This is a genomic window from Nocardia fusca NBRC 14340 (assembly GCF_001618425.1).
In the GTDB taxonomy this organism is placed as follows: domain Bacteria; phylum Actinomycetota; class Actinomycetes; order Mycobacteriales; family Mycobacteriaceae; genus Nocardia; species Nocardia fusca.
Window position 1 is genome coordinate 1 of record NZ_BDCU01000002.1, and the last position, 57,671, is coordinate 57,671.

Below are 57,671 nucleotides of genomic sequence, written 5' to 3' on the forward strand. Positions count from 1 at the left end.
ACCTCGAATGCCGACGATCCCGAGTAGGTCGCGGCCGCCTCCATGACTCCAGAGGCGCTCCTGGGCGCCGGTGGTACGACCGGATCGGGCAGATACTGCGGCGGAGCGAACGGCGCCAGACCGACGGCTTCCTCCGGGGGACCCGCGGCGATGAGCCGGGCGACGGCGTCCTGTTCGGAACCGACGAGAGCGGGGAGGGTGGCGGTGATCGATTCCAGGACATCGGCCCAGGGTGAACCGGTGTCCCGCAGCCCCCGGCGCATCACCTCGAGACCGGCACGATGCTCGGTGAGCAGTCGCAAACCCGTCTCCGCGTTATCGGCCGCGGCGAATTCGAGCACCACGGACAGATGGTCGGGCAGTTCCTCGTCGGAGAGCTGCAGACCGGCGGCTCGATACGCCTGTTTGAAACGCAGTAGGGCGACACCGCGTTTGCGGGTGTCACCGTAGGCGAAATAGGTGAGATACGGGCTGAATCGTTTGCGGTGGTCGAAGGTCGCCACATAGTCGGCGGCGAGTTCGAAGACCGACCGGGTCCGCACATGGCCGAGAAACCGGGTGAGCGGGGCACCGACCGGTGGGGGCAGCGTCGCCGCCACCGTGCTCAGCAGGTCGAGTCTGCGGTGCAGGGATTCGTCCGGGTAGCCGAGCAGCAGGGACTGCACCTGCCAGGCAGCGGCCCGGATGGCCGGGTCGGGGACCTTCCCCTTGGCCGCCTTCATCGCGGCGGCTCCACGTCCCCGGTTGCCGGGCCGACCCCCTCCGGCGGGAACAGCCCATCGGGGACTTTTCCGTCCCAGTTGAGCAGATTCACCCGGCCGCGGCCGCCGACGCTGGTGGGGGTCTCGGAGGTCTGCCGGTTGCGCAGCATCCGGAAGTTCTCCACCGCGATGGGCGACACCCCGCCCGAGCTCTCCCCGAAGGGACCGGAGCCGGTCATTCCCGGACCGCCCGCGTAGTCGAGGCTGCATTCGGTGGCGAGTTCCTCCAGCCCGTGCGCCGTTTCGGTGTGCGCGGGCGGGATCACATAGCGCTCGTCGTATTTGGCCAGGGCCAGCAGGCGGAACAAATCGTAGATCTGCTCACCCGACATACCGACCGCCTCGGCGATGCGCTCCTGTGGTTCCCGGCCCAGATTGATATCGCGCATATAGCTGCGCATGGCGGCCAGCCGGCGCAGGACCGCGGTCACCGGTCCGGGATCGCCCGCGGTGAACAACTGCGCGAGATAGTCCACCGGAATTCGCAACGCCTCGATCGCGGCGAAGAGATTGCCGTGATCCTCGGCGTCGTGGCCGGTATCCCGCACGATATCGACCACCGGCGACAGCGGCGGGATGTACCAGACCATGGGCATGGTGCGGTATTCCGGATGCAGGGGCAGCGCGACTTTATAGGTGTTGATCAGCGAATAGATCGGCGACCGGTCGGCGGCCTCCACCCAGTCCCACGGAATACCCGCGCGTTCGGCCTCCCGCCGCACCTCCGGGTCGGCGGGGTCGAGGAAGACCTCCCGTTGTGCTTCGTAGAGACCGTGTTCGTCCGGGGTGGCCGCGGCCTCCAGCACTTTGTCGGCATCGTAGAGAACCAGCCCGATATAACGCAGCCGGCCCACGCAGGTCTCGGCGCAGACAGTCGGCAATCCGACCTCCACCCGCGGGAAACAGAAGGTGCACTTCTCGGCTTTCCCGGTGCGGTGGTTGAAATAGACCTTCTTGTACGGACAGCCCGAGACGCACATCCGCCAACCCCGGCACCGGTCCTGGTCCACCAGGACGATGCCGTCCTCACTGCGTTTGTAGATCGCGCCCGAGGGACACGAGGCGGCGCAAGACGGATTCAGGCAGTGTTCGCAGATCCGCGGCAGATAGAACATGAAGGTCTGCTCGAATTCGAAACGCACATGTTCGGAAAGTTTGCGTAGGAGCGGATCACGGTTGCCGTATTCGGGTGCGCCACCGAGATCGTCATCCCAGTTGGCCGACCATTCGATTTTCGTATCCCGGCCGCTGATCAGCGATTTCGGCCGGGCGACCGGAGTGTGCCGCTGGGCCGGCGCGGTGGTCAGATTCTCGTAGTCGTAGGTCCAGGGCTCGTAGTAATCGCTCAGGGCGGGCAGGATGGGATTGCTGAAGATGGTGAACAATTTGCGCAACCGGCCGCCGCCTTTGAGTTGCAGCCTGCCCCGGTAGTTCAGATCCCAGCCGCCGCGCCACCGATCCTGATCCTCGTAGGTGCGCGGATACCCCTGCCCCGGCCGGGTCTCCACATTGTTGAACCACACGTATTCCACGCCCGACCGGTTCGTCCACGTCTGTTTGCAGGTGACCGAACAGGTATGGCAGCCGATACATTTGTCGAGGTTCATCACCATCGCCATCTGCGCCATCACCCGCATCAGTAGCTCACCTCCTGGCTGCGACGACGGATCACGGTCACCTCGTCGCGTTGATTACCGGTGGGTCCGAGATAGTTGAACGCGAAACTGAGCTGGGCGTAGCCGCCGATGAGATGGCTGGGTTTGACCAGCAGCCGGGTCAGCGAATTGTGGATACCGCCGCGATGCCCCGAGGTCTCACTGATCGGCACATCGATGAGCCGGTCCTGCGCGTGGTACATGTACACGGTTCCGGCGGGCATGCGGTGCGAGACCACCGCCCGGGCCACCACCACCCCGTTGCGGTTGACCGCTTCGACCCATTCGTTGTCGGCCACCCCGATGGTCGCCGCGTCCGCGGGCGCCATCCAGATGGTGGGCCCGCCGCGCGAAAGGCTCAGCATGAACAGGTTGTCCTGGTATTCGGAGTGGATGGACCATTTGCTGTGCGGAGTGAGATAGCGGACGGTGACGCCAAGCTCCCCCGTGGAACCGAGCACGGGTTCGCCGAACAGTGCGGCCATGTTCAACGGCGGCCGGTACACCGGCAGTCCCTCGCCGAGTTCGGTCATCCAGTCGTGGTCGAGATAGAAATGCTGGCGGCCGGTGAGCGTATGCCAGGGTTTGCGGCGTTCGATATTGATGGTGAACGGCGAGTACCGGCGACCCCCGGTTTCCGACCCCGACCATTCCGGTGAGGTGATCACCGGTACCGGAGCGGCCTGGGTATCGGCGAAGGTGATCTGTTTGCCCTCGTGGTCGGCGGCCAGATCGGCCAGCCGCACGCCGGTGCGCTGTTCGAGGGTGCGGAAACCCTCGGTGGCGAGGCGGCCGTTGGTGGTGCCGGACAGCGCCAGGATGGCCTCGCACGCCTGGATACCGCGCTGCAACGACGGCCGCCCGTCGGCCGGTCCGCCGCGGATCACGCCGTTCTTGTGCCGCAGGTACTCGACCTCCGGCCCGAAATCGAAGGTGACCCCTTTGGTGGTGCCGCCGAGTTTCTCCGCCAGCGGGCCCAGCGCGTTCATCTTCGCCGCGATCGCGCCGTAATCACGCTCGACCACCACCAGTTTCGGCATGGTGACCCCGGGGACCGGTTCGGCGTCCCCGGTCTTCCAGTCCGCGACCCGGCCGTGCGGGGTGGCGAGTTCATCGGGGGTGTCGTGCAACAGCGGCACCGCGACCACATCCTTGCGGACCCCGAGCCGCGGACCGGCGAGTTCGCTGAACTTCTCGGCGATCGTCCGGAAGGCGTCCCAATCGGTGCGGGTCTGCCAGGGCGGGGCGATGGCGGGGTTGAACGAGTGCACGAACGGATGCATATCGGTGGTGTTGAGATCGTGCTTCTCGTACCAGGTCGCGGCGGGCAGCACGATATCGGAGAACAGGGTGGTGCTGGTCATCCGGAAATCCAGGGTCAGCAGCAGGTCGAGTTTGCCGCGCGGCGCGTCCGGCCGCCACACCACATCACGCGGGCGCGCGCCGGCCGGAGTGGGTTTGGCGCGCAGCGACGATTCGGTGCCCAGCAGATGTTCGAGAAAGTACTCGTTGCCCTTGGCCGAGGAACCGAGCAGGTTGGCCCGCCACACATTAAGTATCCGCGGGAAGTTCTCCGGGGCGTCGGGGTCCTCGCAGGCGAAACGCATCCGTCCCGAACGCAATTCGGAGACCACGTAGCCCGCCACCGAGCCGCCCTCGGCCGCGGCGGAATCGGCCAGTTCCAGGGGGTTGCGGTCGAAGGTCGGATACGACGGCATCCAGCCCAGTCGCGCGGATTGCGCGATCACATCGGCGGTGCTCATACCCGCCAGCCGGCCGGCGCCCGGAGTGGCCGAGAGTTTGTCGGCGCCGAACCAGTCGTAACGGAACTGGTCGGAGTGCAAGTACCAGAAGGCGGTCTGGATCATCTGGCGCGGCGGACGCGACCAATCGAGGGCCGAGGCCAGCTGTGTCCACCCGGTGACCGGGCGGCATTTCTCCTGACCCACATAGTGCGCCCAGCCGCCGCCGTTCACGCCCTGGCATCCGGTGAGGGTGGTCAGGGTGAGGAACGCGCGGTAGATCGTGTCGGAGTGGAACCAGTGGTTGGTCCCGGCGCCCATGATGATCATCGAACGGCCGTGGCTCTCCTCGGCATTGGCCGCGAACTCGCGCGCGATCCGCAGGACCGCCGCGGCCGGGACACCGGTGATCGTTTCCTGCCAGGCCGGAGTGTAGGGCTGCGAGAAATCGTCGTAGTCGACGGGCCAGGCCCCGGGCATGCCGTCCCGATGTACCCCGTACTGCGCCAGCATCAGGTCGAACACCGTGGTGACCGGATGACCGTTCACCCGACGCACCGGCACGCCGCGTCGTATCGTCGTATCGTCGCCGCCCACGGTGTCGAACCGGGGCAGCAGCACGGGCACCGCCGTCTCGCCGAACAGCGTCAGCCGGGGCACCACACCCGCGAGGTCGAGATTCCAGTTCCCCACCCCGGCTTCGCCGTAACGGTGCCCGATCGAACCGTTCGGGACCACCGGGCGGCCGTCCCCGTCGAGCATCACCGTTTTGAACGCGGCGTTCTCCACCCCGGCGTGCTCGTCGAGGTCGGCGGCGGTCAGGAACTTGCCCGGGGCGTAGGCGCCGTCGGTCTCCTCCAGCCGGACCAGGAACGGCAGATCGGTGAACTGGCGCACATAGTCGGTGAAATACGGCACCTCCCGTTCCACGAAGAACTCGCGCAGCACCACCTGCCCCATCGCCATGGCCAGCGCGCCGTCGGTACCGGGATGCGGAGCCAGCCATTCGTCGGCGAACTTCACATTGTCGGCGTAGTCCGGGGAGACCGCGACCACCTTCTGCCCGCGATAGCGGGCCTCGGCCATCCAGTGCGCGTCCGGGGTCCGGGTCACCGGCAGATTCGACCCCCACATGATCAGATAGCCCGCGTCCCACCAGTCCCCCGATTCCGGGACATCGGTCTGGTCGCCGAACACCTGCGGGGAGGCCACCGGCAGATCCGCGTACCAGTCGTAGAAGGACAGCATCGTCCCGCCGACCAGCGAGACGAACCGGGCGCCGGAGGCGTGCGACACCATCGACATGGCCGGAATCGGCGAGAACCCCGCGATCCGGTCCGGACCGTACCGGGCGATGGTGTACACATGGGCGGCCGCGATCATCTCGGTCGCCTCGTCCCAGGTGGCCCGCACCAGACCACCCTTGCCGCGCGCGGATTTGTACCGCCGCGCCGAATCCGGGTCCTCGACGATCGTTTCCCAGGCGGTCACCGGATCCCCGGTGGCGGCCTTCGCGGCGCGGTACATCTCCAGCAGCACACCCCGCACATACGGGTAGCGCACCCGGGTCGGCGAGTAGGTGTACCAGGAGAACGCGGCCCCACGCGGACACCCGCGCGGCTCGTATTCGGGTTTGTCGGGCCCCACCGACGGATAGTCGGTCTGCTGGGTCTCCCAGGTGATGATCCCGTCCTTGACATAGACCTTCCACGAACACGAGCCGGTGCAGTTCACGCCATGCGTGGAACGCACCACCTTGTCGTGACTCCAGCGGTCCCGATAGAACTCGTCCGCCTGGCGCCCGCCCACCTCGAACATCGAACGCCGGTCCGACGAGATCTGCGCGCGGGTGAAGAACCGCCGGGTACCCACCAGCGCATCGGTCAGTTCGTCGTCGAGCCCCGCCCGCCCCGAGCCGCGGTGCGTCATAGAACCTCCTTCGAAGTGTGCGCATTCGGTCCGCGAAGGCGGAAGCCTTGCCGGAGGTACCGCTTCATGGAAACTCCTTCACAACCGGTACATCCGTCGGCGGAGGCCGCAGCGAAGTCGGAGGTACCGCCTCATGGAAACTCCTTCACAACCGGTACATCCGTCGGCGGAGGCCGCAGCGAAGGCGGAGGTACCGCCTCATCTGTGATTCCGCTCCACCTGGTGGCGCACCACGATCAGCGTGAACAGCAGCGCGACCAGGGCCACCACCGCGAGCGCCAGCAGACCCGGGCCGTAGTCGGAGGTCGCCTCGTAGATGGAGCCCATCACCAGCGGTGGCACGAAACCGCCCAGCCCACCGGCGGCCCCCACGAAACCGGTGACCGCCCCGACCTTGCCCGCGGGCGCGATCAGGGCGACCAGCGCGAAAGTGGCCCCGCTGCCCGCACCGAGTGCGGCGGCAAGCACCAGGAAGGCGAGGGTGCCCACCGGCGCCAGGCCCGGGGTCGTGGCCTGTACGGAGGCGGCGATCACGACGGCACACAGCGTGGCGGCGAGGACCGTCGGCGCGTCGAACCGATCCGCCAGCCAGCCGCCGACCGGCCGCATGACCACGGCGAGCAGCACGAACCCGGCCATACGGTTGGCCGCGTCGGTCTGGGACAGGTCGTAGGCAGTGCGTAGATAGGAGGGCAGGTAGACGGAGAAGGCCACGAAGCCGCCGAAGGACACGGCGTAGAGCGCCGAAGCCGCCCAGGTGGCGGGCAGTCGCACGGTCTGGTTCAGCCGGGCGGTGACGGATTCGGTGGGCGGGGTGCGACCGGGTGCGTCACGCAGCAGGTACCAGGCGACGCTCGCGTAGATCAGCAGCGCGACCGCGCACAGCAGGAACGGTGTGGCGGTATTGCCCGCGTCCACCAGACGCACCGTGGTCAGGGCGCTGATCGCGGTCCCGCCCATGCCCATCCCGTACACACCGATCGCCAGCCCCTGCTTCTCGGGCGGGAACCAGGCGCTCACGAACGGCACTCCGACCGCGAACACCGTGCCGCCGATACCGAGGAAGAAACCGCCGATCAGCAGGGCTGCCAACGCGGAATGCCCGACCAGGCCCAGGAACAGCACCGGCAGCACCGTGATCAGCGAAACCACCGGGAACATCAGTCGCCCGCCGTAGCGGTCGGCCAGCGCACCGATCGGGATCCGGCCCAGCGAACCCACGATCACCGGCACGGCCACCACCAGCGACTCCTGGAAGGAATTCAGCCCGAGCTCGTCGCGGAACCGCGGCGCCAGCGGGCTCAGCAGCGCCCACGCCCAGAAATTGAGCGCGAAGCCCACCGTGGCCAGGACCAGCATCAGGGTGCGCCCGCCGGTCACGGTACGGTCGCCGGCGGTGACCGGGCCGGGATTCGGCGGGGTCGAAGAGGCCACCATCACTCCTGGGGAGATCGGTCCGGCTAGCTCTCGCGCCCGGTGGACACCTGGTCCAACCGCTCGACGGGCGATTCGGTCATCGAACGCGGCCGGGAAGGCCGGGCCTTCCCGAACCGCCATTATCGCGATATCACTGACTCACGGCCGCGCTGTCGCCATTGTGCCCGCTACGGGACCGACTCCCGGCTCACCCGGGATTCCCGGAGTTTCGTCGTATCACCGGCACCGCCGGAACCTGCCCGTCCACCCCCCGCATCCGGCTCCTAGGCTCGACCGGTGGATATCGACTGGCCCGAGCTGCGCGCCCGCAGCCTGCTCCTCGAGGACGAGGCGGTCCTGGCCCTGAACAAACCGGCCGGGATATCGGTCACCGGAGAGCGCCACGATATCGATATCGTGGATGCCGCCGAGGCGCACGGCGAGCAGCTGTACCCGGTCCACCGAATCGACAAGGTGACCTCGGGCCTCATCCTGTTCGCCCGGGAACTGTCCGCCCACGGCCCGCTGACCCGCCAGTTCAACAAGCAGACCGCCGAAAAGGTCTACTTGGCGATCGTCGACGCCGGTGCCGCCGAACTCCCCGACGCCGGAAGCATCGATCTTCCGCTCGGTGTGGGACGCAAGAACCGCGTCCGGGTCGCCGCCCCGCGCGAAACGATCCGGCGCGACGGCACCCGCTGGTCCGTCGCCGACAGCGATCTGCTGAACACCCGGAACTACCCCTCGACCACCGAGTTCACCGTCCTCGCCCGCCACCACGAGCACACCGTCGTAGCGCTGCGCCCGATCACCGGCCGCCGCCACCAGTTGCGCGTACACCTGGCCTGGATCGGCCACCCCATCCTCGGCGATCCCCTGTTCGACCGCTCCGGCACGATCCCGCGCGCCCATCTGCACTCCTGGCGCCTCGGCCTGGCCGCCCACTGGCGCCCTGACGGCAGACTGGAGCTGGAAGCCCCGCCCGGCGACGATTTCTGGTCACCGCTACCCGGCCCACCGCCTGCCCTGCCGGGGCCTCGGTGAACGACGGACACCATGCGGTCACCGCCGAGGCCCCCGTCAATACCGCGCTCACCCGGCGAACCGATCACCATCGGCGGACCGGTCGGATCGGCTTCGGCCGTGGTCTTCGACACCTCTCTGCGATCGATACCGGCCCAGGTCGCCGGCGAACTGCGCCTTTCAAGCCCTGCTCTCACCGATACCGAGGCGTTCGCGACCGGTTCGAACCGCAGCGGTCCCGGCCACATCCCGCCGCGCCCCGCCCCCGTGGTGTCCTCCCTCATACCCGCACTGTTTGCACTGGCCAACTGCCCTAAGCTGGTTGACGGACCCAGCACCGGACCGGGACCCCACGCGGTGTCGAGTCTTACGAGACCCTGAAAGGTCGAGGCCCGTCCCGCCGTTCAGCGCCCGAAGTGCATGCGCCGCAGGCGCGAGTCTCGGGCGCTGAACGGCGGGACCGAGGGGGCCTCGACCCCGCGGCGCGCCGGAGGCGCCGCAAAAAAGCACAGGAGCGTCCGATGATTTTGGTGGCTCAGATCAGCGATCCACATTTCGATCTCGGCACCCGTAACGCCGAACGCGCGCAGCGGGTCATGGCCTATCTCGCGGATCTGCGGTGGCGGCCCGATGTGATCGTGGTGACCGGCGATATCACCGATTCCGGCAAACCCGAGGAGTATGCCGAGGCCCGGGCGGCGCTGCAGGCCGATCTACCGGTGCTGGCGATTCCGGGAAACCACGACGAACGGGCGGCGTTCCGGGAGGTGCTGCTCGGCGTCCCCCCGCTCGACGACACGATCAACCAGGTGCACCGGGTCGGCAGTGTCACGCTGATCCTGCTCGATTCCAGTGTTCCCGGGCAGTCCGCTGGGCGGCTGACCGACGAGACCTACGACTGGTTGCACGAGACCCTCGCCGATACTCCCGCCGACGATGCCGTTCTGCTGGCGCTGCATCATCCCCCGGTTTTCCTGCACAGCCCGATCGTGGACCCCATCGCGCTGGCCGGGCCGGAGCGGCTGGCCGCGGTCATCACCGGCGACGAGCGGATCATCGGCACGCTGACCGGGCACGCGCACACCGCCGCGGTCGCCACCTTCGCCGGACGTCCGCTGCTCATGGGCCCGAGTACCGCCTCGGTATTGGGCGGTGAGTGGGAACTCGCCCCGCCCGAGCGGGTGATGGATTACGCGCCGGACCCGGCGGTCGCGCTGCACGTCATCGACGACGAGCATCGGCTGATCACCCATTTCCGTAGCGTCCCGATGGGCGGCTGGATCGGTACGCCGTTCTGATCCGGTTCAGTACCGGCCGGCGCGGGCTCGCCGGTAGGCGGCGGGGGTGCCGCCGGTCCAGCGCCGGAACGCGTAGATGAAGGTCGAGGCCTCCGCGTAGCCGAGCCGGATCGCCACATCGCTCACCGACAGCGGGGTGGTGGTCAGCATCTCCTCCGCCAAGGCTTGGCGTACTTCGTCCAGCAGGGCCCGATAGCTGGTACCGGCCGCGTCGAGATGCCGGCGCAGGGTGCGGGTGCTCATGTTCAGATCGGCGGCCACGGTGTCGATACCGGGCGGCGCGGTGAGCCCGTCCATACCGCCGCGGGGCACCAGCCGCGCGCGCACCTCCGCGGCGATGCCGGTTCTCGCCCGCCGCCGGTGCACCAGATCCCGGCACTGTGCCAGGCAGATGGCCAGCGTGTGTTCGTTGGCCTGCGGTAGCGGCTGGTCCAGGATCGCCGGGTCGATGGCCACCAGGTTGTGCGGCTGCCCGAACCGCGGCCGGGCCACGGTCACCTCGGCGATCAGGTCGGCGTAGGACGGTTCGGGGAACCGGAATTCGGCGCGCAGCAGGGCCAGGTGCCTGCCCAGCAGATCGCTCATCACCTGGTGCATCGCCGTCACATCGCGCTCCACCAGGAACTGGCGGACGTCGGCGGGCACCGCCTCGTCGTGGATGCGGCCGATGAATTCCCCGTGCTCCCACTGGGTCACCGGCAGGCAGAAGGTGAAGCTCAGTTCGAGGTAGCGCAGGGCGAAATCGATCGCCTCGGCCAGGGTGGGGCTGCTGACACAGGCGAAGCCGAAGATGCCGAAGGTGGTGATGCGGTAGCGCCGGCCCACCTCGATGCCCATCCCGGGACGGTCGAGTTCGCGGACCAGGTTGCGCACCACCGCGAGTTCGGTGTGCGCGTCGATCTGGGCGTCCGGGTCGTGCAGCCGAGCTTCGGTGAGATCGGTACCGCGCAGCAGTGCGGTGACGGGAACTCCGTGCTCCGCGCCGTATCCGGCCATGAGCGCGACACTGGCGACTCCCCTGGGGAAGTCCCAGTCGCGGATCGACGGACGTTGCACCATGGCGACATTATGGCCGAATATCTCGATTGATCACTATGTGGTCACCAGGAAAGCTCCGCGCACCGGCGGGCGGTATCGGTGGTCTCCACCTGAAGGGTCGCGTGGTGGATGTGGTAGCGGTCGGCGAGCAGGCGCTGGGCCGCGCGCAGTATCTCGTCACCGGAATCGGATCCCGTGGTGGTGATATGGGCCGACGCGACCTCCATACCCGAGGTCAATGTCCAGACGTGCAGGTCGTGGACATCGCAGACCCCGGGGACCGCGGCCAGTTCGGCCGCTACCTTCTCGACGTCGAGCTCTTCGGGACTGTGCTGGAACAGAATGCGCAGCGAGCGCCGGGCCAGCAGATAGGTCCGGGGCAGCACCCACAGGCCGATGGCGACGCCGACGATCATATCGGCGTAGAGCCAGCCGGTGGTCAGCGTGATCGCGGCGGACAGCAGCACGCCGAACGACCCGACCATATCGGCCAGTACCTCGAGATAGGCGCCGCGCACATTGAGGCTCTCCTCGGCCCCGCGCCGCAGCAGCAGGAAGGCCGCGATATTGGCCAGTAGGCCGATGGCACCGGCGGCCAGCACCGGCCCACCGGGCACCTCCGGCGGTTCCCCGAACCGGCGCACCGCCTCGATCAGTACGTACCCGGCGACCGCGAACAGCAGGACGGCGTTGGCGAGCGCGGCGATCACCTCGGCCCGGTAGTAGCCGAAGGTGCGGGTGTAGCTGGGCCGGGTATTGCGGGCGAGCATGATGGCCGACAGCGCCATGGCGATACCCACGACATCGGTGAGCATATGGGCGGCGTCCGACAGCAGCGCCAGCGAACCGGTGGCCAGCGCGACCACCAGCTCGACCAGCATGAATCCCAGGCCGATGGCCAGCGCTGACGCCAGGCGGCCGACATATTTTCCCGAGGCGCTCTCCGGCGATACGTGATGCGTATGATCATGTCCCACGCGACAAACATATGCGTCAATGCGCATGCTTGCAACACCGTCGATTCGCGCCCACCCGCCGGGCTGGCAGACTCGAGTACGTGAGCGACCAGTCCGCAGCCCCCCGCACCGGCGAACCCGGCGCGCCCGTGCCCGGCGCGACCGGGCCCGGCAGCGGGCACGGCGGCGACCACCACGGCGCAGCGCCGAACCGGACCTATCGCGGCAGTGCGCTGCGCCCGATCGAACTCGCCACCGGCGCGGTACTCGGCGGCGTCACCGTCGGACTGGTGACCGTCGGCGCCGTGATCCCGTTCGCGGCCGCCCTGCAGCTGGTTGCGGCCGTGCCCATGGGTCTGCTCGCCCACCGCTACCGATTCCGGACCGTGCTCACCGCCTCGATCTCGGCCGCCCTGGTCACCTTCGTGGCGGCCGGCCTCACCGCCGCCATGGCGATGGTCGCCACGGCCACCATCGGCGGCATCGTCGGCACGGTCAAACGCCGCCACGGCGGTATCGTCGCGGTCACCGGGCTGTCGGTTCTCGCCGGCGTCGCCTGGGGCGCTTTCTCGGTCGGCTTCCTGCTGGCCTTCTCGGCCACCCGCGACCTGCTGTTCGACACCGTCCGCAACACCGCGACCGGCCTGGCCGAACTCACCTCCCGCCAGCAGCATCTGGAACCGCTCGGCCGCGGCGTCCTGCACATCACCGATGTGGTCCTGCAGTGGTGGTGGGTCTACATCGGCGGCACCGTCCTGGCCGGGACCGTGGTCACCGCACTGGTCTCGTGGTTCGTGCTCGGTTCCGTCCTGGACCGCCTCACCTGGCTGCCCGGCACCGACCGCCTCGACGCCCCCGCCGACGACCGCCCGATCGCACCCCTGCCGGTGACGCTGCGCGCGGCCGGATATCGGTACCCCGGCGCCGCCGCCGACGCGTTGACCGGTGTCGACCTGCGGGTCGAGGTCGGCGAGTTCGTCGCGGTGGTCGGCCACAACGGGTCCGGTAAATCGACCCTGACCCGGCTGCTGGCGGGGCTGCCGCCGAGCAGCGGCGCGGTCGAGCGCCCCGGCTCCGCCGGACTCGGCCATCTGGGCGGAACGGCGCTGGTCCTACAGCGGCCGGAAAGCCAGACGCTGGGTGTGCTGGTCGCCGACGATGTGGTCTGGGGGCTACCCACCGCTCTCGCGGCGGAAGTGGATATCGACGCCCTGCTGCACGAGGTCGGACTGGACGGGATGGGCGACCGGGAGACCGCCACCCTGTCCGGTGGCCAGCAACAGCGACTGGCGGTGGCGGCGGCACTGGCCCGGCGCCCGGCCCTGCTCATCGCCGACGAAGCCACCTCCATGATCGACCCGGACGGCCGCCGGGAACTGGTGACGCTGTTGGCCGGTCTGCCGAAACGGCATGCCATGGCCGTCGTCCTGGTGACCCATCACGAAGCCGACGCCGATGCCGCCGACCGGGTGGTGCACCTGGCCGCCGGGCGGATGGTCGACCGGCTGCCCGCCTGGCCGAAACCGGCCAGTGCCCAGCGCCGCCGCCCGATGGGCGAGACGCTGCTCGAACTGCGCGGTGTCCGGCACACCTACAACCGCGGCACACCCTGGGAGGCGCCCGCGCTGCACGGTGTCGACCTGTCGGTACGCCGTGGGGAAGCGCTGCTGGTGGTCGGCGGCAACGGATCCGGGAAATCGACCCTGGCCTGGATCATGGCTGGACTCATCGCGCCCAGCACCGGACGCTGCGAGCTGGCGGGCAAACCGGTCAGCAAACAGATCGGGCGGGTGGAACTGGCCTTCCAGCACTCCCGGCTGCAACTGCAACGGCATACCGTCGGCGAGGAGATCGCCGACTGGGGCGGGGAGGGTACCGGTTCGGGCACCGTGGGCAAAGCCCTCGACGCCGTCGGTCTGGACCGCTCCCTGACCACCCGGTCCATCGAAGAACTCAGCGGCGGTCAGGCCAAACGGGTGGTGCTGGCCGCCATCGTCGCCGCCCACCCGCAGGTGGTGGTTCTGGACGAACCGCTGGCCGGGCTGGATCCCGAGGGCCGCGCCGATATCGTCGAACTACTGGCCAGGCTGCGCGATTCGGGGCTCACGCTGGTCGTCATCTCCCATGATGTCGAGGATGTGGCGGCCATCTGCGATCGCACCGTCCACCTGCGCGCGGGCCGCATTCCGGAAACCGAGACGGCGGCCGCCCCGGTGCCCGGTACCGAAGCCGACACCACGCCCATCCCGGCCGTCCACCCGCCCGGCCCGGCGCACCGCCGGGCACCGGGCGCGGCCTGGCGGCTGCGCGGCGACGCCCACGGAATCGACCACGGAGGCACCCGATGAGCACCGTCCTGCTGCGCCGGGTCCCGGTGGCCAGTCCGGTCCACAACCTGTGGGCCGGAACCAAGATGATCGCCGCGTTCCTGATCAGCCTGCTGCTGATGATCCTGCCGAGCTGGCCGATCCTCGGCATCATGATCGTGTTCCTGATCGCGATCGGCCTCGTGGCCCGGCTGCCGCTGGGGGTCCTGCCCCGCCTGCCGCTGCTGTTCTGGCTGCTGATCGCCTTGGGCGCACTGATCAATGTGCCCGTCGGCGGCGCCGCCGTACTGCGCTACGCGCAGGTGGTGGTGTTCGGGCTGATCCTGGTGGCCGCGTCCATGCTCATCGCCTGGACCACCCCCATGAGCGAAATCGCGCCCGCACTGGCCACTCTCGGCCGACCGTTGCGCCGCCTGCGGGTACCGGTGGACGAACTGGCCGTGGTGGTGGCGCTGACCCTGCGCGGCCTCCCGCTGCTGCTCGAGGAGATCCGTATCCTGCGCGCCGCCCGCCGCCTGCGCCCCAAACCCGATCTACTGCACCGCACCACCGATCCGGTGATCGATATCCTCACCGCCTCCATGGCGGTATCCACCCGGCGGGCCGGCGAACTGGGCGAGGCGATCACCGCCCGCGGCGGGACAGGACAGCTCACCGCCCGCCCGGCCGCACCCGGCCGCAACGACGCCTTCGCGCTGGCGGTCGTGGTAATCGTCTGCGCCGCGGCCCTGCTCGTGGAGATTCTCCTGTAAGAGGTCTTTACTTCTTCTGGTCGCGCACGGCCTTGCGGGCCGCCTCCTGCGCCTTGTCCACCTGCCCCGCGTATTTGCCGCCGGTCTTCTTGTCGACCGCGTCGCCGACCTTCTCGATCAGCGGCTCGACCTTGTCCGCGTTCTTGCGCGCCAAACCCAATGCCTTGTTCGCCAGACCCTTGAAATCCATTGTCGTACTCCTTGCTCGAAATCGCTCGAACATCACAGTACCCAGGGGATTCGACATACGGGCGACATCACCGGTGGCGACGGCGGTCACAGTTCGCCCAGCCACGCCGGATGCCAGAGCCGGCCGGTCTCGGTCCAATCCATGTAGCGCACAGTGCCTTCCACTTTCGGCGTGACCCAGATCGCGTCGCGGCGTTCGTCCGCCGACATCTCGTTGACGAACGGGCTGGTCTTGCGCTCCAGCCGATGCAGCCGTGCGGCCAACTCGCGCATACCCGCATCCCCGAATCCGGTGCCCACCCGTCCCGCGTACACGAGCCCGTCCTCGGCGGGAATGCCCACCAGCAGTGACGCGAACGGTCGGGCGCGGCTGCGCCGCATTCCGCCGACCACAACCTGCCGGGTCCGCCAGTTGCGCTGCTTCACCCAGGTCCGGCCGCGGGTACCGGGCAGGTACACCGAATCGACCTTCTTGGCGACGACCCCCTCCACCCCGTCCTGTTCGCTCTGCCGCACGGCATCCGCGCCGCTGCCCTCGTACGGCGGCGGCACCCGCAGGGCGGGCGCGGTCGCGGCGAGTGCCTCCAGGACCCGGCGGCGGTCGCGGTAGCGTTTGCGCAGCAGTGAGGTGCCGTCCAGGTAGAGCAGATCGAAGGCCACGAATTCCGCCCGTCGCGGATTCGCTTTCAGCAGGGCGACGTTGACCGCGCCGTCCGGGTCGCGGACGATGATCTCCCCGTCCAGCACCACCTGATGCCCGCCCAGATCGGCGGCCAGCTCCGCGAGCTGCGGATACTGCGCGGTCACATCGTGACCGGTCCGGCTGCGCAACCGGAGCTCACCCGCTTCGATCTCCACGATGAGCCGGAAGCCGTCCCATTTGCGCTCGAACACCCACTCCGATTCCGGTAGCGCCGCCACATCACCGCTGGTGGCGAGCATCGGGGCCAGACCGCGCGGGAGGTCGGCCCCGGGCGCCGGCTGATCCTTCATCAGATGCATGAGCCACTGATCGCCCTCGGTGCGGATCAACGCGTACCGGCCGTTCAACCGGGTCCCGCGCAGCACCACGATCACCTCGTCGTCCCGCCACTTCTCGGCCCGGTAGGTGCCGGTGTCCCATACCGACATCTCCCCCGCGCCGTACTCGCCGGATGGGATCGTGCCGTGGAAATCCAGGTACTCCAGCGGATGGTCCTCGGTGTGCACAGCGAGGCGGTTCTGGCGCGGGCTGTCCGGTGGACCCTTGGGCACCGCCCACGAGACCAGGACGCCTTCCCGCTCGAGCCGCACGTCCCAGTGCAGGCGGCGCGCGTGGTGTTCGTGGACGACGAATCGATCTCCCGGGCCGCTCCGGGGCGATTCGGCGGGTACCGGTTCGGGCGTCCGGGCCGGGTCCCGCATGGACCGGTACTTCGTCAGCGCGTCGTCGAGCGGCGGGTCCAGACCGGCGAGCAGGTCACCGTCGGACCGGTAGCGGCGCAGTACCTCGTCGAAACGCAACTGCCGGAGCCCCGCCCCGTCCTCGATCTCGTCCCAGCTGCGCGGCGCCGCGGCGTTCGGCTCCTCCCGGCCGCGCAGCGAATACGGCGCGATCGTGGTCTTCGCCGGATTGTTCTGGCTCCAGTCCAGGAACACCTTGCCCGCGCGGACCTCCTTCGCCATGGTGGCCGTCACCAGATCGGGCAGCAGTTTCTCCAGGTTCTCCGCCACCTGTTTGGCCACCGTCGACGCACCCCCCGGGCCGAGCCTGCGGTCCAGTGGAACGTAGAGGTGGATCCCTTTGCTGCCGCTGGTCAGCGGGTAGGCGCGCATCCCGATCTCGCCGACCATATCCCGGATGCCCAGCGCCACCCGCGCGCATTCGGACAGCCCCGCGCCGGGCCCGGGATCCAGATCGAACACCAGCCGGGTCGCCGGACCGCGCTCGTCACCGTCGAAGCGCCACTGCGGCACATGGATCTCCAGCGCGGCCTGCTGCCCCAGCCAGACCAGCCCGGCCTGCGAGGAGATCACCGGGTAGGTCACTGCGCGGTCGGAATGCCGCTGGGTACGCCGCGGCACCCAGGACGGGGTGCCGGCGGCCAGGTTCTTCTCGAAGAAGGAGGACGCGCCGACACCGTCGGGCCAGCGTTTGCGGGTGACCGGCCGGCCCGCCATATGCGGCAGCATGGCCGGGGCGATCTCGGCGTAGTACTCGAGCACCTCGCCCTTGGTGGTGCCGGTCGCCGGATACAGCACTTTGTCCGGGTTGCTCAGCCGGACCTCGATATCCGGCTGTCCCGGCTCACCTCCGAAACTCCGGCGCACCCCGGATCACATCCGCGGGCGGACAACCCCGTTCGGCGCCGCGCCGTAGGTCACGGACGCGAATCCGGGCCCGGTCCGCCGGGCCGGCCCGGGCCACCGTCCGGATGTTCCGGCGGAACCACCTTGCGGGCGGCTTCCTTACCCTTCTGGATCTTGTCGGAGTACTTCCCCTTGGTCTTCTGGTCGAGGAAATCCCCGGCCTTGTCGACCGCCTGGTTGATCTTGTCCGAGTTCTTGGCAGCTGTCTCCTGCCCCTTGCCGACCAGGTTCTTCAGGTTCTCCATCAAGCTCATAGCCGATTCCTTCCCTGTCACTGTGCGGAAGTGTTCACTCCATATCTTCCCACCACCGGCGCTCCGGCGGGAGGTCGTGCAGATCGAGCCGCTGTCCGGGCACCGGTACCACGATCTCGGTATCCACCGCCGCGGCCGCGTCCACCAGCCGACGGACCGGTTCGGCCCAGGGATGAGGCGCGAGGTTGAACGTCGCCCAATGGATCGGCACCAGGACGCCGTGCTCCGGTTCACCGAGGCACAGATCGGCGTGCGCGCGCACCGCCTCCTCCGGATTCATGTGGATATCGGCCCAGTGCGGGTCGTAGGCGCCGATCGGCAGCAGGGTCAGATCGAACGGACCCCACTGCGCGCCCGTGGCCGCGAACGCCTTGGTGAATCCGGTGTCTCCACCGAAGTAGGCGCGATGTTTCGGGCCCACCAGCGCCCAGCCCGCCCAGAGCGTGGTGTTGCGCACCAGTCCACGACCGGAGAAATGCCGGGCCTCGGCACAGATGATGGTGAGTTCGGGGCGGTCACCGTCGGCCGCGGACAGCGAATACGAACAGTTCCAGTCCAATTCGACGATCCGCGCCTCCGGTACGCCCCAGTGCCGCAGATGCGCGCCGACACCGATCGGCACCACGAAAACCGACTGCTGGGTGCGAACCAGCGTGGCGATGGTGTCGGCGTCCAGGTGGTCGTAGTGGTCGTGTGAGATGACCACCGCGTCCACCCGCGGCAACTCCTCCAGCGCGACCGGGGCGGGATGGATACGGGACGGGCCGACCAGCCGGGAGGGCGAGACGCGCTCGCTCCACACCGGATCGGTGAGCACCCGGTACCCGTCGATCTCGATCAGCGCGCTGGCATGCCCGTACCAGGTGACCGCGAGATCGGCGGCCACACCCGGATGCTCGGGCCGGGCCAGCGGCACCGCGTCCTTCGGCCGGCCCGCGCGCATACCGGCCACCATGGACAACAAACCGGTCGGGTTCTCGCGCACGACGATCGGGGCCGCGGGTTCGGTGTTGTGGAATTGGCGGTCGCGATAACTTCGCGCCCCCGTGGCGGTGGGCGCGATGGCGGAGACGGAGGCGCCGAGCGCGGCCGGCAATCCGTCCAGGGCTCGGGCCACCCAGCCGAAGACGGTCATTCCGGCGAGACCGGCCGCCGCGGCGGCGACAGTGCGGGCCTTCATCATTTGCCCACGAACTTGGCGGGACGCTTCTCCTGCCGGGCCTGCCTGCCCTCTTCCGCATCCGCGCTGGACCATGCTGCCTCCAAAGCGGCCTGCTGTTCGCGGTTGGCCGGATCTCGGGTGCCGTCGTCGTTGAGTTCGAGTTTCAGGTGCCGCAGCGACAGCGGCGCCAGCTCGGCGATGGATTTCGCCCAGCCCTGGGCGTCGGCCACCGTGCCGAGCCGATTCGCGAAACCGAATGTGTAGGCGTCGGAAGCCGAGATCGGCTCGGCGGCGAGGAGCACGGTCCGGGCGGGGCCGCCGCCGATCAGCGAGACCAGCCGGCGCGTGGTCCAGCGGTCCACCGAGATGCCCAGTTTCGCCGCCGGTATGGCGAGGTAGGAGTCCTGGGCCATTACCCGCAGATCCGCCGCCATCGCCAATTGCACGCCCGCGCCCAGCGCCGGACCGTTCAACGCCGCGATCACCGGAACCGGCATGGACTCGACCTCGTGCAGCATGTCCAGCAGGGCGTCGAGAAACTCGGTGGAGTACACACCGTCCAGATCCGCACCCGCGCTGAACACCGAGCCGCTACCGGTGATCACGATCGCCCGGGAATCGAGGCGGGCGTTGGACAGCACCTCCCGCAGCCGGATGACCAGGTCCAGGTTCAGCGCGTTACGCCGTTCCTCGCGTTGTAGTTCGATGGTGACGACGTCGCCGTCACGGCTGACCCCGAGCATGTGTGTCCTTCCCCGCTGAACGAATACCGATACAACCGCCGATAACGAGGCGCTACTGCCACTCTGCCACAGGAGCGTGACCGGCCCGGGGAAGCTTGTTGATGCGCTTCCTCGATGGTCGGGGCCCGCCCCGGTTCTGGAGCGACAGAGCGAAGGAGCGCAGCGACTGAGCGCGTGCGGTCGACCGACCATAGACCGGCGACCGTTGAGCACTTACAGAGTCGTGAACCTGCCCAGGCTGGTCGAGGCGCACGTCCGACGACACCTTCCGTCTACTCCGGATGGTCCACGTCCGCGGTCGGGCCCGCCCCCGGTTCTGGAGCGACAGAGCGAAGGAGCGCAGCGACTGAGCGCCGGAGTGAAGAACCGGGGTCACAGGGCCCCGACCCGCGCGCCGAAGGCGCGCCGAAGGCGCGCCGATATACACAGAGCCCGGTTCAGTTCTCCAGGCCGAAAGCGAACGTTTCCGGGTCGGCGCCGGTGCGGGACCCGGAGTTCAGCGCGGAGATCGCCTGCACCTGATCGGCCGACAGCTCGAACCCGAGAATGTCGAAGTTCTCCACGATCCGGGCCGGGGTCACCGATTTCGGGATCACCACGTTGCCGAGTTGCAGATGCCAGCGGATGATCACCTGCGCCGGCGTGCGGTCGACCTCACCGGCGATCCGGGTGATCACCGGATCGTCGAGTACGGTGCCCTGCCCGAGCGGACTCCACGCCTCCGTGGCGATGGCGTGCTCGGCGTGGTAATCGCGCAGTTCGGGCTGGGTCAGCCGGGGATGCAACTCGATCTGGTTCACCGAGGGGGTCTCCCCGGTTTCGGCGATGACCCGCTCCAGGTCCGGGATCCGGAAATTGGAGACCCCGATGGAACGGACCCGGCCGTCGGCCTTCAGACGCTGGAACGCGCGGAAGGTGTCCACAAAACGATTAGCGGCGGGAACCGGCCAGTGGATGAGATACAGGTCCAGGTAGTCGAGCCCGAGCCGCTGCATACTCGCGTCGAACGCGCGCAGGGTGGAGTCGTAACCCTGGTCGGCGTTCCACAGTTTCGTGGTGACGAAGACCTCGTCGCGGGGTAGGCCGAAATGCCTGATGGCACGGCCTGTGCCCTCTTCGTTCTCGTAGATCGCCGCGGTGTCGATACTGCGGTAACCCGCGTTCAGCGCGGCGGTGACGGTGTCGAACACCTGGTCCGCCGGAACCTGGAACACCCCGAAACCGAGCTGTGGGATCAGACTCCCGTCGTTCAACACGATCGGAGGAACTACACCGCTCTCACGTCTAGTGGTCACCGCCTCGACGGTAGAAGCGCTTCGGCGGCAGGTCAACGAACAGGCGGTACGTGTCCATCGACCGCTCGGCTACGGATCTACTTGACATATCGTTGTGTTTTTACAACACTTCATTGTGTGAGCCCAGTAAGGCGCGGGGAAACACTACCGATCTTCAATCGGATCGCAGTACTGCGGGCCGAACACCGGATGTCGCGAGCGGCCCTGGCCGAAGCGGTGAACGTCAACCCCCAGACGATCGGCGCGCTCGAACGCGGCAACCACTACCCGAGCCTGGACCTCGCCCTGCGGATATGCGAGGTGTTCCGGCTGCCGGTGGAGGCGGTGTTCTCCCGAACCGAATTCACCCCCCTATCGGCCGAGGTGTACTCCCGCGAGAAAGGACAGCAGCCATGACCGCCGCCACCGAACCGACCACCCTGCTCGACCGATACCGAGCCCGCCGTGTCCGGCGCTGGCTGATCCGGGAGAAGCAGATCGCCGGGATGCTGCCGGGCTGGCGCACCGCCCCGCGCCGCCGAGCCCTGGTGGTCGTGGTGATCGTCGCGCTCACCGTGCTCTTCGTCACCGGCCTGCTCTGCGCCTTCGGACTCGTTTGGGCGGCACTGTTCGCCGGCCTCAGCGCACTGGTCTTCCTACCGTCCTGGACGATGCTGCGGATCGTCTCGCAGGTCCAGGACAACGCGCCGGCCGAAACACTGGACGAACTGGAGTTCGCGCAACGGGAGACCGCCCGGTCGTTCGGTCTCACTGTCACCCAATCCCTGACAGTGCTTCCGATGATGTATCTCATCTGGAGCGGCGCGCTGTTCCCGGAGGCCGACGCCTTCCGCACCGCCTACGCGGGCGGCGTGATGGTCCTGGCGACCGTGCTCGCCGGAGGTTGCGCACCGGCGATGATCCTGGCCTGGAATCGCTCGGACGCGGAACCGGAGAACTGAGCGACGGCAGCGGACCCACCGTGGCCCGGCTCCGACCCGCGCCGAAAGCCCGGCCCCGACGGCCCGCACGTCCGGACCCGAGACCTCTGGCGCAACTCTCATCCGGCACGAGACCCGGGACTCACCCGGTGCTCGATTCCGGCGGTCGGCCAGGTCCGTTGTTCCGGTCCGGTACTCCCAACCGGCGGTAACGGCGCTGCCGACTCGCCCGCAGTTCGGCGGGCGACTGCGCGCTCAGCCGGGCGAGTTCGGCGGCGATCGCCGCGACGGTGCGACGAGCGAATTCGACCGGCTCGTCGGCGGCGTCGGGGAACTCCGGCACGATACGGTCCACGATCCCGTCGGCCAGCAACTCGGCCGACCCGATACCTTGTGCCGCGGCAAGTTCCGGTGCGTGCGCGGTATCGCGATGGACGATGGCGCTGGCCCCCTCCGGCGGCAACGGCGCGAGCCAGCCGTGGGTGGCCGCCAGCACTCGGTCCGCGGGCAGCAGCGCGAGCGCACCGCCGCCGGTCCCCTGGCCGAGCAGCATCGAAACCGTCGGCGTATCCAAGGTCACCAGATCGGCCAGGCACCGGGCGATCTCGGGCGCCAGCCCCCGCTCCTCGGCCTCTCGGGAGAGCGCGGCGCCGATCGTATCGATGACCAGCACCAGCGGCAGCCGGAGTTCGGCCGCCAGTTGCATGCTGCGGCGCGCTTCGCGCAGCGCCGCCGGGCCCATGGTGTGCTCGGGGTCCTGATGGGCGCGGTCGTGCCCGAAGACGACACACGGCCTGCCGTGGAACCGCGCGAGGGCCAGCACCACGGTGCGATCGGTTTCCCCTTGGCCGGTGCCGCTGAGCGGAACCCGCTGGGTGGTCCGGCGGAGCAGGTCTCGCAGCCCCGGCCGGTCCACCCGACGGGAGGCGAGTACCGAATCCCATGCTCCGGCAGGGGATTCGGGGCCCGGGATCTGCTGAGCAGCAGCGGGTTCCGTATCGCCGGGTAAACGCACCTGCCCGCTGAAAACGCTCAGCGCGCGATGGGCGATACGCCGGAACACCGGTACCTCGACGACCCCGTCGATCACGCCGTTGCGGTAGAGGTTCTCCGCCGTCTGCACACCGTCGGGAAATGGATGACCGTAGAGCGCCTCGTACACCCGGGGCCCGAGGAACCCGATGAGCGCGCCCGGCTCGGCAAAGGTGATGTGCCCCAGCGACCCCCACGAGGCGAACACGCCACCCATGGTGGGGTTGCGCAGGTACACGATGTACGGATGGCCGGCCGATTTGTGTGCCGCCACCGCCCCGGCGATCTTCACCATCTGCACGAAGGCGAGGGTGCCCTCCTGCATCCTGGTACCGCCGGAGGTCGGCGAGGCGACCAGCGGCAGCCCCAGTTCGGTGGCACGTTCGACCGCGGTGACGATCCGCTCGGCGGCGGCGACCCCCACCGAACCGGCCAGGAACCCGAACTCGCACGCGATGACCGCGATGCGGCGGCCGCGTAACAGTCCCTCCCCGGTGAGCACCGACTCATCGGTTCCCGCCGCCGCGCTCGCCCGAGCGAGCGCGGACCGGTACTCACCGGTCCGCGCCACATCCAACGGCGCGGAATCCCAGCTCACGAAGGAGCCCGGATCCAGCAGCGCCTCCAGTAGTTGCCGGGAGCCGATTCGCGACGACGTCATCCGAGCCGCCCGTTGGCGCCCCACACCGCAACTGTCCACACCGGCACGGCGACCAGTATGACGGCAGCCGGATCAGTAGCCCCGGGTGACCTTCTGCAGCGCGTACTCGGTCAGCCGCACCAGCGCCTCCTTGGCCGGTTCCCGGCGGCGCGCGTCGATCGGCATGATCGGCACATCGGCCGGCACGGCCAGCGCCTGCCGGATGTCCTCGATCGGGTACTGCGGGGCGTCGTCGAACTGGTTGAGCGCCACGAGGAACGGCAGATTGCGCGCCTCGAAGTAGTCGACCGCCGCGAAACTGTCCTCCAGCCGCCGGGTGTCGATCAGCACGACCGCGCCGATCGCACCACGGATGAGGTCGTCCCACATGAACCAGAAACGGTACTGGCCGGGAGTGCCGAACAGGTACAGCACCAAATCCTCGGCCAGGCTGATCCGGCCGAAGTCCATGGCCACCGTGGTGGTGGATTTGCTCTCGATACCCGCGAGACTGTCGATCCCGGCGCTGGCATTGGTCACCAGAGCCTCGGTTCTCAACGGGACGATTTCCGAAACTGCCCCCACCAGCGTCGTTTTGCCCACGCCGAACCCACCTGCGACCACGATCTTCGCCGAAGTCGGCTTGGTCTGGCGGGTATCGACCTGTGCCGTCGAATCATATACGCCGGAGTCCACTGAGAACCCTTTCGATCAGCTCGCGACGTTCATCGTCGCTGGAATCGTCTTTCAATGTCGCCGAAACGCGGACATGCCCGGCTTCGATCAGGTCCGCTACAAGTACACGCGCCACCCCGATCGGTATACCCAGTCGAGCCGCTAGTTCGGCGACCGACGGCGACTCCCTGCACAACTCGACTATCGAGTTTTCGATATTGCTCAGTTCGTACTGGCGTTCGAGCGAAATGGGATGGGACGCGACGAGAGCCTCGAGCGCCAACTCGACCTTCGGTCGGGTACGACCGGCGGTCAGCGAGTACGGGCGCACGAGACTGGGCTCGGAGCCTCCCACGCGGTGATCCTCTATGTCCATCCCACCATCAGGAACCCATCGTGACGCGTGGAGTGGCCTGAACTGTCTGGCCTACGCGTTCGACCAACAAAGCCATCTCGTAGCCGACCTGTCCGATATCACAGGACGTATTGGTCAGGACCGCGAGATAGGACCCGTCGCCCACCGCCATCAGCAGCAGGTAGCCGTGCTCCATTTCGACGACGGACTGCAGAACCGTGCCGCCTTCGAACAGATTGGACACACCCACCGAGAGACTCGCCAGTCCGGCCGTGACCGCCGAAAGCTGCTCGGCCCGGTCGACCGGTAGTTGGGCACTCGCCGCCATCAGCAGGCCGTCGGCCGAGACCAGAACGGCATGGGCTACGCCAGGAACCTCGCCTGCGAAGTTCGAAACCAGCCAATCCAACTGACGGTTCGTACCACCTAGTTCGGGGTTCATCGGTCTCCTTTGTCTCCGGTTAGGTTCATTGCTCTCATTGCACGGCCATCCCGAACACCTTGCTGGTGCCGACTCAAACTAGACCGGATCGTTTCGGGATTGCGACTCGGCGTCCGTTCCTGGGCGCCGCTGACAGCGCCGGGTACCAACCGGACACCCGGATTACGCTGCGGCAGACCGGCCGCGGTGCGGGTCTCGGGCTCGGCTTCGCTGGCCCGCCGGGCCGCCGTCCAGCCCTCGTCACCCGGGGAGTCGAAGGACGCGACGGCCTGGGATCGATCGGAGTCCGAATCCGACAGCCATGCCGACATCATCTCCGCGAAGATGGGCGTCCCGCCCAGCACGCTGTCCGTCTCCTCGGCCGGCTGCAGCCTGGTCTGGAAGAAGGACGCCGTTTTCGCGGGATTGGACTTGTAGCTGTGCCGTCCGGGTTCCCGCGCGGCCGCCGGACCCTCGGCGGGCTCGGCCGCCCGCGGCAGCGCGACACCCGGCGGGTTGTCGAACCGCTCGGCGGTGTACCCACCCGGTTCCCGGCGCGGCAGGCCGCCCGGTGCGGTGGGCTGCGGCGGCCGGCCCGGTGCCCCAGTGTCCCGCTGCGGCAGACCGTTCGAATTGTCGCGGGGCGGCAGGTTGTCCCGGCCCGGCAGGCCGTTGCCCGCCGGAGCCCCGCGCTGCGGCAGACCGCCACCGGAGGCGGGCCGCTGCGGCAATCCGTTGCCCGCGGGCTCACGCCGCGGCGGCAGACCGCCGGGGGCCGGTCGCTGGGTGGGCAGTTCGCCGGAGGTCTCCCGGGCCGGCAGCCCGGCGTCGGCCGCCGGACGACGCTGGCCCGGAAGCTCACCGGAGGTTTCCCGCTGCGGCAGCCCGATGGGGCCGCCGGGCTCGCGCCGGGTGGGCAGGCCACCGGACGCCGGATCGGTCGCGGGGCGTGGTTCCGGTTCCCGCCGGGCCGGTCCGGCCGCGGCCGGACCGCGCTGCGGCAGCGCGGAGCCGTTGTCGCGGGCAGGCGCACCGTTGGTGCCCGGATCCCGTTGCGGCAGACCGTTCGGCCGGTGCTGGCCGGGCTGACGCGTGGGCAGCGAACCGGCGGGACGCGGCGGCAGGCCGGTCTCCGAGGCGCTCTCGGTGGGACGTTCTTCGGCCGGGCGGGCCGGTGCGGCGTCCCGATGGCTACCGGGCGCACCGTTCGCGCCGGGCTGGCGCTGCGGCAACCCACCCGGACCCGGCTGCGGTGCGCCGGCGGTGCCGGGCTGCCGCTGCGGCAGCCCGCCGGGGCCGGTCTTGATCTCCCGCGGCGGCGGACCGCCCGCGCTCGATTCGCCCGGGGTACGCGGCGGCAGGGTCGGGGTGGCGCCGCCACCGCTCGGTCCCAGATTACGTTTCGGCAGGCTGGCCGCGGCGAGTTTGCCGCGCTGGGCGGTGCTGCCCGCGCTGGCCTCCCGGAGACTGGTGGTGCCCTGCTCGCCCTCGCGCGTACCGCCGACCATCGCGCTACCCGGCTGCCGCTGCGGCAGCCCGCCCGCGCCCAGTGGCGCGGGAGCGGCCGGACGCTCCGGCGGCTTGGGCCGTTCGACGGCCGGCAGCGGCCCGCTCATGCCGGGGTCGACGGTCACCATCATGTTCCCGGCGGCCGTACGGCTGATTCCGCGGGTCTGCATCGACGGTCCGCCCGGCGCATTGCGCAGCGCGGCGGCGGCGGCTTCGTCGGGTGACTGTTCCGGCTTCTTCTTCGCGGCGTCGTTCGCGACGACGGCCTGCGGCCCGGAGCCGGTCGCCAGCGGCAGGATCTGGGTCTCCCCCGCGACGATCAGGCTCATCGGGACATGCACGGTGACGGTGACGCCCGGATCGCGCGCGGTGTCGAAGGTCGGCCGCAGCCGCACATTGAGACCGTGCCGTTCCGCGAGCCGCCCCACGACGAACAGACCCATGTGACGGGCGGTGTCCGGACCGGGTTCGGCCGTGCTCTCCAGTCGGCGGTTGATCTCGGCCATCTCGCTCGGCGGCATACCGATACCGCGGTCGGCGACCTCGATCAGCAGGCCCTGATCGTGCGCCTGCGCGAAGGTGAACTTCACATCCGTCTCCGGCGGCGACGCGCGCAGGGCGTTGTCCAGGAGTTCGGCGAACAGATGCGCCATATCGGAGGCCGCCGGCTCGATCAGGGCACCGCGCGGGGTGGCGCCGAGCTTGACCCGCTCGTAGTCCTCGACCTCGGAGATCGCGGCGCGCAGTACGTCGGCGATCTCGACGGGCGCTGATTTGGCGCGGCGCTGTTTGGTACCGGCGAGAATCAGCAGGTTGTCACCGTTACGGCGCATACGCGCGGCGAGATGGTCGAGCCGGAAGAGGTTCTCCAGCAGGCGCGGGTCCTTCTCGTCGTACTCCATCGCCTCGATGAGGCTGAGCTGATGGTCGACGAGCGATTTACTGCGACGGGCCAGGGTTTCGAACATATCGTTGACCTGGGAACGCATCTGGGCCTGATCACTGGCCAGGCGCAGCGCCTGACCGTGGATATCGTCGATCGCGCGCGCGAGCTGACCGATCTCCTCCTCGGACCGGATGGGCATCGGTTCGAGGGGCACTTCCTCCGGCGAGGCACCGGTACGGAGCTGGGCGACCTCGTCGGGCAGATCGCTTTCGGCGACCCGCAGGGCGGCCAGACGCAGCCGGTGCAGCGGCACGATCATCGACCGGGCCACGAACACCGCGAGCAACAGGGCCGCCAGGATCGTCAGCAGCACCACGATGGAGTACACGACCGCGTCGGACAGGGCCTTGTCGGCCATCTTCCGCACACCGTCGTCGATCGAGGAGGTGGCCTCGGCGATCAGTTTGTCGGTGGTCGTGGTGCTGTCCAGCAGCGACTGACGGGCCTCACCCAGCGGTAGCCGACCGGCCTGGGCCTCTGGGGTCTCCAGCATTCCGGCGCGGGTGTCGATGCCCTGGCGCAGGATCGCGATATCGGGATCCTCGGCGTTGTAGCGCTGGCTCAGAATGTTCAGCAGGGCGCGTTCGGTATTGGTCGCGGTGCGGTAGGCCTGCTCACCGGATTCCTGGTTGCGCAGCAGTTCCGCCGCGGCCGTGATCTCACCGACCATGGTGGATCGCAGGTTCAGCGCGTCGACCAACCGGAGTTTCGCCGGATCGATCGATGCGTCACCGATCTCGCCGAGAATGGCCTCCACGGCGCGGACACCCGCGTTACGGGCCTTGTCGAGAACCTGCACGGCCGCCTCCGGCGGCAGGTTCGACGGCGCCGTACCGCCGGCGCGGACTCCCTTGGCCTGATCGATCATTTCCGTGAGCGCCTGGCGCGCGACCGGTAGATCGTCGAGTTCGCCGAGCGCGGATTCGGCCGCCGCGATCGCCTGGTCGAGAGAGGTCAAGTTGTCTTCGGTGACCATCGACCGGCCCGGCGCGATAGCGATCACCTGAGAGCCTGCCGTCGCGGACGTGGCCGTACTGAGATCGAGGACGGAAGGAACGATACTGACGTTCTCGGAGGCCGAACCCAGTCGGTTCGCGTTGCTCCATTCCGCCGAAATCCTGGACACGCCGAGCCCGACCGCGACCGCCAACGGCACAGCCAGCACGGCCGTAACCTTCCAGCGAAGGTCCCAGTTACTCAGCGCCCAGCGCTTCGTGCCGGACCTAGCGGCGTCACGCATTCCCACTCACTTTCCAACCTGGCCCCAGCCATGCTCCATCAGCGGAACTCCACACTCGCATAGTGGCTCGACGGGTGGAGCAGCCCGTGGGTCGCGGCTGGCCGAGAAATTGCGTCTACGACGGACCGAATTAGTGTCATCAGATTCTAACGGATCAATAACTTCTTGGTGTACTCAGCCCGGGTTCACGCACATTGACCAGCCGGTTACAGGCATAAGCCATGGTCGCGACACCCGACGGGGGGTCGCGTGAAGTCTGCCACAATCGTGCTGATCTATCGAGACGAGGATTGCGGCGAGGCTAGGGAGCACGGGTGAACGCGAGGAACGAGTATCGACCGGTCTATCAGACCAGCCTGGTCGATCCCGCCGAGTTCTGGACCCGCGCCGCCTCGGCCGTCGATTGGGACGTACCCCCTGAGCAGGCACTCGACACCGACCGCCGGACTTCGCGGTGGTTTCCCGGCGCTCGGCTCAATACCTGCTACAACGCACTGGACCGGCATATCGACGCCGGCCGGGCCGATCAGGCGGCACTGATCTACGACTCGGCGATGACCGGCAGTACCCGCGTCTACAGCTATGCCGAACTGCGCGACGAGGTCGCGAAATTCGCCGGTGCCATGCGTGATCTCGGGGTGACCGCCGGTGACCGGGTCGTGATCTATCTGCCGATGATTCCCGAGGCCGTGGTCGCGATGCTTGCCTGCGCCCGGATCGGAGCCGTGCATTCGGTGGTGTTCGGTGGCTTCGCCGCCCCCGAACTCGCCGCCCGGCTCGACGACGCCGAGCCCGTCCTGATCGTGACAGCGTCAGGGGGGCTGGAACCGAACCGGACCATCGCCTACCCGCCCATTGTCGACGAGGCCCTCGCATTGGCCGGGACCACCGCGCCGCGGACCGTGCTGGTGAAACAGCGTGCGGACTTCCCACCGCACAACCACGACGGGAATCCGGCCGTCGACGCGGCCGTGCGGTGGCTGGACTGGGACGCCGTGGTCCGCGACGCCGAACCCGCGGCGCCGGTTTCCGTCGCCGCGACCGACCCGCTGTATGTGCTGTACACCTCCGGGACCACCGGTAGGCCGAAGGGCGTGGTCCGTGACAACGGTGGCCACGCCGTCGCTCTGACCTGGTCGATGCGCAATATCTACAACGTCGGCCCGGGGCAGGTCATGTGGGCCGCCTCCGATGTGGGTTGGGTGGTCGGCCACTCCTACATCGTCTATGCACCGCTGCTGGCCGGTGCCACGACGCTGCTCTACGAGGGCAAACCGGTGGGCACACCGGATGCCGGCGCCTTCTGGCGGGTGGTGGCCGAACACCGGGTGCACACGCTGTTCACCGCGCCGACCGCCCTGCGGGCCATCCGCCGCGCCGACCCCGCCGCCGCATGCGCCCGCGACTACGACCTCAGTTCGCTCCGTTCTCTCTTCTGCGCAGGTGAACGGCTCGATCCCGCTACCTACCGGTGGGCCGCGGACACGCTGCTCGCCGACCGCGCGGACTGCCCGGTCGTCGACCACTGGTGGCAGACCGAAACCGGCTGGCCCATCTGCGCCAACCCCCTCGGGCTGCAGCAGCTGCCGATCAAACCTGGCTCGGCCTCGGTACCGGTGCCCGGCTATCGGCTGCGGGTGCTGGACTCCTCCGGCAACCCCGTGGCCGCGGGCGCCGAAGGCAATATCGTCATCGGCCTGCCGCTGCCCCCGGGCGCGCTCACCGGCCTGTGGCACGACGACGAGCGCTACCAGCGGTCATACCTTTCGGCATATCCCGGGCATTTCCTCACCGGCGATTCCGGATATTTCGACGAAGACGGCTACCTGTTCGTCCTCGGCCGCAGCGACGACGTGATCAATATGGCCGGACACCGCCTTTCCGCGGGCAGTATCGAAGCGGCGGTCGCCGGCCACGACGCCGTCGCCGAATGTGCGGTGATCGGGCTACCCGACGAACTCAAAGGGCAACGGCCCATCGCTTATGTGGTCCTCAAAGCCGACGCCGTCGTCGACCCCGAAACATTGCGCGACGAATTGAGCGAACGCGTCCGCAAACAGATAGGACCGGTCGCCGGACTGTACGACGCCGTCGTGGTGCCCGCCCTGCCGAAAACCCGCTCCGGCAAGATACTGCGCAAAACTATCCGCCAGATGACGGCGGGCGAGAACTACGAAATACCCTCCACCATCGAAGATCCCGGCGTCCTGGACGAACTCGCCCGGATCGTGCGACCCGCCCAAAACTCAAACTCCTCTTAAGAAAACCTCAGAGGCCGGCCATGACGGCACAATACGGTCTGAGGCAGTCCACGAGCCCCGGCTCGACACGACACAGTAGGAGGCAGTAACTCCCATGGCACACACGACGACCCGGCTTCGCGGCACACTCCGCCCGCTCACCCTCACCCTGGGCGCCGCCGCCGCGGTTACCGCGTTCCTGAGCCCCGCGGTCGCCTCCGCGGCACCGACGGATTTCGCCGAACCGCTGATCACCAGCGACTGCTCCTTCGCCCAGATCGATGCCGCCCTCCACGACCAGGCTCCGGAACTGGCGTCGATGCTGGACAACAATCCCGGCCTGAAGGCGCAACTGCAGAGCAAGTTCGATCAGCCGGTCGAACAGCGCCGCGCGGAACTGCAGCAGTACATCGACGAGAACCCCGAAGCGGCCCAGCAGGCCGAGAACGACCCCCGGACCGCCCAACTCCGGACAACCCTCCAGGGCGTCGCCGACACCTGCCACAACTACTGATTTCGGTTCGTTGCCGGCGGTGTCGCGATACCGCCGGCAACGGACCGATCCAGCACAATGGACGATGTGACGGAGCGGATCAGCAATCCGGCGGTGCTCGTTGTCGACGACGACGAGGATGTTCTCGCGTCGGTGGAGCGAGGTCTGCGATTGTCCGGGTTCCGGGTGAGTGTCGCCCGGGATGGGGCGGCGGCGCTGCGTGCGGTGTCCGAGGAGGCGCCGGACGCTGTCGTCCTCGATATGAACATGCCCGTGTTGGACGGGGCGGGGGTGGTGACGGCCCTGCGGGCGATGGGGAACGAGGTCCCGATCTGTGTGCTGAGTGCGCGCAGTTCCGTCGGTGACCGGATCGCGGGCCTGGAGTCGGGCGCCGACGACTATCTGGTCAAACCGTTCGTCCTGGCGGAGCTGGTGGCGCGGATCAAGGCACTGCTGCGGCGGCGCACCGATACCGCCACCGCTCCCGGGGCTCCGGATATCGTCTCGGTCGGCCCGCTCCAGGTGGATACGGCAGGTTATCGGGCGATGCTGAACGGCCAGGAGATCGAGCTGACCAAACGTGAATTCGAACTGCTGTCGACCCTGGCGCGTAACGCCGGTGTGGTGCTGAGCAGGGAACGGTTGCTGGAACTGGTCTGGGGCTACGATTTCGCGGCCGATACGAATGTGGTGGACGTATTCGTCGGCTATCTCCGCCGCAAACTGGAGGCCGACGGCACCGCCCGGCTGCTGCACACCATTCGCGGCGTCGGGTTCGTGCTGCGAGAGACGAAGTGATCGGCAACGCTTCCCGGCGAAGACACCGTCGCTCGTATTCGCTGCGCACCCGGGTCGCGGGGGCGGCGGCGGCCGGGGCGGTGCTCATCGTGGCGGTGGTGAGCGCGATCGCCGTCCCCGCCATCGAGCACAACAACCTGCAGCAGACCGATCAGCAGCTGCGGATCGCTTCACGGCTGGTGCTGATCGAGCCGGTGGTGGCCGTCGGGGTGGTGAACCTGCTCGGTCCCGACCGCGATATGGCGCTGACCGTCCGGGACGAGAACCGGGTCCTCGCCTCCAGTTCCGTGGAGCTGCCGGATCTGGAGCCGGGGACGAAGACAGTCCCCGTGGACGACACCCCTTACCGGGTGCTGACCACCACGGAGAATCAGCCCGCCGGCCGCTCGGTTTCGCTGGGTATCCCCGCGGCGGAGGCGGCCGAGATGACCGCCGAACAGCAACGCTGGGTGCTCTTCGGAGGTCTGCTGGCGATCGCGGCCGCGGCCGGTCTCGGCTGGTTGTTCGGCGGGCGCGCGGTCCGGCCGATCGTGGTGCTCACCCGGCAGGTCGGGGCACGCACCGGCTACGGCGACGCCACGCCCGAACCCGTCGACAGTTCCGGGGTGCTGGAGGCCGAACAGCTGGCCGACGCGGTGAACACCATGCTGCGCCGGGTGGACCAGGCACAGACCGAAACGGCTGCCGCGCTGGAGACCGCCCGGGATTTCGCCGCGGTATCGGCGCACGAACTACGTACCCCGCTGACCGCGATGCGCACCGACCTGGAGGTGCTGGCGACTCTCGATCTGGACGAATCCCAGCGCGCCGAGATCCTCGCCGACCTGCAGCGCAGCCAGGGGCGGGTGGAGACCACGCTGGCCGCGCTGGAACGACTCGCCTCCGGCGATCTGACCTCCGAACGCGACCATATCGATACCGATGTCGCGGAGCTGCTGGATCAGGCGGCCCACGATGCCATGCGCCACTACCCCGGGGTGACCGTCCGGATAGACACCGACGCCGAACTCGTCACCCGTGGTCTGCCCGCGGGCCTGCGGCTGGCGGTGGACAACGCCGTCAAGAACTCCGTCAGACACGGCGGCGCCACCGAGGCGCTGCTGTCGGCTCACCGCGCCGCCGACGACACCATCGTCATCTCGATCGACGACAACGGGCGCGGGCTGGCGCCGGAGGAACGCGAAGCCGTTTTCGCCCGCTTCGCCCGCGGCAGCCATGCCAGCAAGGGCGGATCCGGCCTGGGTCTGGCCCTGGTCGCCCAGCAGGCCCAGCTACACGGTGGGCGAGCCTATTTCGACGACGGCACCCTCGGCGGGGTCCGGCTGGTACTGGTCCTGCCGAACCGTGTGGTCACGGGGTCGGCGTGAACGGACTCCGGCCGGAAATGTGACTCGGCCCCGGAGCCGCAGCTCCGGGGCCGAGATGTGTTGCCGAGGGGGCGTTCGCCCCGCACGCGGACCTACCTACTTGGCGTCCAGCAGGTCGATCACGAACACCAGGGTCTTACCGGACAGGTGGTGACCCCCACCTGCCCGGCCGTAGGCCAGTTCCGGCGGGATGGTGAGCTGGCGGCGACCGCCGACCTTCATGCCCGGAATTCCGTCCTGCCAGCCCTGGATCAGACCACGCAGCGGGAAGGTGATCGATTCGCCGCGGTTCCACGACGAATCGAATTCCTCGCCGGTATCGAATTCCACGCCGACGTAGTGCACTTCGACGGTGCCGCCGGGGACGGCTTCCGGGCCTTCGCCGACAGTGATGTCCTTGATGACCAGTTCGGTGGGCGGGGGGCCCGCCTGAAATTCGATCTCCGGTTTGCTCATGCCTTGAATCCCCTTCGATTCAATAGATTCAGCGGTTGGTGATTTCGGAATAGTCCCGTGCACCATAGCCGGTGTAGATCTGCCGCGGACGGCCGATCTTGATGGCTTCGCTGTGCATTTCCCGCCAGTGCGCGATCCAGCCCGGAAGCCGGCCCATGGCGAACAGCACGGTGAACATGCGGGTCGGGAAGCCCATGGCCTTGTAGATGACGCCGGTGTAGAAATCGACGTTCGGGTAGAGCTTGCGCTCGACGAAGTAATCGTCGGTGAGCGCGGCCTCTTCGAGGGACTGGGCGATATCGAACAGCGGATCGCTGCCGAGCTTGCTCAGGATGGTGTCGGCGTGCTTCTTGGCGATCGCGGCGCGCGGGTCGTAGTTGCGGTAGACCCGGTGCCCGAAGCCCATGAGCTTCACACCGTCTTCCTTGTTCTTCACCTTGCGGATGAATTCCTTGACGTCACCGCCGGCGACGAGGATTCCGTCCAGCATTTCCAGCACCGCCTGGTTGGCGCCGCCGTGCAGCGGACCCCACAGCGCGTTGATACCACCGGAAACGGAGGTGAACAGGTTGGCGTCGGAGGAGCCGACCAGCCGGACCGTGGAGGTGGAGCAGTTCTGCTCGTGGTCGGCGTGCAGGATGAGCAGCATGTCCAGGGCGGCGGCGATCTCCGGGTCCACCTGGTAGGGCTCGGCCGGGAAACCGAAGGTCATCCGCAGGAAGTTCTCCACCAGCGACAGCGAGTTGTCGGGGTAGAGGAACGGCTGGCCCACCGACTTCTTGTACGAGTACGCGGCGATGGTGGGCAGTTTGGCCAGCAGCCGGATGGTGGACAGTTCGACCTGTTCGGGATCGCGGGGGTCCAGCGAGTCCTGGTAGTAGGCCGAGAGCGCGTTGACCGCCGAGGAAAGGACGGGCATCGGGTGCGCGTTACGGGGGAAGCCGTCGAAGAAGCGCTTCAGGTCTTCGTGCAGCAGGGTGTGCCGGCGGATCTTATCGGTGAAATCCTCGAGCTGATCCTGGGTGGGTAGTTCGCCGTAGATGAGCAGATAGCTGACCTCGATGAAAGTCGAGTTGTCCGCGAGCTGCTCGATCGGGTAACCGCGGTAACGCAGAATGCCCTGTTCGCCATCGATGTAGGTGATGGCCGATTTGGTCGACGCGGTGTTGACGAATCCCGGGTCGTAGGTCGTATATCCCGTGCTCGCCAGCAGCTTGCCGAGATCGATACCGTCGTTTCCTTCGGCGGCCTGCGCGATCGTCATTGGGTATTCGCCACCGGGGTAGGTGAGAACCGGTTTGGCGTCATTGATGTGATTCTCGGGCACGGAAGGTTCCCTCTCAGGCTTAAGACCGTCGGCATCGCGTGCGGACGACACACGGTGCGTTATCGGTAGACGCTAGTCCTTGGTCCGGTGGGACCGGCGGGGAGGGTACCCGCGCACCGATCTCACAATCGGCTCGAGCGGGTGTGAGATTAAGCGGTTCGCCTACCGGCCGGTATGGCTGTGACCGGGGAAAATACCCACGAGAATCGGTCCCGGCCGGTTGTGGACAACGCTCGTGCCACATCCAGGGAAAGCACCGCTCGCCGCCGCCCACAGAACGTACCCACAAGCCTGTCGGCGAAACCGTGCGAAACATCACCGGCATATATGTAACGGGCCTGGACACGCGCGGGTGACCAGGCCGGTCGCTTCGTCACGGCTGGAGACGCCGCACCGACATGCCGGCGTCGTCGATACGGACCACGATCCGGTTGTGCAGCCGCCCGCGCTGACCTTGCCAGAACTCCACCTCGTCGGGATGCAGCAGATAACCGCCCCAGTGCGGCGGGACGGGCACCTCGTCCACCGCGGCGAAACGCTGGATGGTCCGCGCCAGCTGTTCGTCGAGTTCGGCGCGGGAGCCGATCGGTTCGGACTGCCGCGAGGCCCACGCGCCGAGCTGGGATTCCCGCGGCCGCGACCGCCAGTACCGCTCGGTCACCTCGGCGGGCACCCGGTCCACCCGGCCACGGACATGGGCCTGGCGGGCCAGTTGCGGCCAGAGGAAGGTCGCCGAGGCGTACGGCGCCGCGGCGAGCTGGGCGCCCTTGGCCGAGTCGTAGTTCGTATAGAAGATGACGCCCTCCGGTGAAAGGCCCTTGCAGAGCACCGTGCGTGTCACCGGCCGGGCGCCCGCCCCGGACCCGGCGAGGGTCGCGAGCACCATGGCATTGGGTTCGGCGATCCCGGCGACGGTCGCCTGTTCTATCCACAGCCGCAGCAGCGGCTCCCAGCCCCCGGCCACCGACAGTTCGTCCAGTTCCGTGTCGTGCACACCCAGCAACGGTCCCGAGTTCCGCGAACCCGGATGCGTGACACCGTATTCGGCACGCATCGCGCCGAGATCGGCACCCGTCTCCTCCACATCGGCCATGGGCCAGACGTTACTCCCGAGTAGCTCGGCGCTAGAGTTCTGTTGAGAGGAGAGTCGCGTATGACCACCAATTCCGCGGTATCGGGGTCCGGCGGGGTGCCGGACGATTTCGTCAGCGGCCTGGAGGGGGTGGTCGCGTTCACCACCGAGATCGCCGAACCGGACAAGGACGGGGGCGCGCTGCGCTACCGCGGCGTGGACATCGAGGACCTGGTCGGCAACCGGGTCACCTTCGGTGATGTCTGGGCCCTCCTGGTCGACGGCGAATTCGGGCACGGCCTCCCACCGGCCGAACCGTTCCCGCTGCCGGTACACACCGGCGACGTGCGCGTCGACGTCCAGGCCGGCCTGGCGATGCTCGCCCCCATCTGGGGCTATCGGCCGCTGCTGGATATCGACAACGCCACCGCCCGGGAAAACCTGGCCCGCGCTTCGGTGATGGCACTGTCCTATGTGGCGCAATCGGCCCGCGGTATCTACCAGCCCGCCGTACCGCAGCGCCGCATCGACGAATGCACCACGGTCACCGACCGCTTCATGACCCGCTGGAAGGGCGACCCCGACCCGCGCCATACCGAAGCCATCGACGCCTACTGGGTCTCGGCGGCCGAACACGGTATGAACGCCTCCACCTTCACCGCCCGGGTCATCGCCTCCACCGGCGCCGATGTGGCCGCCTCGCTCTCCGGAGCCATCGGCGCCATGTCCGGGCCGCTGCACGGCGGCGCCCCCGCCCGGGTCCTGCCCATGATCGAAGAGGTGGAACGCACGGGGGATGCCCGCGCGCTGGTCAAAGGGATCCTGGACCGCAAGGAAAAGCTGATGGGCTTCGGCCACCGGGTCTACCGGGCCCAGGACCCGCGCGCCCGGGTCCTGCGCGATACCGCCGCCCGCCTGGCCGCGCCGCGTTACGAAGTGGCCGCCGCCCTCGAACAGGCGGCCCTGGCCGAACTCCGCGAACGCCGGCCCGACCGCGCCATCGAAACGAATGTCGAATTCTGGGCCGCGGTCATCCTCGACTTCGCCGAGGTACCGGCGCATATGATGCCGGCCATGTTCACCTGCGGCCGGACCGCCGGCTGGTGCGCGCACATCATGGAGCAGAAGAAACTGGGCAAGCTGGTCCGGCCGGCGGCGATCTACACCGGCCCGGGTCCGCGGAAACCGCAGGACGTCGCGGGGTGGGGCGAGGTGCACACGGTATAGGCCGCGTAGCGGGACGGGGCCATCACGCTCGTTCGGGTTCGGCTTCCCAGTCGATGGCCACCGATTCCCCGGTGTCCACGGCGAAGAAGGCTGCTTCCAGTTTGGCGCCGAGGTCCAGGAGGCCGATGGCCGCCAAGGGGACCGACTGGACCACCCTGACCCGCCAGGGGCCCGGTTCGTCCCAGGCGCGTAGCTCCAGGTCCAGGCGCAGGACCGGGTCGTCGCAGCCGCAATAGTCGGCATCCACCGCGGTGACCGCCAGGACCGTGGCCTCGGCCCGGCGCCCCTCGGCGAGGATCTTGGTCAGGCCGGCCCGGCCGGGGTCGGTATCACCGGGGAGATACAGCACCATGCGGTCGCGGTCTTCGGGGTCGACCCGGCAGCACACCAGGTCGCCCGGCCGCATGCGGTCCAGTTCGGCGCCGGAGACGCGCTGGCGCACCTGGGCCTCGTAGGGCGGCAACCCGGGCAGCCGGACACGGACCCGGAAGGTGTAGCCGGGTTCGGTCCGGCGGGTGCGGGTCGCCAGCACGGTCGCCGAACCCGCCGTTCCGGTGGCCAGCAGATCCCGGCGATCCGGTCCGGTGGGGGCTTCGCCGCGACGCCGGAAGCGGCGCGGGAGCAGGTCGCGCAACCAGGTGAGCGGCCCGGGCGACCCCGGGAGTTCGCTCCGGCCCCGCGCCCGGCTGTCACCGGATCCACCCCCGGCAGCGCCCCTCGACGACCGCATGCTCATACCCGTTCACGTTAGCCGGAGTGTGGTACGCGGCACAGCAACGGCGCGGCTACGCTGTTCGCCATGACCAGTGCGTTCCCGACCATCCCCGAAGACCTCAAGCCCGCCGACGGTCGTTTCGGCTGCGGTCCGTCCAAGGTTCGCCCGGAGCAGCTGCAGTCCCTGGTGGAGGTGGGTGCCTCGGTATTCGGCACCAGCCACCGGCAGAAACCGGTCAAAGATGTGGTGGCCCGGGTCCGCTCCGGGTTACGGGACCTGTTCTCCCTTCCGGAGGGCTACGAGGTCGTCCTCGGCAACGGCGGCACCACCGCGTTCTGGGACGCTGCCGCGTTCGGCCTGGTCCGCGAGCGTTCCCTGCACCTCACCTACGGTGAGTTCAGCGCCAAATTCGCCAGTGTCACCAAGAAGAACCCGTTCCTCGGCGACCCGATCGTCGTCTCCGCCGATCCGGGTAGCGCGCCGGACCCGGTCGCCGACCCCGCCGCCGATCTGATCGGCTGGGCGCACAACGAGACCTCCACCGGTGTCTCCGTGCCCGTGCAGCGGCCGGCCGGTTCGGAGAACGCGCTCATCGCCATCGACGCCACCTCCGGCGCGGGCGGGCTGCCGGTGAACATCGCGGACGCCGACGTCTACTACTTCGCCCCGCAGAAATGTTTCGCCGCCGACGGCGGACTGTGGATCGCGCTCATGAGCCCCGCCGCGCTGGCGCGGGTGGCGGAGATCAAGGAATCCGGTCGCTGGACTCCGGACTTCCTCTCGCTGCCCATCGCCATCGAGAACAGTCTCAAGGACCAGACCTACAACACCCCGGCGCTGGCGACCCTGCTGCTGTTCGCCGACCAGATCGATTGGCTCAACCGCAACGGCGGTCTGGACTGGGCGGTGAAGCGCACCCTGGATTCCTCGTCGCGGCTGTACGCATGGGCCGAGGCCAGTGAATTCGCCACCCCGTTCGTCACCGATCCGGCGCACCGGTCCCAGGTGGTGGGCACCATCGATTTCGCGGATTCGGTGGACGCCGCCGCAGTGGCCAAGACGCTGCGGGCCAACGGCATCGTCGACACCGAGCCGTACCGCAAATTGGGCCGCAACCAATTGCGTGTCGGGATGTTCCCGGCGATCGACCCCGAGGACGTCGGGCAGCTGACCCGTTGCGTCGACTGGGTCGTGGAAAACCTCGGTTGAGGCGAGATCACCTGCGGGTTCGGGCCCGTCGCGCGTGTCGCGCGGCGGGCCCGCCGACGTCTTACGGAATCGACTTGATACACAAGGGAATAGAGCAGATTAGCGGTAGATGACGGCCACAGGGTACATTTCGGTGCCGCGTGTCTTGCCACACGAATCCCAGAAGTGCACTACTGTTCCAGAACGTGGGCGGTATCGCGAGCGACGCGATAAGGAGGTTACGGTGCGTGAACTTCGAGTGATCGGGGTAACGCCCGACTCCGCCCATATCGTGTGCGTCGACACCGAAAGTGGTCAGAAATTCCGGCTTCCCGCCGACGACAAACTTCGTGCCGCCGCCCGCGGCGACCTTGCCCGATTCGGCCAGATCGAGATCGAAATGGAAGCAACTATGCGTCCTCGCGATATCCAGGCTCGAATCCGTGCCGGCGCGTCGGTTGAGCAGGTGACGCAGGAATCCGGTATGCCGGTGAGCCGCGTGGAGCGGTTCGCCTATCCGGTGCTGCTGGAGCGGGCCCGCGCGGCCGAGCTCGCGCAGAAGGCGCATCCGATCCGTCCCGACGGCCCGGCCGTGGAGATCCTGATCGATGTGGTGACCGCCGCTTTCACCGCGCGCGGGCATACCCTCGACAACGCCGAATGGGATGCCTGGAAGGACGAGAAAGGCTTCTGGGTCGCCCAGTTGCAGTGGCAGAACGGTCGTTCGGAGATCGCCGCGCACTGGCGCTATCAGCCGGACGCGCACGGCGGCAGCGTTTCTCCGCTCGACGATCCGGCCACCGATCTGATCGATCCGGATTTCGGTCGGGCGCTGCGTGGTCTCGCCTCGATCCTGCCGGTCGAATCCGAGCCGGCGGCCGCGGCCGAACCGGTGGCCGAGCCACGGCGGGAACCCGCCCGGGCCGCCGCCGTCGACGATTACTACGAGCAGCGTGCTGTGGCCGCCGGCGGTACGACACCGCTGCCCGCCACCGCGACCCCGCTCGCCCCCGGCGGCACCCGGCCGGGTGGCACGGCGCTGCCCGGGGGCGCCCCGGCGGCGAGCGCCCCCGCCGAAACCTACCGCCCCCCTGCGGATACCTACCGGCCCCCGGCCGAAACCCATCCGGTCCCCGCCGAACCGGCTCGCCCCGCGACGCCGCGGCCCGCGCCGGCCCCGGCAGCCGCCCCGCCTGCGGCGCCCACCCCGGCGGCCGAATTGCCGCCCACCCCGGTCGAAACCGCCGCCCCCGAACTCGTTCCACCGGCGCCCGAACCGGCACCGGCTGCCGTCGCGCCCGAACCGGCTCCCTTGGCGGCCGCGCCTGCCGCGCCCGCCCCGGTGGAGGCGTCGCAGCCCGCGCCGGAGGCCGCCGAACCGGCCCCCACCCCGGAACCCGCGACGGCTACGGAAGAAACCGCCGCACCGGCCGTCGCCGAGACCACCGCCGCTCCGGCGCCCGCGGAAGTCGATACACCGGAGGCTCCCGCCGAGGAGTCCGCCGCCGAAACACCGGATCCCGAACCGACCGAGACCAAGCCGGCGGCCAGGAAACCTCCCGCCAAAGCCACGAAGCCGGCGTCCCGGACCAAGCGCAGCAAGGCACCCATGCCGTCCTGGGAGGACGTACTGCTCGGCGTCCGCAGTTCTGGTCACTGACCGCTGCGGACCGGCGTGTTACCCCGCGCAACCGCCCGGATCATCCGTTTGCGCGAGTAAGTTCGGTGTATACGGCGACGCGGTCCGATGATTCCGGGGCCAGCCCGGACGACGACAGCAGTTGCGCCGAGGAGTTCGCGACCTGGTTTCGTGCGCTATCGGAGGTGGACCGATGCTGTCCAAGGTTTCATCCGTGTGGTACGTCGATACCCCCGACCCGCCGGCGGTGCTACGCGCCGATCCGGCCCCCGATCCGGACGCGGCCTACGCGCTGGCCCGGCAACTGCATCCCGACCTGGACGTAGATCCCACCGAATCGGTCACCCTCGGCGACGTCGACGGCCCGGACGCCGACGAGGTCTATATCGGCAGCTATCCCGGACTCACTCTGCTGTGCAGTTCCTACGCCGCCCGGGTGCAGCCGACCGCCATCCCCGAGTTGCTGGTGCGGCCGCTCGCCGAAGAGCACACCTATCTGGTGTCGTTCGATCTCGAATACGGCTGGGGCGCGTTCGCGCACTGGGAGCGCGGTGAACTGCGCCGGGCGTTCAGTTCCACCCGGCTCAACATCATGCAGGACCACGGTCTGCCACATATCTGGGAGCGGCCGCACTGGGCGGGCGAACATCCCATCGCGTGGCGGCTCGGCGAACTACCCGATCCGCTGGTCCTGCCGTTCGATCCACCCGGTTTCGCCGATACCGCCAACCACGAATGGCTGGGTTTCCGGTACTTCCCCGCGGCCACCGCGAATCGTGGGATCGCGGCCGGCGCCGGTGCTGCCCGCCCGGTGGATCCCAAGGACATCCGGGTCTGTGGTTTCCGATTACGTCCCCGCGGAGATCGCCCGGACGATCCGGAACCCCCGCAGCCGAACAATCGGGTCGTGCACGAACGAAAAGGCCTGCTTTCCTGGCTGCGCGGACACGAAGCCGCCGTGGGCGCCGATCAGTAGATCGGTCCCGGTCACACAGAGAACAGCAGGCCGATCCAGGCCAGCGCCACCCCCGTACTCGCGCCGGCCAGCACCCACCGGGTCACCGGACGCGCCCGCCAGCGCCACACGGTGGGCGCCACCCCGCCGACCGCGACCAGATTCACCGCCAGCGACAGCACGGGGTGCACCTGCGCGAGTGCCGCCCCGAAGGCGAATACGCCGACGGCGGTCAGCGCCGCCACCAGGACAGCGACCGTGATACCCGCCGCCCACGGGGTGGGTTCCACGGGCGGGCCGGGCCGCCGGCCATGACCGGGGCCCCCGAGCGCCGGGGTCACGACGCCCGCACCCGCTCGTAGAACGCCATCGCCGCCGCGGTCGCCACATTCAGCGAATCGGTTCCCGCCGACATCGGTATCCGCGCCCGCACATCCGCTGCCGCCATGGCTTCCTCGGTCAAGCCGGGGCCCTCGGCACCGAGCAGCAGCGCCACCCGGTCGCCGGTGAGCGCGGCGGCCAGCGTCGGGGCCGCCGGGTCCGGAGTCAGGGCCGCCACCCGGAACCCCTGGCGCCGCAGCCGGTCGAGCCCGTCCGGCCACTCCGGTACCCGGGCGAACGGCACCCGCAGCGCATGTCCCATCGAAACCCGCACGGACCGACGGTACAGCGGATCCGCGCAGCGATCGCCGAACAGGATCGCGTCCACTCCCAGACCGGCCGCATTGCGGAACATCGACCCCAGGTTCTCGTGGTCGTTCACGCCTTCGAGCACCGCCACGGTGGTGGCAGCGGCGATGATCTCGTCGAAATCGCGTTCGGGCGGCCGGTGCGCCACCGCCAGCACACCCCGGTTGAGATGGAACCCGACCACCTCGGCCATCACTTCCGCCGAGGCCCGATAGAACGGCACATCCACCGCCGCGAGTTCGGGCGCGAGTTCCTGCCACCGCTTATCCACGCCGAGCAGCGCGTGCGGCCGGAAAGGCGAATCCAGCATTCGCCGCACCACCACGGTTCCCTCCGCGATGACCAGGCCTTTCCCGCCGGGCCGATCGGGTCGGCGGTCGGCGGCCTTCAGGTCGCGGAAATCGTCGACCCGCGGATCGTCCACACTGTCCACTTCGAGAACCACGGCCACGCGCCCATCCTGCCAACCTCCGCCACCGGCGGTCAGTGGCGGGTGCGCGCGGCGCCGCTTTAGGGCATGCTCGAAATATGAAGCCGATCCAGCTCCTGCTCAATATCTTGTGGCTCGTCCTCGCGGGGTTCTGGATGGCGCTGGGCTATTTCTTGGCCGCCCTGATCTGCTTCGTCCTCATCATCACGATTCCGTTCGGGGTCGCCGCGCTGCGCAACGGCGTCTACATGCTGTGGCCGTTCGGCCGCACCACGGTCGAGAAACCGGGGGCCGGCGCGGGCGCGCTGCTGGGCAACATCATCTGGTTCGTGGTCGCCGGCTGGTGGCTGGCCCTGGGCCATCTGGGTACCAGCATCGCCTTGGCCTGCACGATCATCGGAATCCCGTTCGCCTGGGCGAATCTCAAACTGATCCCGCTCGCCCTGTTCCCGCTGGGCCGCGAAATCGTCGACAGCGACCGGCCGTTCGCGGCGCGCTGAGGTTGCGGCGCACGGTGCCGCGGATGATCTCCGGCCCGAAAGGAATCAGCAGCCTGGCAGCACGCCGCTACCGGTCCGGTTCACTCCGAATCGGCGACGATCTGATTCATGATCGCGACCGCTCGTTGCAGATCCGCGAGCTGATCGGGTTCCAGACCCGCGAGCTGGGCGCTCATCCAGGCTTCACGGGCACTGCGTTCATCGGCGAGCAGCGCGTGCCCGGTCGTGGAGAGCGATACGATGATCTGCCGGCCGTCGGTCGGATGCGGATTACGCTCCACCAGACCGAGATCGGTGAGCGAGGCGATCACCCGGGTCATCGAGGGAGGCTGGACGCGTTCCTTGGCCGCCAGCGCACCGGGCGTCATCGCGCCCTCGTTGCCGAGGGTGGCCAGGACCGAGAGCTGGGTCAGCGATATCTGCGATTCCGTCCGCCGCCCCCGTAGATGCCGCGTCAAGCGCACCACCGCCAGCGAGAGGTCGCTGGCCAGCGCCCGCACATCCGAGTGGGTAGTCACAAAGTGAACCATACGTGACACACGTCGGATCGGCGTGCGTACAGCGGTTACGCTGATCGAATGGACCCGCAGCTCCCGCAGTTCCCCACGTGGCTGACCGACCCCCGGCCGGTCCTCGCCCTCGGGTGCGCGCTGTTCGCCGTCGCGACCGCGGTGGTCTGGCTCGGCGGGCCGCGGTGGGAATCGGCTCGCCCGGTATGCCTGATGGGTTTGGCGGTCGGACTGCTCGGGTACCTCATCTTCGCGGTACAACGCCGCGGTGCCCGGCGCGGTCACAAGGGCGCACAGACCGGGTTGTGACCGCCGAAGCCGGACTTTCCGGCACCGGCCGGCGACACCGTCGGAGACAGCAGCCGGGAGTCCAGTGGGCCCCCGGTGGTCGAATGCTGCCCGCCGGGGAATTGACTGTTCGGGCCTCTCGGGTCAAACTCGCTCAGGTGTCCTCCCGATTGAGCGTCGAAGAACGACGGGCCCACCTTATCGAGGCCGCGATCGGCCTTGCCGAGAAAAAGGGGGTCGCGGGGGTGACCACCCGCGATGTCGCTCAGGCGGCGGGTGTCTCGCTAGGCGTGGTGCACTACTGTTTCGAGAACAAGGATGCGCTGATGACCGAGCTGGTCAAGGCGTTGTCGATGGAGCTGCGCGATTCGGTGGACGCAGGCGAATCGGTCTGGCAGGAAGCGGGCAGCGGTAATACGGCGCTACGCGATCTGCTGCGCGCGGGCCTGGAACTCATGTGGCTCAATATCGAAGCCACACCCGAACGTCAGCTGCTCACCTACGAGACCACCACCTACGCGCTGCGCGAGGGCGAGCAGACCCCCGCGAAACTGGCGATCGCCCGGGAACAGTACGCCTTCAACGATTCCACCGTCGCCGATATCCTCGATCACGCCCGCGACGCCACGGGAAGTGCCTGGACGGTTCCGGTGGCCCAGCTCTCGCGGTTCACGCTCAGCGTGATCGACGGCCTCGTCCTGCGCTGGCTGGTCGACAACGACAGCGAAAGCGTACGCACCCAACTCGATCTGCTCGCCGCGGCACTGGCCGGGCACGCGGAATAGCCCACTCAGGCGGGCCGGCCGGGGCGTCGCATATGGGTGGCCGAACCGTCTCGCCACCACGGCACGGTGACCGTCCGAGTGACCGCGCCCGTCAGCCGGAGACACAGTTCGTCGTGCAGGATCAGAGGTCCGTCCTGCGGTGGCAGGTCGAACAGCCGGCGCAGCACCACGCCCAGCGGCTCCCGCGCCCAATCGGTTTCGTGACCCGGGCCGAGGACCTCGGCGTCGACCTGTTCGGAGACCAACGGCAGATCCAGCAGCAGCGCGAGGTCGGCGGCGGTCGCCGGATCGGCGACCACGAGCCGGTCCGCGGGTACCGCGAGGCCGAACCAGGGCCGGTCCAGCACCAGGGCGTCCGCGGCGTCGATCACCGATCCGGACAGGGCCCGGACGCGATCGGGCGGATCGAGTGTGCCGAGATCCAGCCGCGGCACCGCGGCGCCGAGCCGGGCATGGACCAGGGCGATCACCTCGGGTGCGGGAGTCTTCTCGCTGTCGGCCAGCGCCGCCAGCAGCGCTTCGACGAGGTCGCGATCCATGGTCCCGGGGGCGGCGAGGCAGCCGCGCAGTGCGTCGAGGTCGGCCGTGGACAGGCCGGTGATCGGGAGTTCCGGCAGTAGTCCGGTGAATTCGGTATCCGCCGGATGCCGATAGCCGCCCAACGCGATGCCGTCGATCCGGGCGTAGTGGCGCAACCACCACGCCGTGTAACCGTCCGGGTCACCGAGCAGCGGCCGGGTCCGTTCCGTGGTGAGCAACCGCCACAGCGCCTCCGGCCAGGCCGCGTCGTCCACCAGATCCAGATCACGCACTGCGACCAGTTCCGCGGGGTCCTCGGCCAGACCGGACCACCAGGTCTCCTCGTCGTCGAGGTGATGGTCGGGACCGGTCGGGTCGGTTTCGGTGACCACCCCGAAATCCCATCCGACACCGATCGCCCGCAGCGCGTCGGCACCGTATTCGGCGACCACCTCCCGCGCGACGACCCCGAACGGCGAATCCGGGATCAGGAGTTCGATCAAGGGGGCATCGGGGAGCAGCAGTTCGTCGGCCGGGCGCGCACCACCGGTGCTGTCGGGGAGTTCGAGCAGGCCGAGCCAGTCCGGCAGCTCGGCCGGATCGGCCGCCGCGGCCAACCGGAGCACCGCCTCGATCGTCTCCGGATCATCGGGGTGCTCGGTCAGTTCCGCCTGTAAGGCGGGATCCGACAGCAGATCCGCGATCCGCGCCCGCTGCGCGCCGAGGCGTGCCAGCAGCGGATGCGACGCCTCCGGATGCACCAGCCGCGCCCAGTGCACCGGAACGGCCGCGGGCAGCGCCGTGAGTTCGTCGTCCAGCACCACCGTCCGCGGACCCGTCACCGACCTCCCATCGGCGAGCGGCACCGCCAGGGCGCCGAGTTCCTCCACCGTCAGCGGGTCGGTGACGAACGGTTCCAGCGCGGAGTAGAAAGCGAACCACCAGGCAGGCGGCCGTTCCAGCCCGGCGGACAGCTCCGCCAGCCGCGCCGGGCCGAGCCGGTGCACCTCCAGCGCCGCGAGCGCCTCGGCGTAGCGGGCGCCGGACAGTTCCGGGACCACCAGCGGATCCAGCACACCGCCCAGCAGCCCGGCCAGTTCGGGTGTGAGATCGGGGAATACGCTCGCCCGCGCGGGTACGGCCACCCGGTCGGCCGCGTCGTCCCCGCGGGGGGATTCGTCGAGTCCGGCGTCCGCGGGCGCGGCGACCACCGGTAGCCAGGCACCGGTACGCAGTTCGCGCAGGATCGCCTCGCGCAAGAGCCCGTCGGTCTCGCTGCGCGCGAATCCCGGAGTCGGTACCAGCACGAGCCGGGAGTCCCGAGGCAGCGCGCGGGCGAAATCGGCATACCCGGCCGCGAGTTCGCCCGGATGATTACCCGGCAGCACGCGCCGGCGGTCGGGTTGCATCGGAATATCGGCGATGAGTACCGCCGGCAGGGACAGCTCTTCGTCCGAACGGGTCGGTGCCCGCAGTACGTCGGGCGCGGCGGGCACCGGAATCCCGTCACGCAACGGCAGCAGCCAGCGCGCCCGCGCGGTCCGGAACTCCCACCACACCTGTTCGGTGCCGGAACCGCTGATCCGCAACTCACGCACTCCCGCGCACCGCGAATCACGGGTCTCGGCGCGCACCACCTCGTCGCCGATCCGGATCTCGCGCAGCGCCGGCAACTCCAGCAGCAGGTCCACCGCCTCGGCCCGCATGGATTCCAGCAGTGCGGCCGGGTCGATTCCGGCACGCAGCGACAGCACGATCTCGGTATCCGCGCCGGCGGCCGGGGCGGCGGTCACCGGCCAGCCGAGGCGCAGCACGGGCGGCGCCGGGACGTCCCCATCGCCCGAGGGCGGAACGCCGGACGCGCGCAACGCTTCACGGGTCGACTCCCGGGAGAAACGCAGCGACCCACTGGTGGAGCGGAATTCGAGCTCGTCGGAGACCGTCAGCACCGCCGTGAAACCGACACCGAACCGTCCGGTCTCCCCGCCGCTCCCCGATTTCCCCGACGCCCGCAGGGCCGTCAGCGCGTGAACTCCGGCGATATCCAGCGGCGCGCCGGTATTGGCGACCGAGAGCGTCCGGCCCGTGCATCGTACGGTGACCCGGCCCGGCACCCCCGCCTTCACCGCCGCGTCCGCCGCGTTCTGGGCCAGTTCCGTCAGCAGGCGATCGCGGTAACCGGCGCGCACCAGGTCCGCCTCGGTAGCGGCGTCCTCGCGCAGCCGGGTCGGGGAATCCCGCCAGGCGGCCAGCACCGCGGCACGCAGGTCGGCGGTGCCGAAAGGATCCGGGGTGCCGGCATCTGTTCCCACTTGCCCGAACGTATCGCCCACCGCACCGCTCTCATTCACGCGAGTCAGCGTACGTGCCCGGGCGCACCGGGCGGCCGCGCACAGCGGGGCTGCCGACTACCCGGTCAGTTGTCGGCCGGGCCGGGGACCGAGTCGCCGGTCTCCGATGCGCTCTGCTCGCCGCTCGCCGTCCCGGCGGCCGGTGCACCGGTCCGGTTCGTGGCAGCGGTTTCCGTTTCGCGTTCCGCGTCCACGGTGGCCGACTCACGCTCGGCCGCCGGATCGGAGGTTTCCGGTGCAGCGGCAGGGCCGGCCTCCGCGGGGCCCGCGACCGCGGCGGTCACCTCGCCCGGCTCGTTCGCGGAATCGGTGCCAGCCGTCGCGGTATCCATCGACTCGATCGTCTCGCCAGCGGCCGGACTCACCGCCTCGGCAGCAGTCCAGGGTTCGGGTGCCTCCGCTTCCGACCCCACTCCGCTCTCCGATGGGGCGGCCACGACCGCCTGCCCCGGCACCACCGCATCCGGTGCGACGTCGGCCTCGGCGGCCGCCTCGCTTCCGGGCGCGGTCTCCGGCGATTTGGGCGGTACAGCGACCACCTCGATGGCGGCATCGTCGTATGCCTGGTAGATCGGGGACCCGGCGCCCGTCGGCAGCCGGGTATCCGAATGTGCGCCGCACCCGTATCCCATATGGACCACATGGCCGTCGGCGCCCATCGCGTTGGCGCAGACACCGAAGCAGGCGCGCAGCGCCCCGGCCAGCGGCAGAAAGAAACCGCAGCTCTCGCAGGAGCCGGGAGCGGCCTTGGCCATCTCGGTATCGGGGCCGTACTCCGCGTACCAGCGTTCGGCGGCGTCGGCCCGGCCCTCCCGGCTGAGCACCTGTTTGCGGCCCAGGCCGACCTCGGGGGCGGTCTCGTCGACCTCGGGGTCGCCGGTGGCGGTGTAGCCGGGGGCCAGACGTGGGTCGTCGGCGGGTGGGGCCAGCAGGTCACCGGGCGCCAGATCACCAGGCCGGATGCGCTGCTCCCACGGCACGAACTCCGGCGCGATCAACGCGTCGGGACCGGGCAGCAGCGCGGACTCGCTCACGGTCACCCGGTCGGTGCCGGGCGCGGCGGCCACCACCACCGCCCACTGCCAGCCGTGGTAGCCGGGCAGCGTGGCCTCGAAGCGGTGCGTCGCCGAGCATTCGTCCTCGGCCCGGACTCCCAGATGCGCTCCGACCCCGGTCGGTTCCAGGTCCACGAGCGCACTACGAGCCAGGTCGACGGCCCCTGCCAGGATCGTCCGCACCTCGGTGTCCGAAACAGATACTGCGCTCACGGTCTACATTTTGCCGTATGAAGCGCATTCGGCGAACCTGGGTCGGTACCGCGCTGGTCTGCCTGCTCGCCGCGGCCGCCTGCCGGAACACCGACGACGCGGTACCGCGCCTGAACATCGAGGTGCTGGCGACCCATCGGCACGACCTGGGCGCGTTCACCCAGGGGCTGGAGATCGACGGCGGGGTGCTCTACGAGAGCACCGGGATGGTCGGGTTCTCCGGCGTGCGGACGACCGATCGCGCGACGGGCGCCGAACTCGCCCGCGTCCATCTCCCGCCGCCGTTCTTCGGTGAGGGCATCACTCTGGCCGGCGACACGCTGTGGCAGCTCACCTGGAAAGAAGGGGTCGCCTTCGCCCGCGACCCGCGGACGCTGGCCGAGAAACGCCAGGTGCGCTACGAGGGCGAGGGCTGGGGTCTGTGCACCCGCGACGGACAGCTGGTCATGAGCGACGGATCGGCCGGGCTCACGTTCCGCGACCCGGTGACCTTCGCGCCGACCGGGTCGGTCGCGCTGACCGATCACACCGACGCGCGCCTGAACGAACTCGAATGCGCCGAGGACGGCTCGGTCTACGCCAACTCGTGGCCCACCGACGAAATTCTCCGGATCGATCCGGAAACCGGGCGTGTCCTGGCGGTCGTCGATGCCACCGGATTGCTGTCACCCGCCGAACGCGCGCAGACCGACGTGCTCAACGGGATCGCCCAGATCCCGGGCACCGACCACTTCCTGCTCACCGGAAAGTACTGGCCCACGGTGTTCGAGGTCCGTTTCGTCCCGGCCTGACCGGCGCGGCGGTACAGCGACACATCTCACTTTCCGGTCGCTGTGAGCAGGGCGGAGTTTGCCGGGCGCCACCGTGGGCCAGAATTGATGATGTGCCCACTTCCCGCGAGCCCTCCGGTTCCGATCGCGGTCAGTGGCCCGCCGGCGAGTCTCCGCCACCCCAGCGGCATCCAGGTTTCGACCGCTACCCCCCGCCGAACGTGCCACACCGCAATCGTGAACCAGACCCCGGCAACCGCCGTCCGGCCCCGCCGCCGACCCGTCCGCTGCCCGCCGCCGAGTCCGGCGGTGCGCGGCCGGACGACCGTTCGTCCCGGCCGGCGCCCGGTGGTCACCGGATCCCGCCGGTGGAGGCCCGCGATCGCGCGTCGGGGCGGGAGGGTCGTTTCGCTCGCATACTCGGCTCGCTGAGCGGGTCGCGCGGGTCGGCGGACCCGGTCGATCGGCCGGGTCGGCCGGGGACGGCGGAACCGGGCCCCGGCCGACGGGCCGGCGGGCCGAACGGCACTCCGCCCTCCCCCGGGGACAGCCGGCGGCCCGAGTGGGAACGACCGATCCCAGGGGCTCCCACCGCGGGCAGCCCCGACCCGCGGGCCGGTGGCGCCGTACCAGGATCGGCGTCCCGCTTCCGGCCGAACCCGCCCGTCGATCACCGTGCGCCCGGCGGTGCGGCTCTCTCCCCCGGTCCCGGCGCCCGGCGTGATCCGATTGCGTCCGGTCCCGCCGGCCGACGCCCGTCTTCCGCCGAGGGCCGCCCCGTGCCCCGGGACCGGCCGGGTCCCGGGGCCGAGGCGCGGGATCGCACCGAACCGAACGGCGCGAGCGATCGGCGAACCGCCGGGGGCGCCGGAGAACCGGCCGCGACCGAGGAGTACCCGAGCGCGGAAGCCGCCACGGAATACGACGATGCCGAAGGCCGGCGTGCCCCCCGCAAACTCACCGTCACCCGGGTGGCGGCGATGCGCGGCCGGGAGATCACCGAAAAAGGTATCGCCACCTTCCGGCGGGCGGCCGAGGCCGACGGCGCGGACAAATCCGGGTTGACCGCACTCACCTACGCCACCATGGCGAACTTCGCGCTGGACGCCGCGATCGCGGTCGCTCTCGCCAACACCCTGTTCTTTGCCAGTGCGACCGCGGAGAGCAAAACCAAGGTCGCGCTGTATCTGCTGATCACGATCGCCCCGTTCGCGGTCATCGCGCCGCTCATCGGGCCGGCGCTGGACCGGCTCCAGCGCGGCCGGCGGCTGGCCCTGGCCAGCTCGTTCGCCGCGCGCGCCGTCGTGGCGGTGGTGCTGATCTTCAGTTTCGACAGCTGGGTGCTGTACCCGCTGGCGCTGTGCATGATGGTGCTGAGCAAATCGTTCGCGGTACTCAAGAGCGCGGTGACACCCCGGGTACTGCCACCCGATATCGACCTGGTGCGCACGAACTCCCGGCTGACCGTTTTCGGCCTGGTCGGCGGCACCCTGGGCGCCGGCGGCCTCGCCGCGGCCGTCGCGGCGATCGCGGGCTCGACCGGTGCGCTGATCCTGGCCACCGGGATCGCCGTCGGCGGGGCGTATCTGAGCTGGAAGATACCGCGCTGGGTGGAGATCACCGAGGGCGAGGTGCCGACCACCCTCGGTTACCACGCCCGCGCCGGGGACACCGAGGTGTACGACCCCGCCGACGAGGCCGCGGTACCGGCCCGCAAACGCCGTCAACCGCTGGGCCGCGCCGTCGTCACCGGACTGTGGGGTAACGGCAGTATCCGGGTGCTCACCGGCTTCCTGACCTTCTACGTCGCGTTCGTGGCCAAGGCGACCGAACACCGTCCGGTCCAGCAGGCCGCGATGCTCGGGCTGGTCGGCGCGGCCGCCGCCGTCGGCAATTTCGCCGGTAACGCCGCGGGGGCCCGGCTCCGGCTCGGCCGGCCCTCGCTGATCGTGGTGAACTGCACGATCGGCTGCGCGGCCGTCGCCGTCCTCGCCGTGGTGCTGGACAATCTGTTCGGCGCGGCGGTGGTCGCCCTGGTCGCCGCCGGGGCGAGCGCCCTGGCGAAGGTCTCTCTCGATGCCGCCATCCAGGACGATCTACCGCCCGAGTCGATCGCCTCCGGGTTCGGGCGGTCCGAAACCGTCCTGCAGCTCAGCTGGGTGATCGGCGGTGCGGGCGGAGTCCTGCTGCCGACCGACTACTGGAAGGGTTTCGCGGTGGTCAGTGCGGTACTGGTCGGAGGGCTCGTCCAGACTGTGCTGAGCTACCGCGGGTTCAGTCTGCTGCCCGGTCTCGGCGGTCGCCGACCGCTGCACGCCGAGCAGGAATTTCCGCACTACGACCCCCCACGAGGAGAAGCCGCCCGGTGAGTACGAACAAAGTCCGCACGACTCTCGCGCTGGTCCTGGCCGGGATCCTGGTGCTGGTGGCCGCGACCGCCGGCGTGATCTGGCTGCTGGCCCGGGACGCCGAGCCGAAGGACCCCGAACTCACCGCCTACGCGCACGGCACCACCGTGACGGTGCCGCCGTTCCGCTACTGCACGGTGCGGATGGAGGACTGCCGGCAGGGCGAAACCGTCCATCTCGATGTCCCGGCCGGTAGCCCCCTGCAGATCTCGCTGCCGGATACTCTCGTGGACAGCCCGTGGGAATTGCTGCCGCTCTACGCCCGCGAGAACGGGGAAATCGTCGAACGGCCCAGTTCCTACCGGGACCATCCGGCGAACACCCGCGCCCTGACCGTGGCCTCCCGGCCGGAACCGGGACTGGAACTGATCGGCGTGGAGTTGCAGGTGATGATCATCGCGATCGACGAGGCCGGTAACGAATTCCCCCTCCCCCACGCGGTGTGGTCGATCAAGACGGCCTGAGACGACAGTGGGCCGGCCGGATGATCCGGCCGGCCCATGAAGTTCCGCGCGCGACGGGTCAGCGGTCGAGTTCCCGCGCGACCGCGCGCACCACCTCCGAGATCCGCTGGGCGGTCTTGCGATCCGGGTAGCGGCCCTTGCGCAGGTCCGGCTGCACCTTCGCCTCGAGCAGCGTGATCATGTCCTCGACCATGCCGTGTAGTTCGTCGGGGCTGTGCTTACGGGCGACGGGCTCCTTGCGGGCGCTGCGCTCCTGGTTCTGCCGCACCGACGGGGGCGCCTCCACCAGCTTCAGGCTCAGCGCCTGCGGCCCACGCCGCCCGGCCGCCATCCCGAATTCGACCCGCTGACCGGGCTTGAGCGTCTCGACGCCCTGGGGCAGCGCGGACGAGCGGACATAGACGTCCTCACCCTCGTCCTGGGAAAGGAAGCCGAAGCCCTTTTCCACGTCGTACCACTTCACCTTGCCGGTCGGCACTGCGCTCACCCGTTCGTCTGTTCGGCGCCCTGCCCACCGGGCCCGGGCACGCTCGTCTACTGGAACCCGCTGTTGGCAGGTCTTTCCCCTACTCGAAAAACGCGCCCCACAAGCATGCAGGACGCGAGATCGTTCCGAGTCTACCCCGGTGGGCACGGCCCCAGCACATCAGTTTTACGGTCGAACGGTGACGAATCCTGCCGATCCGCGGCCCTCCGGCCCCCCGTCCGGGCGCACCCCCGGCAACTGGTTACTTCAGCTCGCGCTGGGACTTTTCACCCTCGGACTGCTGTCGGTGGTGGCGATCTTCCTCACCCCGATCCTGACCGACGGCGAGCCGGGGCTCTGGTTGTATCTGGGCGCGATGCTGGCTCCCGTCGGCTTCGTCGCGGCGTTGATCTTCGCGCTGCGCTCCGGCCGCAGATCCAGGTGACAACCGTCCAGTACCCGACCCGACCGCCACCCAAGCGTTATGTGATGATAATCACATAACGGCATGATAACGGGGCAGCGTGTCCTACGCCGGATACCCGGTGCAGTCCCACTAGCTGCGCAGAGTCGCTGGGAGGCGCTCGTGACCGCTCCGCAACCCATCCGCACACGCCGGTTACCAAATAGTGATTTTTCGGCGGGAACGTCGTACCGTCTACCCCAGCCGGGCACATCCGGCCCACCGGCCCGCCGCACCGAACCTCGCCCCGCGGGTACCGGACCCCAACGGAAACCAAGAGGGGCGAGGGCGGGACGGGCACCCTCTCAGCCTGGACCCGAGCGAATACCTCGCAGGTGCGTACGAGAGGAAGACGAACCCGAATGAGTGGACGCCATCGCAAGCCCACCAATACCGGTCGCACTGTGGCCAAGGTTGCCGTCACCGGCGCCATGATCAGCGGTGCGGGTGTAGCCCTCGCCGGTACAGCCAGCGCGGCACCCGACTCCGACTGGGATCGACTCGCGCAGTGCGAAGCCGGCGGCAACTGGGCCATCAACACCGGCAACGGCTATCACGGCGGACTGCAGTTCTCGCAGAGCACCTGGCAGGCCAACGGCGGCGGAGAGTACGCGCCGACCGCCAACCAGGCCAGCCGTGAAGAGCAGATCGCTGTCGCCGAAAATGTACTCGCCTCGCAGGGCTGGGGCGCCTGGCCCTCCTGCTCCTCCTCGCTGGGCCTGAGCAGCGGCTCGACCCCGCGCGAAACCCCGGCCGACACTCCGGCCGTGCAGACCGAAACCCCGGGCACCCAGGCCACGCCCGGCACCCAGACCCAGACCCAGGCTCCGGCCCAGGCACCCACCCAGACCCAAGAGGTCTACACCGCCGTGGATCGCGCGCTCGCCGCCGTCCAGGCGCAGGGTGTGCAGGTCCCGCAGCCCGCACTGGATCTGTTCGAAGCCGTCAAGGCCGGCAACCCGCAGCTGGACCCGGGCCTGCTCAATGTCTTCGAGGCCAACAAGGGCCTGCTGCCCTCCTGAACGGGCACCCCGACTACGAAAGAACCCCGCTCCACCATCAGGTGACGCGGGGTTCTTTCGTTCGTCCGCTCAGCGGTTGATCACTGTGTGCGGATGCAGATACGGCAGCTGGTCGGCAGCCACCGGGAACTCGGTGTCCTCGCCGAAGGGCGAGAGATTACCGGAGCGGGACGCCGACAGCTCGGTGACCGCATGCTCACCGTCGGCCACCTCGGGCCAGCCGTTGTCGATATAGGGTTTCTTCGATTTGTTCACCACATCCTCATTCTGGCATGTCCCTGCCGCGGCGCCGCATGTCAACCGCCTCGGTGACACACGCCGCACCCTCGGGCCCACCGTGCCGGACCGAGCCGCGGGGGTCACCGGGCCGCGCCCCACCGAACCCGCGGCGCCCGGCTAGTCTGGACCGGATGACCGGCCAAGATTCGTTCACCGCCTGGCTCGGCGCCCGATCCGACGCACAGCTGGTGGCACTGCTGGAACGTCGGCCCGATCTCGCGGTACCGCTGCCGTCCTCCATGGCAGTGCTCGCCGCCCGCGCCGAACAGCGCGCTTCGGTACTGCGCGCGGCCGACGATCTCGGCACCGTGCCCTTCGCGATCGTGGAAGCGCTGGCCCTGCACACCGCGGGCGGCGGCGAACCGATGACCCGCACCGAACTCAAACGCGCGCTGCGTGCCCGGGCCAAGGCCGCGACGGTGGACGCGGCCGTCACCGAACTGGCCGACCGGGCGCTGCTCTGGTTCGAAGGCGAGCGCATCCGCCTCGTGCCCGCCGTCGCCGAGGCGCTGCCGTGGCCGTTGGGCAGCGGAGCGGAGACCACCCCGGCGCCGTCCGAATCGGAGATAGCCGCCGCGCTCACCGAGCTCCCGGAGGCCGAGCGCGCGCTCCTGGACAAACTCGCCGGGACCGGACCACGCGGACGCACCCGCGATGCCGCCCCGGACGCGCCCGCCGACCGGCCCGTGCCCCGGCTGCTGGCGGCACGACTGCTCCGCCGGATCGACGACGAGACAGTGGAGTTGCCGGCTGCCGTGGGCCAGGTGCTGCGCGGCGAACCGGTCACCGACCCGTACCGGCTCGCCGAACCCGAGCCCCGGACGATCCCGCACCCGTTGGGTGAAGTCGACGGTGTCGGGGCGGGCGAGGTCGGTGAACTGCTCCGGCACTGCGCCGCGATCCTGGAAGTACTGGGTCAGCTGCCCGCTCCGGCTCTGCGCGCGGGTGGTCTCGGCGTGCGGGAACTGCGCCGGATAGCCAAGGCGGCCGGTATCGACGAGACCCGGGCGGGTCTGCTGGTGGAACTGCTGGCGGCGGCGAAACTGATCGAGAAGGGTTTCCCGGACCCGCCGCCGGAGGCCGACGCCGACGATTTCTGGGCGCCGACCCCGGCCGCGGATTCCTGGCTGGAGGCGCCGTCGGCCCGCCGCTGGGTACCGCTGGCACACGCCTGGCTGGAACTGGACCGGTATCCGTGGATAATCGGACTGCGTGATGCCGCGGACAAGCCGCTGGCCGCGCTCGCCCACGAACTCCGGGTGCCGTACGCCGCGCGGGACCGGCGGATCGTGCTCGAGGCCCTCGCCGAGCAACCGCCCGGCATCGAACTCGAACCCGCCGGACTCGCCCGGCTGCTGGCCTGGCGCACCCCGCGGCGGCGGCGGCATTTCCGCCGGCAAGTGGTCGACAACACCCTGTACGAGGCCGCCGCGCTCGGTGTGGTGGGCCGGGGCGCGCTCACCGGCGCGGGCCGGATGCTACTGACCGATACCCTCGCGGCCGCCGAAACCGCGCTGGAGGCCGCCCTCCCCGAGCCGGTGGACCATGTGCTGGTGCAGGCCGACCTGACGGTGGTGGCGCCCGGGCCGCTGACCGCCGATCTGCAGCGCCGGATCGAATTGGTCGCCGATGTGGAGTCTTCCGGTGCGGCCACCGTCTACCGGATCGGGGAGTCCACCCTGCGCCGCGCGCTCGACGCCGGTCTCACCGCCGCCGAGCTGCACAATCTCTTCGGTCGGCACTCCCGGACTCCGGTTCCGCAGACCCTCACCTACCTGATCGACGATGTGGCGCGGCGGCACGGCCGGTTGCGGGCCGGAATGGCGCAGTCGTTCGTGCGCAGCGAGGACCCGGCACTACTGGCACAGGTCCTGGCCGCCCCGGTGGCCGAGACCCTGGCTCTGCGCGGTATCGCCCCGACGGTGGCGATATCGCAGGCGCCGCTGGGCGAACTGTTCGAAGAACTGCGCCGGGCGGGTTTCGCACCCGCGGGCGAGGACTCCTCCGGTGCGATCGTGGATCTGCGTCAACGGGGTGCGCGGATCGGTGTGCGGCCGCTGGCCCGGCAACCGTATCGGCCGACCCCACCCACGACCGATCAGCTGGAGCTGCTGGTCACCGAGCTACGTGCCGGGGAGCGCGCCGCGACCGCCACCTCCGGGCAGGTGGTACGCAGCGACGGCACCCGCACCAGCACGGCCGCCGCCCTGGCACTGCTGCAGCTGGCCGCACGGGTGCGGCGGCAGGTCCACATCGGCTATGTCGACGCCAAGGGCACCGCGATCCAGCGGGTCGTCGAGCCGGTGCGGGTCGGCAACGGGCAGCTCGACGCGCTGGACCCGGTGACCGGCACGG

The 57,671-nt window shown here is 69.2% G+C and carries 51 protein-coding genes (1 of these 51 running past the window's edge); 23 read left to right on the plus strand and 28 right to left on the minus strand.

Annotation, left to right across the window (positions count from 1 at the left end):
* From narJ to NF4_RS00205, 4 genes are all read right to left on the minus strand, one after another.
* The coding region (gene narJ / locus NF4_RS00190; protein WP_063814463.1) for a nitrate reductase molybdenum cofactor assembly chaperone at positions 1 to 722 on the minus strand (722 nt) is incomplete at its 3' end.
* Entirely contained in the window at positions 719 to 2,398 is a 1,680-nt protein-coding gene (gene narH / locus NF4_RS00195; protein ID WP_063125279.1) for a nitrate reductase subunit beta, read from the minus strand. The genes narJ and narH, both read right to left, overlap by 4 nt.
* Positions 2,398 to 6,087, minus strand: coding sequence for a nitrate reductase subunit alpha (locus tag NF4_RS00200; RefSeq protein WP_063125280.1), 3,690 nt, complete (start codon positions 6,085 to 6,087; stop codon positions 2,398 to 2,400). Before NF4_RS00200 ends, narH begins: the two co-directional genes overlap by 1 nt.
* A gap of 198 nt (positions 6,088 to 6,285) precedes the next feature.
* Complete coding sequence (locus NF4_RS00205) at positions 6,286 to 7,524, minus strand: MFS transporter (protein WP_063125281.1); 1,239 nt, start codon at positions 7,522 to 7,524, stop codon at positions 6,286 to 6,288.
* Positions 7,525 to 7,800: 276 nt separating this feature from the next.
* On the opposite strand from NF4_RS00205, the gene NF4_RS00210 reads away from it, so the two are divergent.
* Both NF4_RS00210 and NF4_RS00215 read left to right on the plus strand, forming a co-directional pair.
* The gene (locus tag NF4_RS00210) at positions 7,801 to 8,547 is read left to right on the plus strand and encodes an RluA family pseudouridine synthase (protein ID WP_063125282.1); all 747 of its coding nucleotides are present in this window, start codon (positions 7,801 to 7,803) and stop codon (positions 8,545 to 8,547) included.
* A 500-nt stretch (positions 8,548 to 9,047) separates the two neighbouring features.
* Positions 9,048 to 9,824: a metallophosphoesterase gene (locus NF4_RS00215; protein WP_063125283.1), complete on the plus strand. Its 777-nt coding sequence runs from the start codon at positions 9,048 to 9,050 to the stop codon at positions 9,822 to 9,824.
* Between the two features lie 6 nt (positions 9,825 to 9,830).
* On the opposite strand, the gene NF4_RS00220 is transcribed toward NF4_RS00215, so the two are convergent.
* On the minus strand, positions 9,831 to 10,883 hold the full coding sequence (locus NF4_RS00220; RefSeq protein WP_063125284.1) for an AraC family transcriptional regulator: 1,053 nt from the start codon (positions 10,881 to 10,883) through the stop codon (positions 9,831 to 9,833).
* 41 nt (positions 10,884 to 10,924) lie between these two features.
* A complete protein-coding gene (locus NF4_RS00225; protein ID WP_269749557.1) occupies positions 10,925 to 11,839 on the minus strand; it encodes a cation diffusion facilitator family transporter in 915 nt (304 codons plus the stop codon).
* 212 nt (positions 11,840 to 12,051) lie between these two features.
* Here NF4_RS00225 and NF4_RS00230 point away from each other — a divergent pair, with 212 nt between their 5' ends.
* Entirely contained in the window at positions 12,052 to 14,166 is a 2,115-nt protein-coding gene (locus NF4_RS00230) for an ABC transporter ATP-binding protein (protein WP_063125313.1), read from the plus strand.
* Positions 14,163 to 14,897 carry a CbiQ family ECF transporter T component gene (locus NF4_RS00235; protein ID WP_063125286.1) on the plus strand — a complete coding sequence of 245 codons (735 nt, stop codon included), beginning with the start codon at positions 14,163 to 14,165 and terminating at the stop codon, positions 14,895 to 14,897. Before NF4_RS00230 ends, NF4_RS00235 begins: the two co-directional genes overlap by 4 nt.
* Positions 14,898 to 14,904: 7 nt before the next feature.
* Here NF4_RS00235 and NF4_RS00240 read toward each other — a convergent pair whose 3' ends face one another.
* The 6 genes from NF4_RS00240 to NF4_RS00265 all read right to left on the minus strand — a co-directional run bounded on the left by NF4_RS00240 (position 14,905) and on the right by NF4_RS00265 (position 20,889).
* Positions 14,905 to 15,087 carry an antitoxin gene (locus NF4_RS00240; protein WP_030522773.1) on the minus strand — a complete coding sequence of 61 codons (183 nt, stop codon included), beginning with the start codon at positions 15,085 to 15,087 and terminating at the stop codon, positions 14,905 to 14,907.
* Positions 15,088 to 15,173: 86 nt separating this feature from the next.
* The gene (locus NF4_RS00245; RefSeq protein WP_063125287.1) at positions 15,174 to 17,396 is read right to left on the minus strand and encodes an ATP-dependent DNA ligase; all 2,223 of its coding nucleotides are present in this window, start codon (positions 17,394 to 17,396) and stop codon (positions 15,174 to 15,176) included.
* 50 nt (positions 17,397 to 17,446) lie between these two features.
* Complete coding sequence (locus NF4_RS00250; protein ID WP_063125288.1) at positions 17,447 to 17,689, minus strand: antitoxin; 243 nt, start codon at positions 17,687 to 17,689, stop codon at positions 17,447 to 17,449.
* Positions 17,690 to 17,723: 34 nt separating this feature from the next.
* On the minus strand, positions 17,724 to 18,869 hold the full coding sequence (locus NF4_RS00255) for an MBL fold metallo-hydrolase (RefSeq protein WP_063125314.1): 1,146 nt from the start codon (positions 18,867 to 18,869) through the stop codon (positions 17,724 to 17,726).
* A complete protein-coding gene (locus NF4_RS00260; RefSeq protein WP_063125289.1) occupies positions 18,869 to 19,594 on the minus strand; it encodes an enoyl-CoA hydratase in 726 nt (241 codons plus the stop codon). The genes NF4_RS00255 and NF4_RS00260 overlap by 1 nt, the downstream gene beginning before the upstream one ends.
* A 437-nt stretch (positions 19,595 to 20,031) precedes the next feature.
* Positions 20,032 to 20,889, minus strand: coding sequence for an aldo/keto reductase (locus tag NF4_RS00265; protein ID WP_063125290.1), 858 nt, complete (start codon positions 20,887 to 20,889; stop codon positions 20,032 to 20,034).
* 117 nt (positions 20,890 to 21,006) lie between these two features.
* Here NF4_RS00265 and NF4_RS00270 point away from each other — a divergent pair, with 117 nt between their 5' ends.
* Both NF4_RS00270 and NF4_RS00275 read left to right on the plus strand, forming a co-directional pair.
* Positions 21,007 to 21,285 (plus strand): helix-turn-helix transcriptional regulator, encoded by a 279-nt coding sequence (locus NF4_RS00270; RefSeq protein WP_084532743.1) that lies wholly within the window; start codon positions 21,007 to 21,009, stop codon positions 21,283 to 21,285.
* Positions 21,282 to 21,830, plus strand: a complete 549-nt coding sequence (locus NF4_RS00275; protein WP_063125292.1) for a hypothetical protein — start codon at positions 21,282 to 21,284, stop codon at positions 21,828 to 21,830. The genes NF4_RS00270 and NF4_RS00275 overlap by 4 nt, the downstream gene beginning before the upstream one ends.
* Before the next feature lie 121 nt (positions 21,831 to 21,951).
* Here NF4_RS00275 and NF4_RS00280 read toward each other — a convergent pair whose 3' ends face one another.
* From NF4_RS00280 to NF4_RS00300, 5 genes are all read right to left on the minus strand, one after another.
* Complete coding sequence (locus NF4_RS00280) at positions 21,952 to 23,502, minus strand: carboxyl transferase domain-containing protein (RefSeq protein ID WP_063125293.1); 1,551 nt, start codon at positions 23,500 to 23,502, stop codon at positions 21,952 to 21,954.
* 72 nt (positions 23,503 to 23,574) lie between these two features.
* Positions 23,575 to 24,177 (minus strand): GTP-binding protein, encoded by a 603-nt coding sequence (locus NF4_RS00285; RefSeq protein WP_174372388.1) that lies wholly within the window; start codon positions 24,175 to 24,177, stop codon positions 23,575 to 23,577.
* Positions 24,158 to 24,532: a DUF742 domain-containing protein gene (locus tag NF4_RS00290; RefSeq protein ID WP_030522783.1), complete on the minus strand. Its 375-nt coding sequence runs from the start codon at positions 24,530 to 24,532 to the stop codon at positions 24,158 to 24,160. Before NF4_RS00290 ends, NF4_RS00285 begins: the two co-directional genes overlap by 20 nt.
* 7 nt (positions 24,533 to 24,539) lie before the next feature.
* Positions 24,540 to 24,953: a roadblock/LC7 domain-containing protein gene (locus tag NF4_RS00295; RefSeq protein WP_030522784.1), complete on the minus strand. Its 414-nt coding sequence runs from the start codon at positions 24,951 to 24,953 to the stop codon at positions 24,540 to 24,542.
* A complete protein-coding gene (locus tag NF4_RS00300) occupies positions 24,950 to 28,552 on the minus strand; it encodes a sensor histidine kinase (protein WP_232330245.1) in 3,603 nt (1,200 codons plus the stop codon). The genes NF4_RS00295 and NF4_RS00300 overlap by 4 nt, the downstream gene beginning before the upstream one ends.
* Positions 28,553 to 28,941: 389 nt before the next feature.
* Between NF4_RS00300 and NF4_RS00305 the strand changes: the two genes are divergently transcribed.
* The 4 genes from NF4_RS00305 to NF4_RS00320 all read left to right on the plus strand — a co-directional run bounded on the left by NF4_RS00305 (position 28,942) and on the right by NF4_RS00320 (position 33,525).
* On the plus strand, positions 28,942 to 30,888 hold the full coding sequence (locus tag NF4_RS00305; protein ID WP_063125294.1) for an AMP-binding protein: 1,947 nt from the start codon (positions 28,942 to 28,944) through the stop codon (positions 30,886 to 30,888).
* A gap of 94 nt (positions 30,889 to 30,982) precedes the next feature.
* Positions 30,983 to 31,381 carry a hemophore-related protein gene (locus tag NF4_RS00310; RefSeq protein ID WP_063125295.1) on the plus strand — a complete coding sequence of 133 codons (399 nt, stop codon included), beginning with the start codon at positions 30,983 to 30,985 and terminating at the stop codon, positions 31,379 to 31,381.
* Positions 31,382 to 31,438: 57 nt separating this feature from the next.
* Positions 31,439 to 32,158: a response regulator transcription factor gene (locus NF4_RS00315; RefSeq protein ID WP_063125296.1), complete on the plus strand. Its 720-nt coding sequence runs from the start codon at positions 31,439 to 31,441 to the stop codon at positions 32,156 to 32,158.
* Complete coding sequence (locus tag NF4_RS00320; protein ID WP_439956710.1) at positions 32,155 to 33,525, plus strand: sensor histidine kinase; 1,371 nt, start codon at positions 32,155 to 32,157, stop codon at positions 33,523 to 33,525. The genes NF4_RS00315 and NF4_RS00320 overlap by 4 nt, the downstream gene beginning before the upstream one ends.
* Before the next feature lie 96 nt (positions 33,526 to 33,621).
* Here the strand turns inward: NF4_RS00320 and NF4_RS00325 are convergent, their stop codons facing one another.
* The 3 genes from NF4_RS00325 to pdxH all read right to left on the minus strand — a co-directional run bounded on the left by NF4_RS00325 (position 33,622) and on the right by pdxH (position 36,401).
* A complete protein-coding gene (locus NF4_RS00325) occupies positions 33,622 to 33,981 on the minus strand; it encodes an FKBP-type peptidyl-prolyl cis-trans isomerase (RefSeq protein WP_030522790.1) in 360 nt (119 codons plus the stop codon).
* 28 nt (positions 33,982 to 34,009) lie between these two features.
* A complete protein-coding gene (locus NF4_RS00330) occupies positions 34,010 to 35,308 on the minus strand; it encodes a citrate synthase (protein WP_084532745.1) in 1,299 nt (432 codons plus the stop codon).
* A gap of 373 nt (positions 35,309 to 35,681) precedes the next feature.
* Positions 35,682 to 36,401 (minus strand): pyridoxamine 5'-phosphate oxidase, encoded by a 720-nt coding sequence (gene pdxH / locus NF4_RS00335; protein ID WP_063125297.1) that lies wholly within the window; start codon positions 36,399 to 36,401, stop codon positions 35,682 to 35,684.
* Positions 36,402 to 36,461: 60 nt separating this feature from the next.
* On the opposite strand from pdxH, the gene NF4_RS00340 reads away from it, so the two are divergent.
* On the plus strand, positions 36,462 to 37,607 hold the full coding sequence (locus tag NF4_RS00340) for a citrate synthase 2 (RefSeq protein WP_063125298.1): 1,146 nt from the start codon (positions 36,462 to 36,464) through the stop codon (positions 37,605 to 37,607).
* Between the two features lie 22 nt (positions 37,608 to 37,629).
* Here NF4_RS00340 and NF4_RS00345 read toward each other — a convergent pair whose 3' ends face one another.
* Complete coding sequence (locus NF4_RS00345) at positions 37,630 to 38,343, minus strand: hypothetical protein (RefSeq protein WP_232330246.1); 714 nt, start codon at positions 38,341 to 38,343, stop codon at positions 37,630 to 37,632.
* Between the two features lie 63 nt (positions 38,344 to 38,406).
* Between NF4_RS00345 and serC the strand changes: the two genes are divergently transcribed.
* The 3 genes from serC (at position 38,407) to NF4_RS00360 (ending at position 42,125) form a co-directional block, all read left to right on the plus strand.
* A complete protein-coding gene (gene serC, locus NF4_RS00350) occupies positions 38,407 to 39,531 on the plus strand; it encodes a phosphoserine transaminase (protein ID WP_063125300.1) in 1,125 nt (374 codons plus the stop codon).
* A 223-nt stretch (positions 39,532 to 39,754) separates the two neighbouring features.
* Positions 39,755 to 41,170, plus strand: a complete 1,416-nt coding sequence (gene sepH / locus NF4_RS39725) for a septation protein SepH (protein WP_269749559.1) — start codon at positions 39,755 to 39,757, stop codon at positions 41,168 to 41,170.
* Between the two features lie 172 nt (positions 41,171 to 41,342).
* Positions 41,343 to 42,125, plus strand: coding sequence for a DUF6928 family protein (locus NF4_RS00360; RefSeq protein WP_063125301.1), 783 nt, complete (start codon positions 41,343 to 41,345; stop codon positions 42,123 to 42,125).
* Positions 42,126 to 42,136: 11 nt separating this feature from the next.
* Here the strand turns inward: NF4_RS00360 and NF4_RS00365 are convergent, their stop codons facing one another.
* Together NF4_RS00365 and NF4_RS00370 are read right to left on the minus strand one after the other, a co-directional pair.
* Entirely contained in the window at positions 42,137 to 42,445 is a 309-nt protein-coding gene (locus tag NF4_RS00365; protein ID WP_232330247.1) for a DUF2537 domain-containing protein, read from the minus strand.
* Complete coding sequence (locus tag NF4_RS00370) at positions 42,442 to 43,245, minus strand: TrmH family RNA methyltransferase (RefSeq protein ID WP_063125303.1); 804 nt, start codon at positions 43,243 to 43,245, stop codon at positions 42,442 to 42,444. The genes NF4_RS00365 and NF4_RS00370 overlap by 4 nt, the downstream gene beginning before the upstream one ends.
* 77 nt (positions 43,246 to 43,322) lie before the next feature.
* Here NF4_RS00370 and NF4_RS00375 point away from each other — a divergent pair, with 77 nt between their 5' ends.
* Positions 43,323 to 43,724: a YccF domain-containing protein gene (locus NF4_RS00375; RefSeq protein ID WP_030522800.1), complete on the plus strand. Its 402-nt coding sequence runs from the start codon at positions 43,323 to 43,325 to the stop codon at positions 43,722 to 43,724.
* An 80-nt stretch (positions 43,725 to 43,804) separates the two neighbouring features.
* Here NF4_RS00375 and NF4_RS00380 read toward each other — a convergent pair whose 3' ends face one another.
* A complete protein-coding gene (locus NF4_RS00380) occupies positions 43,805 to 44,254 on the minus strand; it encodes a MarR family winged helix-turn-helix transcriptional regulator (RefSeq protein ID WP_084532746.1) in 450 nt (149 codons plus the stop codon).
* A 48-nt stretch (positions 44,255 to 44,302) separates the two neighbouring features.
* On the opposite strand from NF4_RS00380, the gene NF4_RS00385 reads away from it, so the two are divergent.
* A complete protein-coding gene (locus NF4_RS00385) occupies positions 44,303 to 44,542 on the plus strand; it encodes a DUF2530 domain-containing protein (RefSeq protein WP_063125305.1) in 240 nt (79 codons plus the stop codon).
* 137 nt (positions 44,543 to 44,679) lie between these two features.
* On the plus strand, positions 44,680 to 45,306 hold the full coding sequence (locus tag NF4_RS00390; protein ID WP_063814465.1) for a TetR/AcrR family transcriptional regulator: 627 nt from the start codon (positions 44,680 to 44,682) through the stop codon (positions 45,304 to 45,306).
* Between the two features lie 5 nt (positions 45,307 to 45,311).
* Here NF4_RS00390 and NF4_RS00395 read toward each other — a convergent pair whose 3' ends face one another.
* Complete coding sequence (locus tag NF4_RS00395) at positions 45,312 to 48,176, minus strand: sacsin N-terminal ATP-binding-like domain-containing protein (RefSeq protein ID WP_369690910.1); 2,865 nt, start codon at positions 48,174 to 48,176, stop codon at positions 45,312 to 45,314.
* 65 nt (positions 48,177 to 48,241) lie between these two features.
* A complete protein-coding gene (locus NF4_RS36170; RefSeq protein ID WP_157119844.1) occupies positions 48,242 to 49,444 on the minus strand; it encodes a DUF3027 domain-containing protein in 1,203 nt (400 codons plus the stop codon).
* A gap of 17 nt (positions 49,445 to 49,461) precedes the next feature.
* On the opposite strand from NF4_RS36170, the gene NF4_RS00405 reads away from it, so the two are divergent.
* From NF4_RS00405 to NF4_RS00415, 3 genes are all read left to right on the plus strand, one after another.
* Entirely contained in the window at positions 49,462 to 50,235 is a 774-nt protein-coding gene (locus tag NF4_RS00405) for a glutaminyl-peptide cyclotransferase (RefSeq protein ID WP_063125306.1), read from the plus strand.
* 758 nt (positions 50,236 to 50,993) lie between these two features.
* Positions 50,994 to 52,583: an MFS transporter gene (locus NF4_RS00410; protein ID WP_439956711.1), complete on the plus strand. Its 1,590-nt coding sequence runs from the start codon at positions 50,994 to 50,996 to the stop codon at positions 52,581 to 52,583.
* Positions 52,580 to 53,086 carry a DUF2771 domain-containing protein gene (locus tag NF4_RS00415; RefSeq protein ID WP_063125307.1) on the plus strand — a complete coding sequence of 169 codons (507 nt, stop codon included), beginning with the start codon at positions 52,580 to 52,582 and terminating at the stop codon, positions 53,084 to 53,086. The genes NF4_RS00410 and NF4_RS00415 overlap by 4 nt, the downstream gene beginning before the upstream one ends.
* 58 nt (positions 53,087 to 53,144) lie before the next feature.
* On the opposite strand, the gene NF4_RS00420 is transcribed toward NF4_RS00415, so the two are convergent.
* Positions 53,145 to 53,564, minus strand: a complete 420-nt coding sequence (locus tag NF4_RS00420; protein WP_063062371.1) for a cold-shock protein — start codon at positions 53,562 to 53,564, stop codon at positions 53,145 to 53,147.
* 187 nt (positions 53,565 to 53,751) lie between these two features.
* On the opposite strand from NF4_RS00420, the gene NF4_RS00425 reads away from it, so the two are divergent.
* Complete coding sequence (locus NF4_RS00425) at positions 53,752 to 53,997, plus strand: hypothetical protein (RefSeq protein WP_063125308.1); 246 nt, start codon at positions 53,752 to 53,754, stop codon at positions 53,995 to 53,997.
* Between the two features lie 380 nt (positions 53,998 to 54,377).
* Positions 54,378 to 55,037, plus strand: a complete 660-nt coding sequence (locus NF4_RS00430) for a transglycosylase family protein (protein WP_063125309.1) — start codon at positions 54,378 to 54,380, stop codon at positions 55,035 to 55,037.
* 69 nt (positions 55,038 to 55,106) lie between these two features.
* Here NF4_RS00430 and NF4_RS00435 read toward each other — a convergent pair whose 3' ends face one another.
* Positions 55,107 to 55,295, minus strand: a complete 189-nt coding sequence (locus NF4_RS00435; RefSeq protein ID WP_063062374.1) for a hypothetical protein — start codon at positions 55,293 to 55,295, stop codon at positions 55,107 to 55,109.
* 152 nt (positions 55,296 to 55,447) lie between these two features.
* Here NF4_RS00435 and NF4_RS00440 point away from each other — a divergent pair, with 152 nt between their 5' ends.
* Positions 55,448 to 57,671 carry the 5' portion of a helicase-associated domain-containing protein gene (locus tag NF4_RS00440; RefSeq protein ID WP_063125310.1) on the plus strand. 50 nt of this gene lie beyond the right edge of the window, so 2,224 of the gene's 2,274 nt are visible here — the first part of the coding sequence; it begins with the start codon at positions 55,448 to 55,450; its stop codon lies beyond the right edge, outside the window.

Excerpts from the sequence above, each read along its gene's own strand:
- NF4_RS00220 (WP_063125284.1), bottom strand. The coding sequence starts at position 10,883 with ATGGTGCAACGTCCGTCGATCCGCGACTGGGACTTCCCCAGGGGAGTC.
- NF4_RS00345 (WP_232330246.1), bottom strand. The coding sequence starts at position 38,343 with ATGAGCATGCGGTCGTCGAGGGGCGCTGCCGGGGGTGGATCCGGTGAC.
- NF4_RS00385 (WP_063125305.1), top strand. The coding sequence starts at position 44,303 with ATGGACCCGCAGCTCCCGCAGTTCCCCACGTGGCTGACCGACCCCCGG.
- NF4_RS00430 (WP_063125309.1), top strand. The coding sequence starts at position 54,378 with ATGAGTGGACGCCATCGCAAGCCCACCAATACCGGTCGCACTGTGGCC.
- NF4_RS00295 (WP_030522784.1), bottom strand. The coding sequence starts at position 24,953 with ATGAACCCCGAACTAGGTGGTACGAACCGTCAGTTGGATTGGCTGGTT.
- NF4_RS00405 (WP_063125306.1), top strand. The coding sequence starts at position 49,462 with ATGAAGCGCATTCGGCGAACCTGGGTCGGTACCGCGCTGGTCTGCCTG.
- pdxH (WP_063125297.1), bottom strand. The coding sequence starts at position 36,401 with ATGGCCGATGTGGAGGAGACGGGTGCCGATCTCGGCGCGATGCGTGCC.
- NF4_RS00260 (WP_063125289.1), bottom strand. The coding sequence starts at position 19,594 with ATGCTCGGGGTCAGCCGTGACGGCGACGTCGTCACCATCGAACTACAA.
- NF4_RS00215 (WP_063125283.1), top strand. The coding sequence starts at position 9,048 with ATGATTTTGGTGGCTCAGATCAGCGATCCACATTTCGATCTCGGCACC.
- NF4_RS00240 (WP_030522773.1), bottom strand. The coding sequence starts at position 15,087 with ATGGATTTCAAGGGTCTGGCGAACAAGGCATTGGGTTTGGCGCGCAAG.
- NF4_RS00290 (WP_030522783.1), bottom strand. The coding sequence starts at position 24,532 with ATGGACATAGAGGATCACCGCGTGGGAGGCTCCGAGCCCAGTCTCGTG.
- NF4_RS00275 (WP_063125292.1), top strand. The coding sequence starts at position 21,282 with ATGACCGCCGCCACCGAACCGACCACCCTGCTCGACCGATACCGAGCC.
- NF4_RS00325 (WP_030522790.1), bottom strand. The coding sequence starts at position 33,981 with ATGAGCAAACCGGAGATCGAATTTCAGGCGGGCCCCCCGCCCACCGAA.
- NF4_RS00380 (WP_084532746.1), bottom strand. The coding sequence starts at position 44,254 with ATGGTTCACTTTGTGACTACCCACTCGGATGTGCGGGCGCTGGCCAGC.
- NF4_RS00250 (WP_063125288.1), bottom strand. The coding sequence starts at position 17,689 with ATGAGCTTGATGGAGAACCTGAAGAACCTGGTCGGCAAGGGGCAGGAG.
- NF4_RS00235 (WP_063125286.1), top strand. The coding sequence starts at position 14,163 with ATGAGCACCGTCCTGCTGCGCCGGGTCCCGGTGGCCAGTCCGGTCCAC.
- NF4_RS00205 (WP_063125281.1), bottom strand. The coding sequence starts at position 7,524 with ATGGTGGCCTCTTCGACCCCGCCGAATCCCGGCCCGGTCACCGCCGGC.
- NF4_RS00315 (WP_063125296.1), top strand. The coding sequence starts at position 31,439 with ATGGACGATGTGACGGAGCGGATCAGCAATCCGGCGGTGCTCGTTGTC.
- serC (WP_063125300.1), top strand. The coding sequence starts at position 38,407 with ATGACCAGTGCGTTCCCGACCATCCCCGAAGACCTCAAGCCCGCCGAC.
- NF4_RS00280 (WP_063125293.1), bottom strand. The coding sequence starts at position 23,502 with ATGACGTCGTCGCGAATCGGCTCCCGGCAACTACTGGAGGCGCTGCTG.
- NF4_RS00255 (WP_063125314.1), bottom strand. The coding sequence starts at position 18,869 with ATGAAGGCCCGCACTGTCGCCGCCGCGGCGGCCGGTCTCGCCGGAATG.
- NF4_RS00340 (WP_063125298.1), top strand. The coding sequence starts at position 36,462 with ATGACCACCAATTCCGCGGTATCGGGGTCCGGCGGGGTGCCGGACGAT.
- NF4_RS00200 (WP_063125280.1), bottom strand. The coding sequence starts at position 6,087 with ATGACGCACCGCGGCTCGGGGCGGGCGGGGCTCGACGACGAACTGACC.
- narH (WP_063125279.1), bottom strand. The coding sequence starts at position 2,398 with ATGCGGGTGATGGCGCAGATGGCGATGGTGATGAACCTCGACAAATGT.
- NF4_RS00360 (WP_063125301.1), top strand. The coding sequence starts at position 41,343 with ATGCTGTCCAAGGTTTCATCCGTGTGGTACGTCGATACCCCCGACCCG.
- NF4_RS00375 (WP_030522800.1), top strand. The coding sequence starts at position 43,323 with ATGAAGCCGATCCAGCTCCTGCTCAATATCTTGTGGCTCGTCCTCGCG.
- NF4_RS00310 (WP_063125295.1), top strand. The coding sequence starts at position 30,983 with ATGGCACACACGACGACCCGGCTTCGCGGCACACTCCGCCCGCTCACC.